General features: G+C 73.3%; 47 protein-coding genes and 1 pseudogene. 29 read left to right on the forward strand and 19 right to left on the reverse strand.

Features of this window, described 5'->3' with window-relative positions; translation table 11 throughout:
* The 3 genes from pcaDC to TR49_RS14200 all read left to right on the forward strand — a co-directional run.
* On the forward strand, positions 1-989 hold a 989-nt coding region (pcaDC, locus tag TR49_RS14190), incomplete at its 5' end, for a bifunctional 3-oxoadipate enol-lactonase/4-carboxymuconolactone decarboxylase PcaDC (RefSeq protein WP_063770089.1).
* The gene (locus TR49_RS14195) at positions 986-2,185 is read left to right on the forward strand and encodes a 4-hydroxybenzoate 3-monooxygenase (protein WP_042381512.1); all 1,200 of its coding nucleotides are present in this window, start codon (positions 986-988) and stop codon (positions 2,183-2,185) included. The genes pcaDC and TR49_RS14195, both read left to right, overlap by 4 nt.
* A 56-nt stretch (positions 2,186-2,241) precedes the next feature.
* On the forward strand, positions 2,242-2,925 hold the full coding sequence (locus TR49_RS14200; RefSeq protein WP_042381514.1) for a PhzF family phenazine biosynthesis protein: 684 nt from the start codon (positions 2,242-2,244) through the stop codon (positions 2,923-2,925).
* A 101-nt stretch (positions 2,926-3,026) separates the two neighbouring features.
* Here the strand turns inward: TR49_RS14200 and TR49_RS14205 are convergent, their stop codons facing one another.
* Positions 3,027-3,848, reverse strand: coding sequence for a TIGR02452 family protein (locus TR49_RS14205; protein ID WP_042381515.1), 822 nt, complete (start codon positions 3,846-3,848; stop codon positions 3,027-3,029).
* Positions 3,849-3,942: 94 nt separating this feature from the next.
* Between TR49_RS14205 and TR49_RS14210 the strand changes: the two genes are divergently transcribed.
* The 3 genes from TR49_RS14210 (at position 3,943) to TR49_RS14220 (ending at position 8,107) form a co-directional block, all read left to right on the forward strand.
* Positions 3,943-4,542 carry a histidine phosphatase family protein gene (locus tag TR49_RS14210; protein ID WP_042381517.1) on the forward strand — a complete coding sequence of 200 codons (600 nt, stop codon included), beginning with the start codon at positions 3,943-3,945 and terminating at the stop codon, positions 4,540-4,542.
* Between the two features lie 123 nt (positions 4,543-4,665).
* Positions 4,666-5,964, forward strand: a complete 1,299-nt coding sequence (locus TR49_RS14215; protein WP_042381519.1) for a glycoside hydrolase family 3 N-terminal domain-containing protein — start codon at positions 4,666-4,668, stop codon at positions 5,962-5,964.
* A 79-nt stretch (positions 5,965-6,043) separates the two neighbouring features.
* The gene (locus tag TR49_RS14220; protein ID WP_042381521.1) at positions 6,044-8,107 is read left to right on the forward strand and encodes an FUSC family protein; all 2,064 of its coding nucleotides are present in this window, start codon (positions 6,044-6,046) and stop codon (positions 8,105-8,107) included.
* A gap of 385 nt (positions 8,108-8,492) precedes the next feature.
* On the opposite strand, the gene metG is transcribed toward TR49_RS14220, so the two are convergent.
* From metG to TR49_RS14235, 3 genes are all read right to left on the reverse strand, one after another.
* Positions 8,493-9,998: a methionine--tRNA ligase gene (gene metG / locus TR49_RS14225; RefSeq protein ID WP_042381523.1), complete on the reverse strand. Its 1,506-nt coding sequence runs from the start codon at positions 9,996-9,998 to the stop codon at positions 8,493-8,495.
* Positions 9,999-10,260: 262 nt separating this feature from the next.
* Complete coding sequence (locus TR49_RS14230) at positions 10,261-10,494, reverse strand: hypothetical protein (protein WP_042381525.1); 234 nt, start codon at positions 10,492-10,494, stop codon at positions 10,261-10,263.
* A gap of 196 nt (positions 10,495-10,690) precedes the next feature.
* Positions 10,691-12,340, reverse strand: a complete 1,650-nt coding sequence (locus TR49_RS14235) for a multicopper oxidase family protein (protein ID WP_236653359.1) — start codon at positions 12,338-12,340, stop codon at positions 10,691-10,693.
* 222 nt (positions 12,341-12,562) lie between these two features.
* Here TR49_RS14235 and TR49_RS14240 point away from each other — a divergent pair, with 222 nt between their 5' ends.
* Positions 12,563-13,906 (forward strand): MFS transporter, encoded by a 1,344-nt coding sequence (locus TR49_RS14240; protein WP_236653360.1) that lies wholly within the window; start codon positions 12,563-12,565, stop codon positions 13,904-13,906.
* A gap of 87 nt (positions 13,907-13,993) precedes the next feature.
* Entirely contained in the window at positions 13,994-14,335 is a 342-nt protein-coding gene (locus TR49_RS14245) for an ArsR/SmtB family transcription factor (protein WP_042381530.1), read from the forward strand.
* A 60-nt stretch (positions 14,336-14,395) separates the two neighbouring features.
* On the opposite strand, the gene TR49_RS14250 is transcribed toward TR49_RS14245, so the two are convergent.
* Entirely contained in the window at positions 14,396-15,637 is a 1,242-nt protein-coding gene (locus TR49_RS14250) for an acyl-CoA dehydrogenase family protein (protein WP_042381531.1), read from the reverse strand.
* A gap of 108 nt (positions 15,638-15,745) precedes the next feature.
* On the opposite strand from TR49_RS14250, the gene TR49_RS14255 reads away from it, so the two are divergent.
* Positions 15,746-16,393 carry a TetR family transcriptional regulator gene (locus tag TR49_RS14255; protein ID WP_042381533.1) on the forward strand — a complete coding sequence of 216 codons (648 nt, stop codon included), beginning with the start codon at positions 15,746-15,748 and terminating at the stop codon, positions 16,391-16,393.
* A 248-nt stretch (positions 16,394-16,641) separates the two neighbouring features.
* On the opposite strand, the gene TR49_RS14260 is transcribed toward TR49_RS14255, so the two are convergent.
* Together TR49_RS14260 and def are read right to left on the reverse strand one after the other, a co-directional pair.
* On the reverse strand, positions 16,642-17,490 hold the full coding sequence (locus tag TR49_RS14260; RefSeq protein WP_042381535.1) for a hypothetical protein: 849 nt from the start codon (positions 17,488-17,490) through the stop codon (positions 16,642-16,644).
* Positions 17,487-18,059, reverse strand: a complete 573-nt coding sequence (gene def / locus TR49_RS14265) for a peptide deformylase (protein ID WP_042381536.1) — start codon at positions 18,057-18,059, stop codon at positions 17,487-17,489. The genes TR49_RS14260 and def overlap by 4 nt, the downstream gene beginning before the upstream one ends.
* A gap of 203 nt (positions 18,060-18,262) precedes the next feature.
* On the opposite strand from def, the gene TR49_RS14270 reads away from it, so the two are divergent.
* The 5 genes from TR49_RS14270 to TR49_RS14290 all read left to right on the forward strand — a co-directional run bounded on the left by TR49_RS14270 (position 18,263) and on the right by TR49_RS14290 (position 23,698).
* Positions 18,263-19,525 carry a MurT ligase domain-containing protein gene (locus tag TR49_RS14270; protein ID WP_042381538.1) on the forward strand — a complete coding sequence of 421 codons (1,263 nt, stop codon included), beginning with the start codon at positions 18,263-18,265 and terminating at the stop codon, positions 19,523-19,525.
* A 36-nt stretch (positions 19,526-19,561) separates the two neighbouring features.
* A complete protein-coding gene (locus tag TR49_RS14275) occupies positions 19,562-20,290 on the forward strand; it encodes a type 1 glutamine amidotransferase (RefSeq protein WP_042381540.1) in 729 nt (242 codons plus the stop codon).
* Between the two features lie 257 nt (positions 20,291-20,547).
* A complete protein-coding gene (locus TR49_RS14280; RefSeq protein ID WP_042365437.1) occupies positions 20,548-21,573 on the forward strand; it encodes a 6-phosphofructokinase in 1,026 nt (341 codons plus the stop codon).
* Positions 21,574-21,630: 57 nt separating this feature from the next.
* The gene (locus tag TR49_RS14285; RefSeq protein ID WP_042381542.1) at positions 21,631-22,626 is read left to right on the forward strand and encodes a 2-hydroxyacid dehydrogenase; all 996 of its coding nucleotides are present in this window, start codon (positions 21,631-21,633) and stop codon (positions 22,624-22,626) included.
* Positions 22,627-22,732: 106 nt separating this feature from the next.
* A complete protein-coding gene (locus tag TR49_RS14290) occupies positions 22,733-23,698 on the forward strand; it encodes a cytochrome c oxidase assembly protein (protein WP_042381545.1) in 966 nt (321 codons plus the stop codon).
* A gap of 46 nt (positions 23,699-23,744) precedes the next feature.
* Here the strand turns inward: TR49_RS14290 and TR49_RS14295 are convergent, their stop codons facing one another.
* Positions 23,745-23,969, reverse strand: a complete 225-nt coding sequence (locus tag TR49_RS14295) for a hypothetical protein (RefSeq protein ID WP_042381546.1) — start codon at positions 23,967-23,969, stop codon at positions 23,745-23,747.
* Between the two features lie 56 nt (positions 23,970-24,025).
* A complete protein-coding gene (locus tag TR49_RS14300; protein WP_042381548.1) occupies positions 24,026-24,751 on the reverse strand; it encodes a TetR/AcrR family transcriptional regulator in 726 nt (241 codons plus the stop codon).
* Between the two features lie 109 nt (positions 24,752-24,860).
* Between TR49_RS14300 and TR49_RS14305 the strand changes: the two genes are divergently transcribed.
* A complete protein-coding gene (locus TR49_RS14305) occupies positions 24,861-26,318 on the forward strand; it encodes an MFS transporter (RefSeq protein ID WP_042381549.1) in 1,458 nt (485 codons plus the stop codon).
* A 79-nt stretch (positions 26,319-26,397) separates the two neighbouring features.
* Here the strand turns inward: TR49_RS14305 and TR49_RS44500 are convergent, their stop codons facing one another.
* On the reverse strand, positions 26,398-27,774 hold the full coding sequence (locus TR49_RS44500) for an SAM-dependent methyltransferase (protein ID WP_063770091.1): 1,377 nt from the start codon (positions 27,772-27,774) through the stop codon (positions 26,398-26,400).
* 699 nt (positions 27,775-28,473) lie between these two features.
* Here TR49_RS44500 and TR49_RS14320 point away from each other — a divergent pair.
* Positions 28,474-28,914: a C40 family peptidase gene (locus TR49_RS14320; RefSeq protein WP_052434297.1), complete on the forward strand. Its 441-nt coding sequence runs from the start codon at positions 28,474-28,476 to the stop codon at positions 28,912-28,914.
* Positions 28,915-29,438: 524 nt separating this feature from the next.
* Here the strand turns inward: TR49_RS14320 and TR49_RS14325 are convergent.
* On the reverse strand, positions 29,439-30,599 hold the full coding sequence (locus tag TR49_RS14325; protein ID WP_042381550.1) for an 8-amino-7-oxononanoate synthase: 1,161 nt from the start codon (positions 30,597-30,599) through the stop codon (positions 29,439-29,441).
* 123 nt (positions 30,600-30,722) lie between these two features.
* On the opposite strand from TR49_RS14325, the gene TR49_RS14330 reads away from it, so the two are divergent.
* Positions 30,723-31,625, forward strand: a complete 903-nt coding sequence (locus tag TR49_RS14330; RefSeq protein ID WP_042381551.1) for an SDR family oxidoreductase — start codon at positions 30,723-30,725, stop codon at positions 31,623-31,625.
* 33 nt (positions 31,626-31,658) lie between these two features.
* Here the strand turns inward: TR49_RS14330 and TR49_RS14335 are convergent, their stop codons facing one another.
* Positions 31,659-31,856, reverse strand: coding sequence for a hypothetical protein (locus TR49_RS14335; protein ID WP_042381552.1), 198 nt, complete (start codon positions 31,854-31,856; stop codon positions 31,659-31,661).
* A 36-nt stretch (positions 31,857-31,892) separates the two neighbouring features.
* Positions 31,893-32,624, reverse strand: a complete 732-nt coding sequence (locus TR49_RS14340; RefSeq protein WP_152627254.1) for a hypothetical protein — start codon at positions 32,622-32,624, stop codon at positions 31,893-31,895.
* Positions 32,625-32,831: 207 nt separating this feature from the next.
* Between TR49_RS14340 and bioB the strand changes: the two genes are divergently transcribed.
* The 5 genes from bioB to TR49_RS14365 all read left to right on the forward strand — a co-directional run bounded on the left by bioB (position 32,832) and on the right by TR49_RS14365 (position 39,829).
* Entirely contained in the window at positions 32,832-33,896 is a 1,065-nt protein-coding gene (gene bioB, locus TR49_RS14345; RefSeq protein WP_084724890.1) for a biotin synthase BioB, read from the forward strand.
* Positions 33,897-33,916: 20 nt separating this feature from the next.
* On the forward strand, positions 33,917-35,209 hold the full coding sequence (locus tag TR49_RS14350; protein WP_042381554.1) for an adenosylmethionine--8-amino-7-oxononanoate transaminase: 1,293 nt from the start codon (positions 33,917-33,919) through the stop codon (positions 35,207-35,209).
* A 189-nt stretch (positions 35,210-35,398) separates the two neighbouring features.
* Complete coding sequence (gene bioD, locus TR49_RS14355; RefSeq protein ID WP_042381555.1) at positions 35,399-36,112, forward strand: dethiobiotin synthase; 714 nt, start codon at positions 35,399-35,401, stop codon at positions 36,110-36,112.
* Between the two features lie 352 nt (positions 36,113-36,464).
* The gene (locus TR49_RS14360; protein WP_042381556.1) at positions 36,465-37,244 is read left to right on the forward strand and encodes an ABC transporter ATP-binding protein; all 780 of its coding nucleotides are present in this window, start codon (positions 36,465-36,467) and stop codon (positions 37,242-37,244) included.
* Between the two features lie 14 nt (positions 37,245-37,258).
* Positions 37,259-39,829, forward strand: a complete 2,571-nt coding sequence (locus tag TR49_RS14365) for an ABC transporter permease (RefSeq protein WP_042381557.1) — start codon at positions 37,259-37,261, stop codon at positions 39,827-39,829.
* On the opposite strand, the gene TR49_RS14370 is transcribed toward TR49_RS14365, so the two are convergent.
* Both TR49_RS14370 and TR49_RS14375 read right to left on the reverse strand, forming a co-directional pair.
* The gene (locus TR49_RS14370) at positions 39,782-40,117 is read right to left on the reverse strand and encodes a hypothetical protein (protein ID WP_042381558.1); all 336 of its coding nucleotides are present in this window, start codon (positions 40,115-40,117) and stop codon (positions 39,782-39,784) included. The genes TR49_RS14365 and TR49_RS14370 overlap by 48 nt on opposite strands.
* Before the next feature lie 64 nt (positions 40,118-40,181).
* Positions 40,182-40,604 carry a GNAT family N-acetyltransferase gene (locus TR49_RS14375; protein WP_042381560.1) on the reverse strand — a complete coding sequence of 141 codons (423 nt, stop codon included), beginning with the start codon at positions 40,602-40,604 and terminating at the stop codon, positions 40,182-40,184.
* Between the two features lie 104 nt (positions 40,605-40,708).
* Here TR49_RS14375 and TR49_RS14380 point away from each other — a divergent pair, with 104 nt between their 5' ends.
* From TR49_RS14380 to TR49_RS14390, 3 genes are all read left to right on the forward strand, one after another.
* Positions 40,709-41,887 carry a type ISP restriction/modification enzyme gene (locus TR49_RS14380; RefSeq protein WP_042381562.1) on the forward strand — a complete coding sequence of 393 codons (1,179 nt, stop codon included), beginning with the start codon at positions 40,709-40,711 and terminating at the stop codon, positions 41,885-41,887.
* 195 nt (positions 41,888-42,082) lie between these two features.
* Positions 42,083-43,225: an ROK family protein gene (locus tag TR49_RS14385; protein WP_042381563.1), complete on the forward strand. Its 1,143-nt coding sequence runs from the start codon at positions 42,083-42,085 to the stop codon at positions 43,223-43,225.
* A gap of 63 nt (positions 43,226-43,288) precedes the next feature.
* Positions 43,289-43,816: a hypothetical protein gene (locus TR49_RS14390; RefSeq protein ID WP_042381564.1), complete on the forward strand. Its 528-nt coding sequence runs from the start codon at positions 43,289-43,291 to the stop codon at positions 43,814-43,816.
* 53 nt (positions 43,817-43,869) lie between these two features.
* Here the strand turns inward: TR49_RS14390 and TR49_RS14395 are convergent, their stop codons facing one another.
* From TR49_RS14395 to TR49_RS14405, 3 genes are all read right to left on the reverse strand, one after another.
* Positions 43,870-44,598, reverse strand: coding sequence for a GntR family transcriptional regulator (locus tag TR49_RS14395; RefSeq protein ID WP_042381567.1), 729 nt, complete (start codon positions 44,596-44,598; stop codon positions 43,870-43,872).
* 106 nt (positions 44,599-44,704) lie between these two features.
* Positions 44,705-45,187 carry an SRPBCC family protein gene (locus TR49_RS14400; RefSeq protein ID WP_042381568.1) on the reverse strand — a complete coding sequence of 161 codons (483 nt, stop codon included), beginning with the start codon at positions 45,185-45,187 and terminating at the stop codon, positions 44,705-44,707.
* A 19-nt stretch (positions 45,188-45,206) separates the two neighbouring features.
* Positions 45,207-45,644: a VOC family protein gene (locus TR49_RS14405; protein WP_042381569.1), complete on the reverse strand. Its 438-nt coding sequence runs from the start codon at positions 45,642-45,644 to the stop codon at positions 45,207-45,209.
* Positions 45,645-45,747: 103 nt separating this feature from the next.
* Between TR49_RS14405 and TR49_RS14410 the strand changes: the two genes are divergently transcribed.
* The 3 genes from TR49_RS14410 (at position 45,748) to TR49_RS14420 (ending at position 47,400) form a co-directional block, all read left to right on the forward strand.
* Positions 45,748-46,344 (forward strand): gamma carbonic anhydrase family protein, encoded by a 597-nt coding sequence (locus TR49_RS14410; protein ID WP_084724891.1) that lies wholly within the window; start codon positions 45,748-45,750, stop codon positions 46,342-46,344.
* An 18-nt stretch (positions 46,345-46,362) separates the two neighbouring features.
* Complete coding sequence (locus TR49_RS14415) at positions 46,363-46,791, forward strand: OsmC family protein (RefSeq protein WP_042381570.1); 429 nt, start codon at positions 46,363-46,365, stop codon at positions 46,789-46,791.
* Between the two features lie 63 nt (positions 46,792-46,854).
* Entirely contained in the window at positions 46,855-47,400 is a 546-nt protein-coding gene (locus TR49_RS14420) for a hypothetical protein (RefSeq protein ID WP_042381571.1), read from the forward strand.
* Positions 47,401-47,431: 31 nt separating this feature from the next.
* Here the strand turns inward: TR49_RS14420 and TR49_RS42745 are convergent.
* A pseudogene (locus tag TR49_RS42745) lies at positions 47,432-47,536 on the reverse strand (DNA-binding response regulator); the annotation flags it as partial.
* Between the two features lie 131 nt (positions 47,537-47,667).
* Between TR49_RS42745 and TR49_RS14425 the strand changes: the two are divergent.
* Complete coding sequence (locus TR49_RS14425) at positions 47,668-48,465, forward strand: SGNH/GDSL hydrolase family protein (RefSeq protein WP_042381573.1); 798 nt, start codon at positions 47,668-47,670, stop codon at positions 48,463-48,465.
* The last annotated feature ends 154 nt before the right edge of the window (positions 48,466-48,619 follow it).

The following is a 48,619-nucleotide window of genomic DNA, read 5'->3' on the forward strand; positions in this document are numbered from 1 at the left end:
CCACCACCGTCGCCGACCTGGCCGCACTCGTCCTCGCCCTGGCCGACCGTCTCGGGATCGAGCAATTCGCCTACGCGGGCGTCTCGCTCGGCGGAGCGGTCGGCGCCCACCTCGCCGCCCACCACCCCGAGCGGGTCACCTCGCTCGCCCTCATCTGCTCGTCCGCGCGTTTCGGCGAATCGCAGGGCTGGCACGACCGCGCCGCCGAGGTACGCGCCCACGGCCTCGCCGGGCTGCTGGACGCCTCCGCCGCCCGCTGGTTCACCCCGGCGTTCGCCGCCTCCCCCACCGCCCGCGCCCTCCTCGCGGACCTGCGGGCCGCCGACCCGGCCGGCTACGCCGCGTGCTGCGACGCCCTGGCCGCCCTCGACCTGCGGCCCGCCCTGAAGCAGATCACCACGCCCACCCTCGTCCTGGCCGGACGCGAGGATCCGGCCACCCCGCCCGCCCAGGCCCGCGAACTCGCGGACGGCATCGCCGACGCCACGCTGGTCGAACTGCCCAGGGCCGCCCATCTGGCCCCCGCCGAGCAGCCCGACCGCGTACTGGCCGCCCTCACCCGCCACCTCTCCGAGCCCTCCGCCCTGGATCCGGTCTACACCCGGGGTCTGACAACGCGCCGGCAGGTGCTGGGCGAGGCGCACGTCGACCGGGCCGTCGCGGCCACGACCGACTTCACCGCGCCCTTCCAGGAGCTGATCACCCGTTACGCCTGGGGCGAGATCTGGACCAGGCCCGGGCTGGACCGCCGCGTCCGCTCCTGCATCACGCTCACCGCCCTGGTCGCCCGCGGCCACCACGAAGAACTCGCCCTGCACGTGCGCGCGGCGCGCCGCAACGGACTGTCGGCGGAGGAGATCGGCGAGGTGCTGCTCCAGTCCGCGATCTACTGCGGCGTCCCCGCCGCCAACGCCGCGTTCGCGATCGCCGACCGGGTCCTGCGGGAGGAACCCGGCACCACCACCGACGGAGCGGAGACCGCCCGATGAACCAGACCGCCGCCCTGCCGCACCGCACCACCGTCGGCATCGTCGGAGCGGGTCCCGCCGGCCTGCTGCTGGCCCGGCTGCTGCGCCGGGCAGGCGTCGACTGCGTGGTCCTGGAGAGCCGCGACCGCGCCTACGTCGAGCAGCGCCAGCGCGCGGGGATCCTGGAACAGGGCACCGTCGACGCGCTCCGCGGCTGCGGCGCAGCCGACCGCCTCGACCGGGAGGGCCTGGTCCACGACGGCGTGGAGCTCCGCTGGAACGGCCGCGCGCACCGGATCGACTTCCCCGGGCTGACCGGCGGCCGCCGCGTCTGGGTCTACGCCCAGACCGAGGTGGTCAAGGACCTGATCGCGCTTCAGCTCGCCGACGGATCGCCGCTCGCGTTCGAGGCCGAGGTCACCCACGTCACCGGCGCCGACACCGACCGGCCCGTCGTCCACTACCGCCATCTGGGCCGTGAGCGGACGCTCGCCTGCGACTACGTCGTCGGCTGCGACGGCTTCCACGGCGTGGTGCGACGGGCGATCCCGCAGCACGCGCTGCGCGGCTACGAGCGCCGCTACCCCTACTCCTGGCTCGGCGTCCTCGCCGACGTCGCGCCGTCGAGCGAGGAACTCGTCTACGCCCACTCGCCGCGCGGCTTCGCGCTGCTCAGCATGCGTTCGCCGACGGTCAGCCGCCTCTACCTCCAGGTGCCGAACGGCGAGGACCCCGCCGACTGGCCGGACTCGCGGATCTGGGACGAGCTCGAGACCCGCCTCGCCCTCGACGGCGGCTGGACCCTGAAGCGCGGACGGATCACCTCCAAGGCCGTGCTGCCGATGCGCAGCCACGTCACCGAACCCATGCGGTTCGGCCGGATCCTGCTCGCCGGGGACTCCGCCCACATCGTGCCGCCGACCGGCGCGAAGGGCCTGAACCTGGCCGCCGCCGACGTGGTCGTCCTGGCCCGCGCCTTCGCCGCCCTGCGCACGAGCGGTTCGACGGAGCTGCTCGACGCCTACTCCGACACCTGTCTGCGCCGGGTCTGGCGGGCCGAGCACTTCTCGTGGTTCATGACCACGACCCTGCACGCCGACCCGGACCAGTCCGCGTTCCGCACCCGGCTCCAGGTCTCCCAGCTGGACCGGATCGCCTCCTCGCGCCACGCGGCGGCCGAACTGGCGGAGAACTACGCGGGCCTTGCCATCGGTTGAGCCCGGCACGGATGCCCGACGGCGGTCCCTGCGGCGGTCCCTGCTTGGATGGGGCCATGAGTGATCTTCATGTGCTGCGCGTCTTCTGCGGCCCGGGCGGCGCGGCGGGCAACGCGCTGGGGGTCGTCACGGACGGCTCCGCCTTCGCCGGTCGGGAGCAACGCCAGCAGCTGGCAAGGGAGTTGGGCTTCTCCGAGACGGTCTTCGTCGACGACGCGGCGGCGGGCCGGGTCGACATCTACACCCCGAGTGCCCGCCTGCCGTTCGCGGGGCACCCGCTCGTCGGCACGTCGTGGCTGCTGCGCAGCGAGGGCTTCACCGTCGACATGCTGCGGCCGGAGGCGGGGGACGTCGCGGCCTGGCAGGAGGGCGAGTTCCACTGGATCCGCGGCCGCGCTCAGTGGGCGTCGGGCCGCAGGACGCAGCGGTACGACAGCGTCGCCGAGGTGGACGCGCTGGCCGTGCCGCCTCTGGGGACGGGCTGGCTCTACGCCTGGGCCTGGTCCGACGAGGCGGAGGGCGCCGTCCGTACGCGGGGCTTCCCCGGCCGCGGCGACGGCATCGACGAGGACGAGGCGACCGGCGCTGCCGCGGTCGTGCTGACCGCGGAACTGGGCCGGGCGCTCGACATCCGGCAAGGGGTGGGCTCGCAGATCCTCACCCGGCCGGGCCCGGACGGCACGGTGGAGGTCGGCGGGCGTGTCGTCCCCGTGGAGGTCCGCCGACTGCGGCGGGCCTGAGCGCCCCGCTCACCAGCGACGGGCTCCGGCAAGGTGCGCCCCTGGTGCCGCGGCGCGGCTCCTCGCCGACCCCGGCGGCCCCGCCGATCCGCGCTCCGCGGCTACGCCGCGAACGTCGCCTCGAAGGCGCTGCGGTTCGTCGAGGGCTCGCTGCGGTCCCACACCGCGAAGACCACCCGTGCGAAGACGCCGTGGTACGCCCCGCCCGGTGCGAGCCAGGAGCGGAACGCGCCCGCGACCTCGTGCGGGTCGTTGCGGAAGACTCCGCATCCCCACGCGCCCAGCACCAGCTGCCGCGCGCCCTGGTCTGCCGCCACGCCCAGCACCCGGCCGGACCGGCGGGCCAACGCGGAGTGGATCCGCGGGCCCGCGTCCGGTTCACGGCGCAGCAGCGCGCCGGCGTTCGGGGCGGGGCTGGTGAGGAAGGACGCTGTGAACGGCTCGGCCGCGAGAGCGCCCCGGTCGTCCCGGTGCACCGGCACCGAAGGCGACCAGATGACGCGGTCGCTGTAGAGCAGGTCGTCGGACGCGCGGTGCGCCTCGTAGTACTCCGGGGCCTGCAGCAGGCAGGGATGGAGGAGAGCGTTGCGGCACAGGTCCTCCTCCTGTGCACGGGCGCCGCCCAGGTAGCCGCCGCCGGCGTTGCGCGCGGAGGCGAAGTTCAGCACCGCGACCGGGCCGTCGGCCGCGAGGCGACGGGCCGCGGTCAGGCTGCCCTCCGCTGTCACCTCGATCACCGTCGCGAGGACGGCGTCGTCGCGGGGCGTGTCCGGCCACTCGTCCGGGCCGAAGCAGCGGGTGCCGGCGACGGCCGCGGCCAGGGCCGGGCCGATCTCGACCTCGGTGCCGTCGACGGCCACATAGCGACCGGTCTCGGCGATGACCTGGTTCCGCGCCGCCACGGCGCGCAGTCGGCTGCTCATGTCCCCGCACGCTAGGACAGCGGACCGGTTCGGGGCGACCGAATTCGCGGCAGGCGTCCGGGCGGCGGCGTGCCCGGACGGGTAGCGTGGCGGCATGAGTGACCTGATCCTGGTGCGGCACGGCGAGACCGAGTGGAGCGTGTCGGGCCAGCACACCAGTTGGAGCGACATCCCGCTCACCGAGAACGGCGAGGCGCAGGGCCGGGCGCTGGCGCCGCTGCTCGCCGAGCACAAGATCTGCCTGGCGCTGGTCAGCCCGATGCGGCGGGCCCAGGACACCGCGAAGCTGGCCGGGATGAACGCGGTGGTCGACCGGGATCTGGTGGAGTGGGACTACGGCGCGTACGAGGGCGTGACCACGCGCGAGATCCACCGCACCCGGCCCGACTGGAACCTGTGGACGGACGGCGTGGCGCCCGGCCCGCCGGAGCACCCGGGCGAGACGCCGGAGGAGGTCGGCATCCGCGCCGACCGGGTGATCGCCAGGGCCGAGGCTGCGCTGCAGAACGGCCGCGGCGGCGATGTGGTGCTGATCGCGCACGCGCACTTTCTGCGCGTCCTGGCCGCGCGCAGGCTCGGGCTGCCGCCGTCCGACGGGGCGCTGTTCCAGCTGGCCACGGGCACGATCAGCCGGCTGAGCACCGAGCACGGCCGCCATGTCCTCGCGTCCTGGAACGAGCAGCCGCGGGGTTGAGCCGGAGGGTCCGCAGAAGGGTGCTCCTTGGAGTGACCCTTCTCTCCCTTCCTTGGATAAATCGTCCCGAACCCGGACAGTGGAACGAGCAACGACTCTGCCCCCGATCCGGAAGCCTCCACCATGACCGACCGCCGCACCCGCTCCGCCGCGCTTGGCGTGGCCGCGCTCGCCGCCGTCACCGTGGTGCCGCTCGCCGCCTGCGGCGGGTCCGCCACGACCGTGAAACCGTCCGCTGCCGGGGCCGCCTCCAGCGCGACGACCGGCGCCGCCGCGCCGAGCACGAAGCCCACCGGCAGCCCCAGCTCGAGCCCCTCGTCCAGCGCCTCGAAGCAGTCGCAGCCGTCCAAGCGCAGCAGCGCACCCGCGGGGTCGGGGGACGTGGCGGCCGCCTCTTGCAGCAACACCTCGAAGCTGGCCGGCTGGTCCAACCAGCGGCTGGCGATGTTGACGATCGCCGTTCCCGTCGACGAGGGCAACGTCGCGGCCGCCACCCCGGAGGTCGCGGCCGGAGCCGGGGGCGTCGTGCTCTTCGGCAGCTCCGCGCCCGCGAACCTCGGGCAGCAGATCAGCGCCCTCAAGTCGCACGTGCCCGGCGGCCACGGCCTGCTGGTGATGACGGACGAGGAGGGCGGCGGCATCCAGCGCATGGCGAACCTGGTCGGCTCGCTGCCCTGGCCCGCCTACATGGGCGGGAACTGGAGCCCGGCGCAGATCCAGCAGAACACCACGGCTGTCGCCCAGAAGATGGCTGCGGCCGGTGTGAACATGGACCTCGCGCCGGTGGTCGACGTCGACGGCACGAACGCCGCCCCCAGCGCGCAGAACCCCGACGGGTGGCGTGCCTTCAGCGGCGACCCGTCCCTGGTCGGCCGCGACGGCACGGCGTACATGAAGGGCATGATGGCCGGCGGTGTGATCCCCGTCCTCAAGCACTTCCCCGGCATCGGCGGTTCGAGCTACAACTCGGACCTCGGTCCCGCGAACACCATCCCGTGGTCGAGCGAGCAGCAGACCGGCATGGCGCCGTTCCAGGCGGCGATCGCCGCCGGAGCCCCGGCGGTCATGATCTCCAACGACAAGGTCCCCGGCCTGACCTCGACGCCGGCCGGCCTCTCCCCGACGATCATCAACGACGAGCTGAAGGGGCACCTGGGCTTCCACGGCCTGGTCATCACCGACGCGCTCGACGCCAAGGCGATCTCCGCCGCGGGCTACTCCGTCCCCTCGGCCACGGTCCAGGCGCTGCGCGCCGGCGCGGACATGGTGATGTTCAGCCAGGAGCCGGACACCCCCGGCCTCACCCAGCAGACGGCGAACGCGGTCGTGGCCGCCGTCAACGACGGCAGCCTCTCGCGTGCGCGGCTGATCGACGCGGCGAACGCCGTGCTGAACGTCCGCCACGTGAACCTCTGCGGGTAGTCGAGGCACCAAGGACGGGGGCGCGGCGCAGCCGAAGCGAAGGGTCCGCTGCAACCGGGGTCAACTAAGCTGACCGGCGATGGCCTCCTCCGTTTCCGGCTCAGCCTGGTACCGCTCGCTCAAGACCGCTACCCGGTCCGGGCTGACGGTGGAGCGGGCGACGAACCAGCCCCTGGCCGCGCTGCGCGGCGCCCTCGGCGTCGCGATCGCGCTGTTCGGCGCGCTCGCGCTCGGCGGGCCGGCGATGGCGACGTCCGCCGCGCTCGGCGCGCAGCTCGCCGGGATGGCCACCTTCCAGCGCAGCTACCGTCCGCGCCCCTGGCTGGCGCTGGCGACCGCGCTGGCGCTGTCGTTCAGCACCTTCGTCGGCTACGTCGTCTCGCCGTGGCACCTGCTGTTCCTCGCGGTGCTCGCGGTCTGGGCGTTCGCAGCCGGAATGGCGTGGGTCGCGGGGCAGACAGCCGGGATCCTGGCGTCGATGGCCGTCACGGTCATGATCGTCGCCGTCACCCTGCCCGCCAGCGTGCCGGAGGCGGCGCAGCACGCGGGCGTCATCGCGGCAGGGGGCGTCATCCAGGCGCTGCTGGTGGTGCTGTGGCCGGTGGACCGGTGGAGCGCGCACCGCGAGGCCCTCGCCGAGGCGTGCGGGTCGATGGCCGACTACGCGCGACGGCTGCGGCACGACCCCTTCGCGCCGTTCGACCCCGATCCGCTGATGGCCGCGCGCGAGGCCGCGATCGTGACGCCGGGTCAGGCGCGCAGCCGTCCCTCCGAGCTGGCCGGGGTGCGCTCGCTGGTCGAGCGGCTGCGTCCGGCGCTGGCCGCGCTCGCCGATCCGCGCGTCGGCGCCGCCGAGGAGGGCCGCGAACGCGACCGGGCGCGCGAACTGCTTGCGGCCGCCGCCGAGATCCTGGACGCGGCCGCCCGCTCGATCCGCAGCGGGGAGGGCGCGCAGGTCCCCGAGCGCGCCTACCGCGCGCTGGCCATCCCCGACGGCGGCCCGGTGCTGCACGGCATCGCCCGGCACACCGCGCTGCGCCTGATCGGCCTGCTGGCCGAGGTCACCGACGCGCTCGACTCGCCCGTCGACGACGACCAGCCGCGCTACCTGCGCCGCCCCGGCGTCCGCGCCCTGCTGCCGCTCACCGCGGCCGCGGTACAACGGAACTGGACGCAGCGCTCGCCGGTCATGCGGCACGCGGTACGCGTCGCGGTGGTCGTCACGCTCGCGGAGGGCCTGGGCATGCTGCTGCCGTTCGGGCACGGCTACTGGGCGGCGATGACGGTCATGATGATCATGCGCCCGGAGTTCTCGCAGACCTACACCCGCGGCGTCGCCCGGCTCGCGGGCACGGTCGTCGGCGTCGGCCTCGCCTCGGTCGTCATGGTGCTGGCGAAGCCGGCGCCGTGGGTCTGCGGCCTGCTGGCCGTCGTCGCGGTCGGCTGCGCGTACCTGACCATGCGCGCGGGCTACATGGCGCTCAGCGCGCTGGTCTCGGTCTACGTCGTCTTCCTGCTCTCGATGGACGGGCTCGTCCTGCGGTACACCGCCGAGGAGCGCGTCGGCATGACGCTGCTCGGCGGGTTCCTCGCCTTCGCCGCGTACGCGCTCTGGCCGACCTGGCAGACGGTGCGGCTGCCGGATCGCCTCGCCGACTACATCGACGCCGCGGGCCACTACGCCGCGGCCGGCCTGGAGGCCTTCGGGGACCCGTCCGCACACAACCGGCGTGCCCTTCGCGACGCCCTGCTGGACCATCGCGCGGCCCGGGCCGCGCTCACCGCGACGGAGGCCTCCGCCGAGGCGGAACCCGTCCGCGCGCGGGGCCTGCGCCCGTCCCAGCTCGCCGACGCCCGCGCGGCGATCTCCGCCATCGGGCGGACCACGATGCTGATCGAGGCCCACGTCCCGACCGCCGAGGGCGACTCCCCCGGCGCGACCGCCTTCGCGGCGGTCGTCCGGGAGCAACTCGCCCACGCGGCCCAATCCGTCCGCGCGGGCGCACCCGTCGACCTCACCCCGGTCCGGGACGCCTTCACCACCTGGTCGGAATCCGAGGACGGCACCCCACCGGAGATCATCTACGACGCCTCGATCCTGACGGAGGCCATGACGGGCCTTCAGGACGCCCTGGCGTCTTAGGTCCTGGCCGACGGATGTTCCGGGCCCGGGCCGCCTGGCACGCACTCCCCGCCCTTCGGCCGGGAGGTGCCCCAATGCCGCGTTGGCGGTGGGCAAAAGCACGGCCCAGCCCGTGGACGTTCCGCCGCCTTGCAGGAGCGCACGCGCCGGACGGCCCGGGCTGGTCCGGATCCGCCGGACGGGGCCCGGGGCCGACACCCTCCCGCACAGGCCCCGGCCGTCGCTCGGGCGCGCGACACGTACGGTCGGGGGCCGGCAGCAGTGCCAGCCCGGGGCACGCCCCCCGGCCGCACGCGCCGAGCGTCCGGCCGAGCTCCCGCCGAGGCCGCCGGCCCCCGAGCATGCCTTGCGCCCCTCGCGGGTCGTCGGGCAGCGACCGTGCGGCCTAGTCGCCGAGCTTGGCGAAGAGCGGGGTGGACTTCGGCAGCACGCCGCCCTGCGGGGTACAGCGCTCGACGATCCGCTGCGCCGCGTCCGGGAGGAAGGGGCGCAGTTGCTCGCCCACCTCGCGGCAGGCGGCGACAAGGGCGGCCAGCGCGGCGTCCAGGGGAGCCGAACGGGCGCCGGTGCGTTCGGCCTTGGCGAGCTCCCAGGGGCGGGTGCGGTCGATGCAGCGGTTGGCCTCCTCCACGAGGGTCCAGACGGCGGCGGCCGCCGTGCGGTAGTCGAAGGCGTCGAGGGCCGCGTCGACGCGGCCTGCGGCGCGGGCACAGACGGCGCGGAGCTCGGAGGTGGCCGTGGTCACCGTGGTGGGTTCCGGGACGACGCCGTCCCGGTAGCGGTGGACCATGGTGACCACCCGGTGGACCAGGTTCCCGAAGCCGTCCGCGAGGTCCGCGTCCGCCCGGGCGATGAGGCGCTCCTCGGTGAAGTCCGCGTCGCCGACGCGCGGGACCTCCCGCAGCAGCCACCACCGCACCGCGTCCGTGCCGTAGCGGGCGACCAGCTCGGCGGGGTCCACCACGTCGCCCGCGGACTTGCTGATCTTCCGGCCGGACACCGTCAGGTAGTCGTGCACCAGCACCCGCGTCGGCAGCGGAAGGCCGGCGGACAGCAGCATCGCGGGCCAGTAGACGGCGTGGAACCGCAGCACGCCCTTGCCGACCAGGTGGACGCGCTCGCCCTCGCCCGCCCACCAGCGCTGGAACTCCTCCGCCGGAGCGTCGCCGCCGAGGCCGAGGCTGGTGACGTAGTTGCCGAGGGCGTCCCACCAGACGTAGACGACCTGGTCATCGTCGCCGGGCACGGGGATGCCCCAGCCGCGGGCGCGGGCGCGGCTGCGGGAGACCGAGAAGTCCCGCAGGCCGGAGTCGATCAGCGCCAGCACCTCGTTGCGGCGAGAGGCCGGCTCGATGCGCAGCGCGCCGCTGGTGATCAGCTCCCGCAGCTGCTCCTCGTACCGCGAGAGCCGGAAGAACCAGTTCTCCTCGCTGACCTCCTGCGGCTCCGTCCCGTGGTCGGGACAGCGGCCGTCGACGAGCTCGGCGTCGTTGTAAAAGGCCTCGCAGCCCACGCAGTACCGGCCGGTGTACGCCTTGCGGTAGAAGTCGCCGGCCTCCGCGCAGCGCTGCCAGAGGTGGGCGACGCCGGCGCGGTGGCGCGGATCGCGGCTGGTGCGGATGAAGTCGTCGAAGGAGAGCGCGAGCGGCTGGGCGAGTTCGGCGAAGGCGGCCGCGTTGCGGTCCACGAGGTCCTGGACGGCGACGCCCTCGGCCTCCGCGGCGAGGACGTTCTTGAGCGAGTTCTCGTCGGTGCCGCTGAGGAAGCGCACCGCGCCGCCGCGCGAGCGGCGGTGCCGGGCGAGCACGTCGGCCTGGACCAGCTCCAGGGCGAAGCCCAGGTGCGGCCGGGCGTTGACGTACGGGATCGTGGTGGTGACGTAGTAGCTCATCAGGCTCTTCTCCTGCCTCGGTGCGGCTCGGTGCGGGAGGGGCCTGTGGCTCGGACATGCGAGAGGCCCCTGGACGGGGGCCTCGAAGGAACGCGCGCGCGTCGTTCAGCAGCCCCGGTAGGGGCGCATCATTCGACGGGTCGGCGCGGAGATCATGGACGCAGGTTACCAGAGCCCGCGGCCTGCGGGCCCTGCCGTTTCGCCGGGCTCGAGCGGTGCTGGGCGGCGCCTTCGAGCGGATCTGCAGGTGGCGGGGGTGGATCTACAGGTGGCCGCGGATGAACGCGCCGACCTCGGCGGCCCAGTGGGCATACTCGCCGCGCATCGCCGCGTCGCCGCCGCAGAGCTTGGCGACCTGCGGGTCGGTGAGCCGGTCCGCGTCGTCGGCGGCCAGCATGGTGGAAAGTCGTTCCATGGTCGCGGCCAGCCGCTCGGCGTCGTGGTGGCTCAGCATGACCAGCCGCTCGGTGCGGCCGATGGTGGTGGAACCGGGCATGAGTGCCTCCCGGGATCGCTTTCGCACGCCTCGAATCGTTCCCCACCCACGGTAGATCCGCTCGCGCGGATCCGCTCGACAGGCTCACTGTGCTCCTGGCGGGCCAGGACGGGCTGACCTCCCCTGCTGCTCGAGGTGCAGCTCGGCGGCGGCGCCGACCGTGAGGCCGTCGCCGCCGCCTTCGCTGAACGACGACTCAGCGGACGACGTTGATGAAGCTCATCATCCCGTTGTCCTCGTGGGCCGCGATGTGGCAGTGGAACATGTAGCGGCCCGGGAAGTCCTCGAACGCGATCCGGATCACCACCACGCCCGGCTTGCCGTTCTGCTCGTACGGCACCGGGATGATGTCCTGCCGGTTCGTGTAGGGCTGCGGCACCCCGTTGACCGACATCACCTGGAAGTCCGAGGTGTGCAGGTGGAAGGGGTGGATCTCACCGGAGGTGTTGTAGATGGTCCACTCCTCCACCGTGCCCAGCCTGGCCGGGGTGGCGAAGACGGAACCGTCGCTCATCATGAACTGCTTGCCGTTGATGAAGAAGCTGTCGCCGTCCGCGCTCTCGGACAGGACGAGCTTGCGCTTCTGGGCGATCTTCGCGCCGGCCAGGTCGGGCGCGGCGGTCGGGATGCGGCCGGAGACGGCCGGCAGCCGGCCCGTCGTCGCCCCCCGCACGTCCATCCGGAGCAGCTGGGTGTTCGGGTAGTCGTCGCCCTGCGGGCCGTTGGAGTAGGCGAGCGTGCGCAGCCAGGCGCCGCCCGGCTCGGATCCGGCGGTCACCAGCACGTCGTAGCGCTTGCCCGGCGGCAGCAGCAGCTCGGAGGCCGTGCGCACCTTGGCGACGGGCGCCCCGTCCTCACCGACCACGGTGAACCGGTACCCGTCCAGCTGGAGCCGGTAGAAGATGTCCGCGCCGGCGTTGGTGAGCCGCCACAGCTGGGTCTCGTTCGGCCGCATCGACAGCACCGGGCGCAGTTGGCCGTTGACCAGGCGTACGGTCGGCGCGCCGGAGTCGATCGAGGTGGTGCCGGTGTTCTGCACGATCGAGCCGTCCGCCGCGATCTGCGCGTCCTTGAACACCAGCGTGTGCGCGGTGATGTGACGCAGCTTCGGCGGCAGCAGGGTGCGGTCGTCGCCGACGATCAGCGCGCCCGACAGGCCCGACGAGATCTGGTTCTCCACGTCGCCGGGAACGAACGCGGCCGGAGAGCCGCTCATCCCGCCCATGTCGCCGCCCATCGGCCCGGACATGTCGTCGTCGATGTCGTCGGCGACCATCGCGCCGGGCTTGGGGCAGGTCGTGCCCATCGCGTGGCTGTGGTACCAGAAGGTGCCCTGCGGGTGGTTCTTCGGGATCGCCAGCCGGTACGTCAGCGACTGGCCGGGCGCGACGCACAGGAAGGGGTCGTCGGAGACGCCGGTGGGCGCCACGTGCAGTCCGTGGAAGTGCAGGTTGGTGGCGACGGTGAGGTGGTTGACCAGCCGGATCGTCACCGCCGAGCCGGGCGCGACCCGGACGGTCGGCGCGACGAAGCTGCCGTTGTAGGACTGGCCCCAGACCTTGCGCCCGGAGAGGTCGAAGCGCGTGCGGTGCGCGTCGAGGGTGATCGTGATCTGCTTCGTGGCCGAGGTGTCGGCGTCGGCCGGATCTCTGAAGGGACGGCCGGAGACCATCCCCTTCTCCTGTGCCGCCGTCGACGGCGGCTTCGGCGCGGACGAGGCCAGCGCCTGTCCCCCGAAGACCGCCCCCGCCAGGACCGCGGCCGCGGTCAGCCCCTGGACGAGGCGCCGGGTCCGCCGCGGTGTTCTGGCCGCCGGCCCCGCATTGCCGGTCGAACGCCCATTCATCAAGCCCCCCAATGGAATTGGAATCCGGGCAGCCCGAAGAAGACCCCCCGATTCAGAACAAACTGAGAGGAAGCATGGCGATTGACGGCCTCACAGGCAAGACTCAGCAATTCCCGAGACGTATCTCACGTCGTCATCGCCGGGCCCGGCCGCTACCTCATGCGGAGGATGGACCGTCACCGACCCCTCTTCAGGCGCGTTCTCGCCTTCTAGGCTGGCTGCGTGGCAGACCAGACCCCCTCCCCCGACCGGATCCGCCCGCTGTGGAGCGCCAGGCGATCGCGCTACCGCGGCCTCGTAGGTCTGCTGCTGACCCAGGCGTTGTCATTGACCGGCACCCGCGTCTCCGCCGTCGCGCTGCCGTGGCTGGTGCTGACCACCACCGGCAGCACCGCCCTCACCGGCCTGACCGCGTTCTGCGAGCTCGGCCCGTACGTGCTGGCCAAGGCGGCGGCGGGCCCGGCCATCGACCGGATCGGGCCGCGCCGGATCAGCCTGCTCGGCGATCTGGTCAGCGCGACGGCGGTGCTGGCCGTGCCGATCGCCCACGCGGCGGGCGCGCTGCCGATCTGGCTGCTGCTGGTCCTCGTCGCCGTCATCGGCTCGGTGCGCGGGCCGGGCGACGCGGCCAAGGTGGCGATGACGCCGGACGCCGCCGACGACGCGCGGGTGCCGCTGGAACGCGTCACCGGCCTGTCCGGCGCGGCCGAGCGGCTGGCCATCACCGCCGGCCCGGCGCTCGGCGCGGCCGCCGTGGCCGGGTTCGGCGCAGCGACGGCGCTGGTCTTCAACGCCGCCACCTTCCTGCTGAGCGGTGCGGCCACGGCCCTGGCCGCACCGCAGCGCCGGGTGCAGGAGGCGGCGGCCGAGGAGGACGCTGGCTACTGGGAGCGGCTCGGCAAGGGCTTCGCCTTCCTGCGCGGGAACCGGCTGTTGGCGACGGCGGTGGGGCTGACCGTGGCCACCAATTTCCTGGACGCCGCGTGGTCGGCGGTGCTGATCCCCGTCTGGGTGCACCGGCACGGGCTCGGGGTGGGCGCGGTCGGCGCGGTCTTCTCGGTGATGAGCGCGGCCTCGGCGGCGGCGGGGCTGGTCGCCGCATGGCTCGGCGAACGGCTGCCGCGCCGCGTCACCTTCCTGGCCGGGTTCGTCGTGGCGGGCGCGCCGCGCTTCCTCGTCCTCGCGCTCGGCGCGCCGCTCGGCGCGGTGCTCGCCGTCAGCGCGGTCTCGGGCTTCGCCGCAGGCTTCCTCAATCCGATCCTGGCGGCCGCGGTCTACGAGCGGATCCCGCGCGAGCTGGTCGGCCGCGTCATCTCGGTGGCGGACGCGGTCTCCTGGGCGGGCGTCCCGCTCGGCGGCCTGATCGCCGGAGCCGCCCTCGGCGCGGTCGCGCTGGGCCCGGTCGCCGCGACGGCCGGCCTGCTGTACTGCGCCGTCACGACGCTCACGGGCCTGCGCCCGGAGTGGCGCGAACTGGACGCCGAACCGGCCGCCCGCACCGACTCCCACCCGAGCCGCGCCCCGTCCCACCGCCCCCTGCCGGGCGCGTCCCCGGCCAGCAGCTGACCTGCGCCGTCGACGTCCGGGCGGGCAGCGCAGTAGGGTGTTCGCCGACGAGCGAACACCCTGGGCGATCCGGACGGAGCAACCGCCATGACCCCGAGCACGGAGCGCGCGCCGGGCACGAGCCACCGCGCCGCGCCGGAACACGCGAACCTGGACGAGGTGCGCCTGGAGACGGCGCTCCTCGCCCTCGCCGATCCGGTCCGCCAGACGCTCGTGCGCGCCCTGGCCGAGGCGGGCGACTGGGAGCGACCCTGCGGCAGCTTCGACGTGCCCGTCACCAAGGCGACGCTGAGCCGCCACTTCGCGGTCCTCCGCGAGGCAGGCCTGCTGGAGCAGCGCGACGCCGGGCCCAGGCGTCTCAACCGCCTCCGGCGGCCGGAGTTCGACGCACGCTTCCCGGGGCTGCTGGCTCTGGTCCTGGCCGACTGACCCGAGCTGACCCGAACAACCAGGAAAGCCAGGAGCGAGGGCCCAGCCCCGGAAGACGTCTCAGCGGATCGGCAGGCCGGACAGGGTCCGGGCGATGACCAGGCGCTGGATCTCGCTGGTGCCCTCGAAGATGGTGTAGATCGCGGCGTCGCGGTGCATCCGCTCCACCGGGTACTCGCGGGTGAAGCCGTTGCCGCCGAAGATCTGGATGGCCTGGCCGGTCACCCACTTGGCCGTCTCACCGGCGTAGAGCTTGGACATGGAGCCCTCGGCCGCGGTGAAGGGCTGGCCGGTGGCGGCCATCCAGGAGGCGCGCCAGACCAGCATGCGCGCGGCGTCGATGCGGGTGCGCATGTCGGCGATGGTGAAGGCGATGCCCTGGTTGTCGATGATCGGGCGGCCGAACTGCTCGCGGGTCTTCGCGTACTCCAGCGACTCCTCGTACGCGGCGCGGGCCAGGCCGACCGCCTGGGCGCCGACGGCCGGACGGGAGGCCTCGAAGGTGGCCATCGCGGCGTTCTTGACCTGCTCGACCCGCTCGCCGCGGGCGACGGCCGCGGCCCGCTCGCGGGTCTTCGCCAGGCGCTCGTCCAGCTTGTCCTTGCCGCCGAGCAGGCAGGAGCTCGGGACGCGCACGTTGTCCAGGACCACCTCGGCGGTGTGCGAGGCGCGGATGCCGTGCTTCTTGAACTTCTGGCCCTGGCTCAGGCCCGGCGTGCCCGGGGGGATGATGAAGGACGCCTGGCCGCGCGCGCCCAGCGCCGGGTCGACGGTGGCGACGACCACGTGGACGTGGGCGATACCGCCGTTGGTGGCCCAGGTCTTGGTGCCGTTGATGACCCACTCGTCCTTCGCCTCGTCGTAGACGGCGCGGGTGCGCATCGCCGCGACGTCCGAGCCGGCGTCCGGCTCGGAGGAGCAGAAGGCCGCGAGCTTCGGGTCGTCCGGGGTGCCGAACATCTCCGGCGCCCAGGTTCCGACCTGCTCGGGCGTACCGTTGGTGACGACGCCCGCCGCGGCGAGCGCGCTGCCGACGATGGCGAGCGCGATGCCCGCGTCGCCCCAGAACAGCTCCTCCATCGCGATCGGGATGCCCAGACCGGTCGGGTCGAACTGCTGCTGGGCGAAGAAGTCGAGCGAGTAGATGCCGACCTTGGCGGCCTCCTGGATGATCGGCCAGGGGGTCTCCTCGCGCTCGTCCCACTCGGCGGCGGCCGGGCGGATCACGTCGCGCGCGAAGCCGTGCAGCCAGTCGCGGACCGCGATCTGGTCGTCGTTGAGAGCGAGGTTGAAGCCGGTCATAGGTGTGTCTCCCCGGGCGCGAGGCGCGGACTGGATTTATTTCCGCCAGGTGTTACCGTCGGTAACGCGCTCCACAGTTTGTTACCAGGCAGTAAGGATGTCAAGGCAATGCCGAGCCCCGACCGCGCCGACCGGCGTGAGGTGCTGTTGGACGCCGCCGACCGGGTGGTCCGGCGGGAAGGTCCGCGCGCGAGCATGAACGCCATCGCGGCGGAGGCGGGCATCACCAAGCCGATTCTCTACCGGCACTTCAAGGACAAGACCGGCCTCTACCAGGCGCTGGCGGAGCGCCACAGCGCCGCGCTGCTGGACCGCATCCGCGAGGCGCTGGCCGCTCCGCTGGAGCGGCGCGAGCTGGTGGAGAACGTCCTCGACACCTACCTCGCCGCGATCGAGTCCGCGCCGCAGGTCTACCGCTTCCTCGCCCACCCCGACCCCGCCGCGGACGGGCTCTCCCCCGCCGGCCCGCTCGCCCCCACCCTGCGGGCGATCGCCTCCGAACTGAGCACGGCCATCGCCGGCCAGATCGACCTCGGCCCGGACCGCGACCTGCTGGCGACGGCCTGGGGCCAGGCCATCACCGGCATGGTCCTCGCCTCCGGCGACTGGTGGCTGGAGCAGCCCGGATTCCCCCGCCACCGGATGGTCCAGACCCTCGCCGACCTCCTCTGGGGCCGCCTCGCCGCCGCCGCGGACAACCCCTCCGCAACGGCCAACCACAACGGCTCCCACATCCGCGAGGAAGCCCGCGACTAGGGCTGCGCAAGGCCAACCTTTTGCCAGGTCAGCCGCGGCGTCGCGGGGGCCGCCTCCCGGCCGAAGGCCGAGGGGGCACGTGCCTGGCCTCGTGGCAGGGCCAAGAGTGGAGCACGCGGGACTACTCGCTCCGCCCACCCGCGTCTTCCCGGTTCCGGGTGGCCGCGGCGCGGGCGAACCGATCCCGACCGTGGCGGCCGGTCGGCCTCGCACGCGCGGAGCGCTCTCAGCCGGTGCGCCTGGGGCGCCTACAGCGGGAGCCGGAGCGCGACCGTGCTGTGGGAGTGGGCGAAGCCCGTGCGCTCGTACAGGCGGCGGGCCGGGTTGCCCTCGGTGACGGTGAGGGACAGCGAGGGGCCGCCCTCCTTCGCGGTGACGGCGAGGGCGCGGCGCAGGAGGAGGCCGCCCAGGCCGGGGAGGGAGTCCTCCGGGTCGCGGAAGAGGTCGACGACCGCGGGACCGGTGAGGGCGAGGTCAGCGACCGAATGCCCAGCCCGGGGCAGGACCGCCGCGGCGAGGGACGAGTCGCCGTTCTCGTGGCCGATCATGATGCCCGCGACCGGGCGGCGGCCACGCACGGCGACCACGCTGCCGCCGAGCAGACCGCCGAAGAGGCCGCCGCCCATCAGCTGGGCGAGCCGGTCGAAGTCCCCGGCGGGGTGGTCCGGGTGGGTGGGCGGATAAGCGCGCCGGTGGATACGGAAGAGACGCCGGGGGCTCACCTCGTGCGGCGCGACGAGCGCCAGCTCGGGCGGCAGGGGCGGGTCCGACCAGGACGGATCGGGAGCCCGCACCCCGAAGTCCCAGACGTAGTGGTGCGCGTAGCGGCCGTGACTGAGCGAGGCGTCCAGCAGCAGGCGGGCGAAGGCGTCCTGCGGCCCGGTGACCCGGAGCTCGGCCATCCAACCTGGCAGGCGGCGTCGGACGACCGCCGCCGCACGGGCGGGGTCCGCGTCGCGCGCCGGGCGCAGGTCCGCCGCCCACCAGAAGTCGTGGCCACGCAGCAGCCCGCGCACCTGGACGAAGTCGGCGACGGCCGTGCCGTCGTCGTCCCGCACCGACCAGCGCTCGGGCTGCGCGCACCACTCGTCCGTCATGCGCGCCCCCCGCCGACCGGTGCGTCACCGGCGGGGACGTACCAGTCGGCGCGTCGCATCGCGCGCAGCGCCCGCGCCCTGCGCCAGCCGGTCAGCTCGTCGAGGAAGACGCCGCCGTCGAGGTGCGCGGCCTCGTGCTGGAGGCAGCGGGCGAAGAAGCCGGTGCCCTCGATCTCGACCGGCGCGCCGGTGAGGTCCTGGCCGCGTACCACCGCACGGTCGTAGCGGGGGGTCTGCGCGCGCAGGCCCGGCAGGGAGAGGCAGCCCTCCTCGCCGGCGATCACGACACCGTCCGCCTCGACCAGGACGGGGTTGACGACATGTCCCAGATGGCGCACGTCCTCGTCGTCGGGGCAGTCGTAGACGAAGACGCGCAGGCCGATCCCGATCTGATTCGCCGCCAGCCCCACTCCGTCGGCCGCGTACATCGTGGCGAACATGGACTCCACCAGGGAGACCAGCTCCTCGTCGAAGCGCTCGACCGGCGCGCAGGGGGTGCGCAGCACCGGTGAGGCCCAGGCGGTGACGGGGTGGACGGTACCGGCGCTGCCGGGAATGCGGGAGAGCATGGGAGGACTCTATGTGTCCCCGCTCGAAGCCGTGCCCGAGCCCGTGCGCGAGCCCATGCCCGAGCCCGTGCCGAGGCCGTGCGACGGTCCGTGGGCGACCGGGTCGTGGACGCCGCCGACCGCGGAAGCGATCGTGCCGGTAGGCTACGGGCAGCCGGGGGCACACACGTCCCGCAGGCCGTCCCGCAGGAGGAAAGCAACCGATGTCAGCGCATCCCGATTCGGCCGCGACCTCGGCCTCGCTGAACGCCCGTGCCAAGCTCGCCGTCACGGCCGGCAAGGCCGCCGCCGCCGTGTCGCGCGCGGCCGGCCGCGGCAGCGGATCGGTGATCGGCGGCCGGGTTGCCCTCAAGCTCGACCCGGACCTGCTGCGTCGCGTCTCCGAGGGCCTGGACGTGGTCCTGGTCTCGGCCACCAACGGCAAGACCACGACGACCCGCCTGATCGCCGAGGCGCTCAAGGCTGCGGGCCCGGTGGTGTCCAACGCGCTCGGCGCCAACATGCCGGCCGGCATCACCTCCGCGCTCGCCGACAGCGGCGAGGCGCGCTTCGGCGTGATCGAGGTCGACGAGAAGTACCTGAACATGGTCGCCAGGGACACCAACCCGAAGGCGATCGCGCTGCTCAACCTCTCCCGCGACCAGCTCGACCGCTCCTCCGAGACGCGCATGCTCGCGGAGAAGTGGCGCGAGGGCCTGGCCGGGACCGAGGCCGTCGTCATCGCCAACGCGGACGACCCGCTGGTCACCTGGGCGGCGTCGTCCTGCAAGAAGGTCATCTGGGTCGCGGCCGGCCAGGCCTACAAGGAGGACGCCTGGTCCTGCCCCAGCTGTGGTGGCGTCATGCAGCGTCCGGACGAGGAGTGGTTCTGCCCGAGCTGCGGGTTCCGGCGTCCGCAGCCGCACTGGGCGCTCCAGGGCGAGTTCGTGGTGGACCCGCAGGGCAACCCGTGGCCGATCCGGCTCCAGCTGCCCGGCCGGGCCAACCTGTCCAACGCGACGAGCACCGCCGCCGTCGTGTCGGTCTTCGGGGTGCACCCGCAGATCGCGCTGCAGCGCATGGAGTCGGTGCAGGCCGTCGCCGGGCGCTACGAATCGGTGCTGGTGAACGGCCGTGAGGTGCGGCTGCTGCTGGCGAAGAACCCGGCCGGCTGGCTGGAGACGTTCAGCCTGATCGACCCGGCGCCGTCGCCGGTGGTCCTCTCCGTCAACGCGCTCTCCGCCGACGGCACCGACACCTCCTGGCTGTGGGACGTCGACTACGAGCGTCTGGTCGGCCACCCGGTCTTCGTGATGGGCCAGCGCAAGCTGGACCTCGCGGTGCGGCTGGAAGTCGCGGGCGTGCAATTCCAGGTCGTCGACTCGATCCAGCAGGCCGTGGCGATGGCGCCGCAGGGCCGGATCGAGGCGATCGCCAACTACACGGCCTTCCAGCAGCTGCGCCGCGACGTGGCGACCCCCAACTGACGCCGGCCCGGGACTTGAGGAAGAGGACTCCCCGTCATGACTGACAGTGCCCTGCGGCTGATCTGGATCTACCCGGACCTGCTCTCCACCTACGGCGACCGCGGCAACGTGCTCGTCGTCGAGCGCCGGGCCCGGCAGCGCGGACTCCAGGTCGAACGCGTCGACGTGCGCTCCGACCAGCCGGTGCCGACCAGCGGCGACATCTACCTGATCGGCGGCGGCGAGGACCGTCCGCAGCGGCTCGCGGGTGAGCGGCTGCGGCAGGACCCGGGCCTGGGCCGGGCGGTGGAGAACGGCGCGATCGTCTTCGCGGTCTGCGCCGGATACCAGATCCTCGGCCACGAGTTCATCGACGACCGCGGTGAGCGGACCGCGGGCCTCGGTCTGCTCGACGTCTGGTCGACGCGCGGCGAGGGCAAGCGCAACGTCGGCGACATCGTCGCCGAGCCCGACCCGCGCCTGGGCCTGCCGACGCTGACGGGCTTCGAGAACCACCAGGGCGTCACCCACCTGGGGCAGGGCGTCTCCCCGTTGGCGCAGGTCACCGTCGGCGGTGGCAACGGCACCGGCGAGGGCACCGAGGGCGCCTGGCGGGACACCGTCTTCGGCACCTACCTGCACGGGCCTATCATGGCCCGCAACCCGCTGGTCGCGGACCTGCTGATCAAGCTGGCCCTCGACGTCAGCGCGCTGCCGCCGGCGGACAACACCTGGTACGACGCGCTGCGCGCGGAGCGCATCGCGGCGGCCCAGGCCACCTCCTGAGCCGCGGGCGGGACAACCTCCCGAGCCGCGGGCAGCGGACCGGCTCAGGGCAGCGGCAGACAACCGAACACCGCCGGAGGCTCACGCACACCCCTGCCGAGCCTCCAGCACCCACCCTCACACTCCCCCCGCAGGGCGCCGACGGCGCCGCCCTGGCGACCGGGCCGGCCTGACCGGAAGCCGACGCTCGGTATCATCGCGATAGGGTTGTTTTGTCCGATTCCGGTCACCGCGCTCTGCTCGGGAGTAGTTGAACGATGCGTATTGGTGTGCTGACCAGTGGTGGGGACTGCCCAGGTTTGAACGCCGTGATCCGGTCCGTGGTGCACCGCGGCGTGGTGGACCACGGCGACGAGATCATCGGCTTCGTGGACGGCTGGCGCGGCCTGCTGGAGGAGGACTACCGCGAGCTGACGCTGGACTCGGTCTCCGGCATCCTCGCTCAGGGCGGGACCATCCTCGGCTCGACCCGCGTGCAGCCGAGCAAGCTGCGCGACGGCGTCCCGGCGGCCAAGGCCATGTGCGAGCGGCTGGGCCTCGACGGCATCATCCCGATCGGCGGCGAGGGCACCCTCAAGGCCGCCCGGATGCTCTCCGACGCCGGGCTGCCGATCGTCGGCGTGCCGAAGACCATCGACAACGACATCGCCTGCACCGACGTCACCTTCGGCTTCGACACGGCCGTCTCGGTGGCCACCGAGGCCCTGGACCGGCTGAAGACCACCGCCGAGTCGCACCAGCGCGTCATGGTCGTCGAGCTGATGGGCCGCCACACCGGCTGGATCGCCCTGAACGCCGGCATGGCCGCCGGCGCGCACGCGATCGTGGTCCCGGAGCGCCCCTTCGACATCGGCAAGCTGACCGCGGTCGTCGGCGAGCGCTTCGAGCGCGGCAAGAAGTTCGCGATCGTCGTGGTGGCCGAGGGCGCCAAGCCGGAGCCCGGCACCATGGAGTGGGAGCGCGGCAGCATCGACATCTACGGCCACGAGCGCTTCGCGGGGGTGGCCACCCGCCTCTCCGGCGAGCTGGAGCGGCGCCTCGGCAAGGAGGCCCGCCCGGTCATCCTCGGCCACGTCCAGCGCGGTGGCACGCCGACCGCGTACGACCGCATCCTGGCCACCCGCTTCGGCTGGCACGCGGTCGAGGCGGTGCACAAGGGCGCCTTCGGTCACCTGACGGCGCTCCAGGGCACCGCGATCAACCTGGTCCCGCTGGCCGACGCGGTCGCCGACCTGAAGACCGTCCCCGCGGAGCGCTACGCCGAAGCAGAAACGGTCATCTGAGCCCGGGGCAGCCGACGGTGCCAAGCAACGGGCGGAATGTCCGATTAGCGTGGCCTCATGGAGATCCTCGCCTACGGCGTCCAGGCCGACGAGAAGCCGCTGCTGGAGGCCGCGTTCGCCGGCCGCCACGAGGTGCGGTGTCTGGAGGTGTTCCTCGACTCCGACACCGCGCCTCTGGCCGCCGCACACGAGGTGATCAGCTCCAGCGTCAACGCCCAACTCGACGCGACCACGCTGCGCACCCTCGCCGAGGGCGGGACCCGGATGATCGCGCAGCGGTCGACCGGCTTCAACAACATCGACCTCGACGTCGCGGCCGAGCTCGGCCTGACCGTCGCCCGGGTCTCCTACTACTCTCCCTACGCCGTGGCCGAGTTCGCCTGGACCCTGGCCCTGGCGGTCAACCGCCGGGTGATCCGCGCGGCGAACCGCACCCGCGAGTTCGACTTCCGCCTCGACGGCCTGATGGGCGCGGACGTCCACGGCATGACCGTCGGCGTCGTCGGCACCGGCAAGATCGGCGAGTGCTTCGCCCGGATCGGGCACGGCTTCGGCACCCGACTGCTGGGCTGGGACATCGCCGAGAACGCCACCTGCCGCGACCACCTGGGGATGGAGTACACCTCGCTGGAGCGGCTGCTCGCCGAGTCCGACCTGATCTCCCTGCACGTCCCGCTGCTGCCGGACACCCACCACCTGATCGACGAGAGCGCCCTGGCGCGCATGAAGCCGGACGCGCTGCTGGTCAACAGCAGCCGGGGCGGCCTGGTCGACACCCACGCCCTGGTCGAGACGCTGCGCGCGGGACGGCTGCGCGGGGTCGGCCTGGACGTGTACGAGGAGGAGACAGGCCTGTTCTTCCTCGACAAGTCGCTCGAGGGTGTGGCCGACGACACGCTGGCGCGCCTGATGACCTTCCCGCAGGTGCTGGTGACCTCCCACCAGGCGTACTTCACCGCCACGGCGGTGGGGCAGATCATCGACGCGACACTGCGCAACGTCGAGGACTACCTCTCCGGACGGCGCACCGAGAACACGCTCGTGCCGCGCTGAGGCACGCGGAGGCGCGCCGGGGCACCCGGTGACGGAGGACATTCCGGACGGTTCTACCCTGGTGCGGTAGCTGTGCGCACCACCACGAGGGAAGCAGGGACCGCCGATGGGCAGCATGCCGGGCATGCCGGGTATGGACCACGAGCTCGCGCCCTTCACCTTCGGGCGGGCGCTGGCGTTCCACCCCTCGGCGGACTGGTCGTTCCTGGCGTTCGCGAGCGTGCTGCTGGTCGGCTACGTCGCAGGCTGCGTCCGGCTGTGGCGGCGCGGCGACAAGTGGCCGGTCGGCCGCCTGGTCGCGTGGCTGCTCGGCCTCGCCACGATGGTGATGGTCACCTGCACGGGCCTTGGCCAGTACGGCATGGTGATGCTCAGCGCGCACATGATGCAGCACATGGTGCTGTCCATGCTGACGCCTATTCTGCTGCTGCTGGGCGCGCCGATCACGCTCTCGCTGCGTGCGCTGCGCCCGGCCGGGCGAGGCAGGCGCGGCCCGCGCGAGCTGCTGGTGGCGCTGCTGCACTCGCGTTACGTCAAGGTGATCTCGCACCCGGCGTTCACGATCCCGCTGTTCATCGCCAGCCTCTACGGGCTCTACTTCACCCCGATCTTCGACTTCCTGATGAAGTCGCAGTGGGGTCACTTCGCGATGATGGTCCACTTCCTCGCCGTCGGCCTGGCCTTCTTCTGGCCGATCATGGGTGTGGACCCGGGGCCGCACCGTCCGGGCTACGTGCTGCGGATCCTGGAGCTCTTCGTCGGCATGCCGTTCCACGCCTTCTTCGGCGTGGCCGTGATGATGGCCTCGGGCCTGATGGTGAACACCTTCGCGCACCCGCCCGCGTCGATCCACGTGAACCCGCTCACCGACCAGCACCTGGCCGGCGGGCTCGCCTGGGCGTTCAGCGAGATCCCGACGGCCGTGGTGCTGATCGCGCTCACCTTCCAGTGGGCCAAGTCCGAGGAGCGGGTCTCCCGGCGCAAGGACCGCGTCGCGGACCGCAACGGCGACCAGGAGCTGGAGGCCTACAACGCCTACCTGGCCCGTCTGGGCCGGCGCCAGGCGGGCTGACCCGCCGTCCGACCCGTTCGGGTCGGTCAGCTGCCGCGGCCGGGGCCTAGCCGCTGATCATGCTCTCGTAGGGCACCTGGCGCAGGTAGAGCGCGCCGCAGGTGTGACAGAGCGGCTGCTTGGTGTGCGTCCACGCCGAGTCGTGGTCGACCGGCGCGGCCGGGTCGAGGTCGCGGTTGCACAGGGCGGTCAGCGCGCCGTCCTTGGTCATGTGCCACATCTTGACGGCGCCCTGGTCCCCGAGTTCCGCGCGCATTCCGTAGACGTTCATGTCCGATCCTCCCGGGGCCACGGTGACGTGCCGGCCCGCTCAGACCAGGATGCGCCTCAGTCGAAGGTGCGGCCAGCCTGGGCGGTCAGGCCGTCGAAGAGCAGGTCCAGGCCGAACTCGAAGCGCTCGTCGCCGACGTTGCGGGTGAGCGCCCCGGCCATGGCCACGATCATCGGGTAGCGCTCCGGCGGCAACGACGCGAAGAAGGAGCGCACGCCGCCGATGTAGGCCTCGACCTGTCCCTCGTCCGGCACCCCGCCGGGCCCCTGGCGCGAGCTCTCCTCCAGCGCCGTCGCGACGACGTAGAGGCTGATCACGTCCACCGCGTAGGCGCAGACCTGCTCCGGCAGCCCGCCGGCGCGCAGCAACGCCAGCATCGTCTCGGCGGCGTCGAGCGCGCCCGGCGAGGTGGGGATGTTCTGGATCATCGCCGCGCGGGCCAGGTCGCCGTGGGACACCAGGTTGTCGCGCTGCTGCCGCAGGAAGTCCTTGGCCTGCTCGCGCCAGCGCTCCGCATCCGGCGCCGGGTGGTCCAGATCCCCGTAGACGCGGTCGAGCAGCAGCGCCAGCAGTTCGTCCTTGTTGGCGACGTGCGCGTAGAGCGAGGCCGCGCCCGTGCCCAGCTCCTGGGCGACCCGGCGCATGTTCAGCGCGTCCAGGCCCTCGGTGTCGACGATCTTGAGCGCGGTCTCGACGATCAGCTCGCGGCTGAGCGCCCGCCTCTTCCGGCGCGGTTCCGCACCGAAGGAGCCAGGCCAGGTGGGCGTGGACGCAGTCGTCATGAGGACAGCCTAGTTGACACGAACGGCGTTCGCTAGTAGAACAGTGTTCGTAGCAACGAACGCTGTTCGGTCACATCGACGACGACCGCCGACTCCTCGAGGAGCTCCCATGTCCACCGCCACGCCCGACTCGGTCCGCGCGGACCCGCCGCCCGCCGTCGTGGCGCATCCGCTGCGCAGGATCGCGCTCGCCGCCATCCTGCTCGCCGAGATCATGGACCTGCTCGACACCACGATCATCAACGTCGCCGCGCCGACCATCCGGAGCGCGCTGGGCGGCGGGACCAGCCAGATCCAGTGGGTCAGCGCCGCCTACACGCTCGCCTTCGCGATGCTGCTGATCACCGGGGCCCGGCTCGGCGACCTGGTCGGCCGCAAGCGGATGTTCCTGCTCGGCACGGTCGGCTTCACCGTCTGCTCCGCGCTCTGCGCGGCGGCCACCGGCGCCGGGATGCTCATCGGCGCCCGCGCCTGCCAGGGCGCCTTCGCCGCGCTCGTCATCCCGCAGGGGCTCGGGATCATCCGCGCGGTCTTCCCCGCCGAGGAGGTCGGCAAGGCCTTCGGCGCCTTCGGGCCCGTCCTCGGCCTCTCGTCCGTCGCCGGACCCTCGCTCGGCGGCCTGCTGGTCGGTTCCGACCTGTGGGGCACCGGCTGGCGCATGATCTTCCTGATCAACCTGCCCGTCGGCCTCGCCACCACGCTGCTCGGCCTGCGCGCCATCCCCGCCGACCGCGGCACGACCGGCGCCCGGCGCCTCGACCTGCCCGGCGTGGCCGTCCTCAGCACCGCGATGGTGCTGCTCGTCTATCCGCTCATCCAGGGGCGCGAACTCGGCTGGCCCAGCTGGACGTTCGTCTCCATGGCGCTCTCGCTGCCGATCTTCGCCGGCTTCGCCGCGCTCCAGCGCCGCCAGGCCGCGGCCGGCCGCGCACCGCTGGTCGATCCCGCCCTCTTCCGCGGCGGCGCGTTCCGCTACGCGATCGTGGTCGTCGCGCTGTTCAACGCCGCGATCACCGGCCTGATCCTCACCCTCACCCTGACGCTCCAGCTCGGCGCGCACTGGACCGCGCTCCACGCGGGCCTGACCTTCATCCCCATGTCGCTCGGGATCGTGGTGGGCGCGGTGGCCGCCGGCGCGGTCCTCGGCGCGCGGTTCGGACGCCGGGTCATCCACGCCGGAGCCGTGATCATGGCCCTCGGCACCCTCGCCCTCTGGGCGAGCCTGGCGCACTGGGGTCTTCCGGTCACCACCTGGGACCTGCTGCCCGCCTTGGTGGTCACGGGCGTCGGCATGGGCCTGATGATGGGGCCGATGTTCGAGATCGCTCTGACCGGCGTCACCTCCGAGCAGTCGGGCTCCGCGGCGGGCGTGCTCAACGCCCTCCAGGAGCTGGGCGGTTCGATCGGCGTCGCGGCCCTCGGCACGGCATTCCTGTCCTGGGCCTCCCACCACGGCTCGGTCACCGCCGCAGGCTGGACCCTCGCCGCCGTCGTCGCCGTCATCGCCCTGGTCGGGCTCACGACCTTCGCTCTGCCGCGCATGCCCCGCGCCGAGCAGCCGCACTGAGTCCCGGCCGCACCCCCGGCCGCGCGGCTCCGCCACCACACGGGCGGAGCCGCGCATCCGCGCGTTCGTCGATCGGCGACTACTCCGCGCCGGGGTACTGGTTCGGCACGTAGCCGAGGTCGATCGGTTCGGTCGGGGGGCCGTCGCGGCGCAGGTCCTCCAGCAGGGAGACCAGCGTCGGCGGCCACAGCACCTCCGGCACCCCGGACAGCTCCTTCGGGGTGAACCAGCGGCAGGTGAGGATGCCGTCCGCCGCGAAGGAGGCCGTCAGGTCCCCGACCGGATCGCGGTGCGGGGCCGAGGCCAGGAAGATCACCTCGTGCTGCCGGACCAGGCCCGTGTCCGGGCGGTGGTAGTCGTGCTCCCAACGCCACAGTTCCGGGCCGGTGACGACGTCGGTCCAGCCGGTCTCCTCGACGGTCTCGCGCAGCGCGCCGGCGAGCGGCGCCTCGCCCGGTTCCAGGCCTCCGCCCGGCAGCACCCAGTGGGGGCCGACCTCGGCGTCGTGGTGGAGTTGGAGGAAGACCGAGCCGTCCGGGTCCAGCACCAGCAGCCGGGCCGCGGCGCGGCGCGGGCGCTCGGCGGACTCCGCGGGCGAGGGGCGGACGGCGAGCAGGAACCCCTGACCGTCGGTCACCCGGTCGGCGCCGTAGCGCTCACACAGCTGCCGCTCGTCGGTCTCGTGGACCAGCCAGCCGTGGGCGCGCAGCCACTGCGCCTGGTTGCGGCCGAGGCCGCCGCGCCACAGGCGGGTGGCCGGCGCCATGGCCGGGTCACGCCGGGCCATCTCCCGGGTGCGGCGCAGGGCGCCGTCCCGGACCAGTGCGAGGCGGCTGCCCGGGGCGGAGAGAGCGCCGAGCCGGTCCAGCAGCGCGGCCGCGTCGGCGGCGTCCAGGTAGATCAGCAGGCCCTCGACCAGCCAGGCGGTCGGCTGCTCCGGGGCGAAACCGGCGGCGCGCAGCGGCGCCGCCCAGTCCTCGCGCAGATCCGCCGTCAGCACGTGCCGCTCGACGCGCGGGTGGGCGTCCGCCTCCGCGAGGACGCGCTCCTTGAAGGCGACCATCTCCGGCAGGTCCAGCTCGAACAGCCGCACGCCTTCGGGCCAGTCGAGGCGGAACGCGCGCGCATCGAGGCCCGCGGCGAGCAGGACCACCTGGGTGCAGCCGCCGTCCGGACCGACCGCGTCCCGCAGGTAGTCGTCGAAGTAGGCGGTGCGCAGCACAAGGTGGGCGGCCATCGCGGCCCACGCGTCGGTGCGCTCTGCGCGCGGGGCGCGGGGGCCGTTCTCCGCGGCGACGGCGGCGCGCAGGAAGACGGAGGCGTAGGGGTCGTCGAAGAGCCGGTCCGGACGGGCGCTCTCGACGGCGCGGGCCAGCGCGACCCCGAGCGCGGTGCGGCCGACCCCCTCGGGCAGCGGGGCCCCGGACGGGCTGCCAGGTTCCTGATCATGGGTCACCCACCCAATCTAGGCGGCGTGTCGCGCCACGCGGAAGGGGATGAGGATCCGGCCGGTCGGCGGTCGCCGAACGGCGTGGTCCGTCCAGGTGAACGCGTTCCTCCGATTAGCGCATTCGCCCAGGTCATTCCCTATTCCCGGCGAAAGAAATGGATTTTCCGATAAGGATCAGGGTTGCTCCGAACGCAGCAAGAATTGCGCCACAAACCAGGCGTGACAAGAATCACAATGGTCCGGCGGAACGTGAAGCGGCCATAAAAACCTGCCAATACTGTCCGCCGAACGAACAAAGTCCTCGCCACCGTGGCGGGGCGGTCCGGCCGGACGCCTAGTCTCGCCACCGGTCGGACGCCAGGTGCTCACACACACCTGACAGGCGAGAACGGGAGACCCAGGCAGGACGGCACGGCGTCAGGGAAACGCCGGGCCTTGGGGTGAAGCCGCACGCAGAAATGGCACGCGGCCGGGCAGCTTCTGGAGCCCGAACCCGACAGGGACGACTTTCGTAGGCGGTTCCGGAAGGGCTTCCGCATGTCCGCGTCCAATGATTCCGCGCATCACCATGCCCTGAACCACATCCAGAACCAGAACCACTGCAACGGGCAGAGCCGGGGCCGACGCGCACGCCGCCCCGAGGGCCACGGTGTGAACACCGGTAGGCACCACAGCGTCGATCGGACCAGGCAGCACACCCGGCGGCTGAGGACCGGGATCACCACCCTCGCCACCACTGGCGTCCTCCTCGGCGGCACGGTGGCGACCGCGCCCAACGCCGACGCCGGCACCCTGACGATAGGGCAGCGGGCCCTGGGCGTCGCCCAGTCGAAGCACGGCGACCCCTACCGCTGGGGCGCGACCGGCCCCAGCGCGTTCGACTGCTCGGGCCTGACCTACTACGCGTTCCGCCGCGTCGGCCGCCCCCTGCCGCGGACCGCGCAGGCGCAGTACAACCGGGTCCGGCACATCTCGTACTCCCAGCTGCGGCCGGGCGACCTGGTCTTCTTCCACTACGGCTCGTACGTCTACCACGTCGGCATCTACGCCGGTCACTGGGAGATCTGGCATGCGCCGCACTCCGGCAGCTACGTGAAGCTGGAGCGCATCTGGACCCGCTCGGTCTGGTTCGGCCGCGTGAGCTGAGGCGGGCTCGATGGGCCGCCGGATTCGGCCGCTCTGAGGGCCGGTGTCGACCGGGCCGCCATGGAAGCCCGGCCGACACCGCGCGCGGCGGACGGGCGCGTCACTCTCCCGGCCGAATCCGGCGCGGGAACGGGGTGTGGCTGAACGACCGGACCAAGTCGATCGCGAGGGTCACGCCCCACCCGCCCGTCCAGGTCAGCCCGCCACCTCGCGGAAGTCACGCAGTCCAGGGGCCCGGAACCGCGCCGACCGGCAACTCCGCGGGACTCGAGGACTGCCCGCGCCCCTCACGCCGACGCGCGGGCACACCGTCCAGCAGCAGAAGCAGGACTCGCGCCTGGGACAGGGGAGGCACCCCGCAGCACGTCCGCGCCGCCGCGGCCGACCAGGCCCGCGCGGCGGGATCGTCCGGCTGGCGCGGGGTTTCCCGGTTCCCCGCGTGGCGACGCCACGCGGGCACGCCTGGACCCCGGCGTGCAGGCGCAAGGCGCGGCCGGTCGCGTCCGCCCGTCGACCCTGACGGGCTAGCGAGCGCCCTGCGGGGCGGTTTCGGCGATGAGGCGGACGGACCAGGCGATCTGGGCGTCCGTCAGGTCCGCGCGGGCCGTGAGCCGGAGGCGGGAGAAGCGGTCGGGGACGGACGGCGGGCGGAAGCAGCCGACGCCGAGGCCGCGAGTGCGGAGCTCCGTCGCCCAGGCAAGCGCCGTCTCCGGGGAGGGGGCGCGGACGCCGACCACGGCCGCGTCAGGGACGCTCGCCTTGAGGCCCTCCGCCCGCAGCGCGGTCGACAGGGCGTGGGCGACCTCACGCGCGCGCTGCGCGCGGGCCGGCTCGGCGCGCAGCACGCGCAGCGCGCCGAGCGCGGCGCCCGCCGCGGCCGGAGCGAGACCGGTGTCGAAGATGAAGGTGCGCGCCGACTGCACCAGGTGCTCGATCACCCGGCGCGGGCCGAGAACCGCGCCGCCCTGGGAGGCGAGCGACTTCGAGAGCGTCACCGTCGTCACCACGTCGGGCGCCCCCGCGAGCCCGGCTGCGGCCGTCGCGCCCGCACCGCCGGGACCGAGCACACCGAGGCCGTGGGCGTCGTCCACGACCAGCGCCGCGCCGTGGTCGCGGCAGACCGCGGCGAGCTCGGCCAACGGCGCCGCGTCGCCGTCGACGGAGAAGACGGTGTCGCTGACGGCGATCGCCCGCTCCTCGCTCCGCGAGGCCAGCTCGGCGCGGAAAGCGTCCGGCTCCCGGTGCGCGGCGCGCGCGATCCGGGCCCGGGACAGGCGGCAGCCGTCAATCAGCGAGGCGTGGTTGAGCGCGTCGGAGACGATCAGCGCACCGGGGCCGGTCAGCGCGGTCAGCGCCGCGAGGTTCGCGGTGTAGCCGGAGGAGAAGACGAGCGCGGCCTCGGCCCCGCAGAACTCGGCGAGCTCGCGCTCCAGCTCAGCGTGCAGCTCGGTGGTGCCGGTGACCAGGCGCGAGCCGGTGGACCCGCCGCCCCAGCGCAGCGCCGCGTCGGCGGCGGCCCCGGTGACGCGGGGATCGTGGGTCAGGCCGAGGTAGTCGTTGCTCGCGAGGTCCAGCACGTCGCCGACGGCGGGACGGGGACGCAGCGTCCGCACCAGCCCGGCGCTGCGACGCTGCTCGGCGGCGCTGTCGATCCAGGCGAACGGGTCCGCGGTGGCGATGCTCATGGGCCGACCCTGTCAGCTCGCCCCCCGACGGGACAACTCACCTCGGTGCGACATGGATCACGCCTGTCGGGGACGTCGTGGTTGAATAAATGAACGGCTGTTTATAAATGGAGGTGCGCAACCATGGGAACCGCTGGAGGAGCGCTCAGGGGACAGGTCGCCCTCGTCGCCGGAGGCACCCGCGGCGGCGGGCGCGGCATCGCCGTGGAACTGGGCGCTGCCGGGGCGACGGTCTACGTCACCGGCCGCAGCAGCCGCGCCACCGGGCGCTCGGACCTGGACCGCCCGGAGACCGTCGAGGAGACGGCCGAGGCCGTCTCCGCGGCGGGCGGCACCGGCATCCCGGTCCGCGTCGACCACAGCGAGCCCGCGCAGGTGCGGGAGCTGGTGGCCCGGATCGACGCGGAGCAGTCCGGGCGACTGGACGTCCTGGTCAACTGCGTGTGGGGCGGCGATCCGCTCACCGAGTGGGGCCGCCCGCTGTGGGAGCAGGACCTCGACCAGGGCCTGCGGCTCGTCCGGCGTGCGGTGGACACGCATGTGATCACCAGCCACCATGCGCTGCCGCTCCTCGTCGCGCGCGGGCGGGGCCTGGTCGTGGAGGTCACGGACGGGAACACCGCGCGGTACCGGGGCTCCTTCTTCTACGACCAGGCCAAGGCGGCCGTCATCCGTCTGGCCGTCGCCCAGGCGGCCGAACTGCGCGAACACGGCGTGGCGGCGGTGGCGTTGACGCCCGGGTTCCTGCGCTCCGAGGCGGTGCTGGAGGTCTGCGGTGTGACCGAGGCCAACTGGCGTGACGGCGCGGCGGTGGACGCCGACTTCGTGGCATCCGAGAGCCCGGCGTACCTCGGTCGCGCGGTCGTGGCGCTGGCCGCGGACCCGGATGTCCTGGAGCTCTCCGGAAAGGCCCTCGCCACCTGGGAGTTGGCACCGCGCTACGGATTCACCGACGCGGACGGCTCGCAGCCCGACTGGGCGGCGTACTGGGCCTCGACCCTGGAGGCGAAGCTCGGCCCGCTCTGATCCGGCCTCGGCGCGGATCGGCCGGGCGGGAGTTCAGCCCGAGCAGGCGCCGCGTTGGGCCTGCTGCCATTCACAGCGCGGGCACATCGGCGCGCCCGGGGTGTCGGCGGCGTACTCCGTCGGCTCGTCGCACAGCACGCAGGCCGCCACCGGCTCGCCGGGCTCCGCCCTCACGGGGACGGCGGCGGGTACCGGCGCCGGACAGTAACCCTCGGACCCGGGCTCGTTCATGCCGGCGCCTCCCGCCTCACTCCGTCCTGCTCGATCTCACTCGACCCAGATGGCCGCATCCCCGACGTCCGCCGACAGCGCGTACTGCGTGGCGGTCAGGGTGGCGGTCGAGGTCTGGTTCGCCCCGTTGACCGCGGCGGTCTGCACGACGGTGACGAAGCGGCCGATCTGCTGGACCCGCTGCTGCTCCGTGGCGATCGCCTGGGTGACGCCCGGGAGTTCCTGCGTGGGCTGGCGGAAGGTCGCGACCATGCCGGCCTGGCTCGCGGTGCCGAAGAGCGGCTCTGCGCGGCGCGCGGTCGCCGCGTCCGGGTATCCGAGGACGGTGACCGAGGCCATCACGGTGCGGTCGGTGCTCACGTAGGTGGCCGCGACGTAGCCCTGGCAGGAGGTGGTGACGCCGGCCGGGGCGTTCGGGGCCAGGACGTCCGCGCAGTTCGACGCGGTGGCGAGGGCGTAGCGGGTGGCCTGGAACGGGTTCGGGTTGCCGACCCCGGCGGGAACCTCGACGGTGGCCGGGAGGATCTCCGTGGACTCCGGCACGGTCGAGGGAGCGGCCGAGGCGGCACTGTCACCGCCCTGGGGGGCGGACAGGCTGTCCTGGGACACGCTGCCGCCACTGCTGCTGCCGGATCCCGTGCCCCCGCCGGCGTAGTGGACCTCCGCCCAGGTCGTCACCGCGGCCGCCACCGCGAGCGCGCCTATCAGCGCGAGCGCGCGCGTACGGCGGGGCCGATGGTCCGGAGCCGGCTCTCCGCTGGTCGTCATGCTGACTGAGTGTAGGCCTCAAACGCCCGTCCGAACGAGCCGGGTCTGCGCTGGCCAGGGCCTTCGCGCGCCCTTTTGGCGGGCTCTCGCCGGGGACGATTGTCCTCGGAAGTGGGTGATCCAGGACAACACACCCAGTGCTGTGTGAGATGTTCTATGCGGTTCCGCTATGGCGGCGCTCGATCCCGGCAAGGCAGGATCGCTGCCATGGACCTGCTCGACACACTCGTCTCCAAGGCGCTCGACCGCGAAATGCCCACTCGTGAGGAGGCGCTCGCCGTCCTCGCCACCACGGACGACGAGCTGCTCGACGTCGTCGCCGCCGCCGGCCGGGTGCGCCGGGCGTTCTTCGGCCGCCGCGTCAAGCTCAACTACCTGGTCAACCTGAAGAGCGGGCTCTGCCCGGAGGACTGTTCGTACTGCTCGCAGCGCCTCGGCTCCAAGGCCGAGATCCTCAAGTACACCTGGCTCAAGCCGGACCAGGCCGCGGCCGCCGCCAAGGCCGGTGTCGCGGGCGGCGCCAAGCGGGTCTGCCTCGTGGCGAGCGGGCGCGGCCCGACGGACAAGGACGTGGACCGGGTCGCCGACACCATCGCGGCGATCAAGGAGGAGAACGAGAAGGTCGAGATCTGCGCCTGCCTCGGCCTGCTCTCCGACGGCCAGGCCGAGCGCCTGCGCGACGCGGGCGTGCACGCCTACAACCACAACCTGAACACCTCCGAGGGCACGTACGAGGACATCTGCTCCACGCACGACTTCTCCGACCGCGTCGACACCGTCCAGAAGGCGCAGGGTGCGGGTCTGTCCGCCTGCTCAGGTCTGATCGCGGGCATGGGCGAGAGCGACAACGACCTCGTCGACGTCGTCTTCGCGCTGCGCGAGCTGGGCTCGGACTCGGTGCCGGTCAACTTCCTGATCCCGTTCGAGGGCACGCCGCTGGCGAAGGAGTGGAACCTCACCCCGCAGCGCTGCCTGCGCATCCTGGCGATGGTCAGGTTCTGCTTCCCGGACATGGAGGTCCGCATCGCCGGCGGCCGCGAGGTGCACCTGCGTTCGCTGCAGCCGCTGGCGCTGCACATCGCCAACTCGATCTTCCTCGGCGACTACCTCACCAGTGAGGGCCAGGCCGGCCAGGCCGACCTCGAGATGATCGCCGACGCGGGCTTCGTGGTGGAGGGCTCCGACGAGGCCACCCTGCCGCGCGACCGCGAGCACGCGGACGTCGCCGTGCGCCGTCGCGGTGCGGGCACCGACCTGCCGCCGAACGCGTGAGCACTGACTCCTCCGGGGTCATGGACGTCGACCGGCTGCTGGAGCTCGACCGCGCCCACGTCTGGCACCCCTACGGAGCCATGCCGGGCGCGGCCGAGCCCTACCCCGTCTCCTCCGCGAGCGGGGTCCGGCTGCGGCTGGCCCGCCCCGTGGAAGGGCGGGAGGAGCTGATCGACGGCATGTCCTCGTGGTGGTCAGCGATCCACGGCTACGGGCATCCCGTCCTCGACGAGGCGGTCCGCGCCCAGCTCGGGCGAATGAGCCACGTCATGTTCGGCGGGCTCACCCACGAACCCGCCGTCCGGCTGGCGGCCAGGCTGGTCGAGCTGACGCCGGAGCCGCTGCAACACGTCTTCCTCGCGGACTCGGGCTCGGTCTCGGTCGAGGTCGCGGCCAAGATGTGCCTGCAGTACTGGCGTTCGCAGGGCCGCCCGGAGAAGCACCGGCTGCTGACCTGGCGCGGCGGCTACCACGGCGACACCTTCCAGCCCATGTCCGTGTGCGATCCCGAGGGCGGGATGCACCAGCTGTGGACCGGGGTGCTGCCGCGTCAGATCTTCGCCGACGCGCCGCCGGACGGCTTCGACGCCGCTCCGGACCCGGCCTACGTCGCGCATCTGGAGGAGCTGCTGGCCCGCCACGCGGCGGAGGCGGCGGCCGTGATCGTCGAGCCGGTCGTCCAGGGCGCCGGCGGCATGCGCTTCCACTCCCCCGCGTACCTGCGCGTGCTGCGGGAGCTGTGCGACGCACACGACGTGCTGCTGGTCTTCGACGAGATCGCCACCGGCTTCGGCCGTACCGGCGCGCTCTTCGCCGCGGACCACGCGGGCGTCTCGCCCGACGTCATGTGCGTCGGCAAGGCCCTGACGGGCGGTTACCTGACGCTGGCCGCCGCGCTGTGCACCACCCGGGTGGCCGAGGGCATCAGCCGGGGCGAGGTCCCGGTGCTGGCGCACGGCCCGACGTTCATGGGCAACCCGCTGGCGACGGCGGTCGCCAACGCCTCGATCGACCTGCTGCTGGGCCAGGACTGGCAGCAGGAGGTCAAGCGGATCGGCGCGGGGCTCGACGCGGGCCTGGCCGCGGCGCGCGATCTCCCCGGCGTGCGGGACGTGCGCGTGCTGGGCGCTATCGGCGTCGTCCAGCTCGACCACGACGTCGACATGCGCGCGGCGACGGCGGCGGCCGCCCGGGAGGGCATCTGGCTGCGGCCGTTCCGCGACCTCGTCTACACCATGCCGCCGTACGTTACCTCGGACGCCGACCTCGCGACCCTGTGCGCAGGCGTCCGCGCGGCGGCGGCCGCGGGCTGAGCCCCGCGGGCACGGCGCGGTTCTTCGCCGCGCGGTTCGCCGCGATTCGACGGTTCCCTCGCGCTCGGACCCGGCCCGCAGCGCGGGCCGGGTCCGGCGACCGCATGCTGCAGCACTGTCGGGCACCGGCCGGGCCGTGTCCCCACCGGTTTCCACCCCACCACCCCAACGAGGAAGCGACCCCGCACCGTGAGCACCATCCTTCTCGTGACCGGCACCAACACGGAGATCGGCAAGACCGTCACCACGGCGGCGGTCGCGGCGCTGGCCGCCGCCGACGGGCGGAAGGTCGCCGTGATGAAGCCCGCGCAGACCGGCATGGCCCCCGGCGAGCCCGGTGACCTGGAGGAGGTGCGACGGCTGGCGGGCGAGCTGACGTTCAGCGAGCTCGCCCGCTACCCGGAGCCGCTGGCTCCGGGCACGGCGGCGGCACGGGCCGGGATGCGCACCCTCACCCCGGCGGATATCGCCGCCGAGGCGGCGCGGCTGGCCGAGACGCACGACCTGGTCCTCGTCGAGGGCGCAGGCGGCCTGCTCGTCCGCTTCGACGCGCAGGGCTCGTCGCTGGCGGACGTGCCGGCGGAGCTGGCCGCGCTGGGCCACACGGCGGAGGCGCTGGTCGTGGTGACCGCCGGGCTCGGCACGCTGAACCTCACCGAGCTCACCGCGGAGGCGCTCCGCGCCCGTGGCATCCCGCTGCACGGCATCGTCATCGGCGGCTGGCCCTCCGAGCCGGACCTCGCCATGCGCTGCAACCTCGCCGACCTCCCGCTGGTCGCGGACGCCCCGCTGCTGGGCGCGCTCCCCACCGCCTGCGCGGGCCCCGAGGTCACGGCCGCCGCCTTCCTCCCGATCGCCCGCGCCTCCCTCGCCCCCGCCCTCGGCGGCACCTGGGCCCCGTAAGGGGGCCCGTCCAGGGCGCGAGGAACTGCCGATCTGCGGCTCCTCCCCCCCGGCCTTCGGCCGGGAGGTGCCCCCAGCGCGGGCGCGACCCACGGTCCGCTGCGCTCACGCGAGGAGCTGCACCGTCCAGGGGCGCGAGGAACTGCGCGACAAGCCACCGGCATGCGGGTGGTCATCGGCGTGCAGGGCCATCCGCACGCCGGTGGTTGCTCGCGCAGTTCCCCGCGCCCCTGAGGGTCACCCCCCGAACTGCCTAAGGGTCTCTCCTCGATCGTGCGGCGGATGCCGCCCCGCAGACACGCGCCTAGGCTCGGGGTGAAGTTGTTCCACCCGCCCGGCGAGGGGGAGAGGGATGGCGGCAAGCGGACAGCCCGCCGCGCGGGCGGTGGGGTTGTGCAAGGCGTACGGGAGCGGCGAGACCGCCGTCCTCGCGCTGGACCGCGTGGACGTGGAGATCGACGGCGGGCGCTTCACTGCGATCATGGGGCCGTCGGGGTCGGGGAAGTCGACGCTGATGCACTGCCTCGCGGGGCTGGACAAGCCCACCGGCGGGGAGGTGTACGTCGGCGACACGGAGCTGTCGCACCTCGGCGACAGAGCGCTGACGCGGCTGCGCCGCGACCGCATCGGGTTCGTGTTCCAGGCGTTCAACCTGCTGCCGACACTGACCGCCGAGGAGAACATCACACTGCCGGGCGACATCGCGGGGCGCAGGACGGACGCGGCCTGGCTGCGGCAGGTCGTGGAGACGCTGAACCTGGGGGACCGGCTGCGGCACCGGCCGCACGAGCTGTCCGGCGGGCAGCAGCAGCGCGTCGCCGTCGCGCGGGCCCTCGCCGCGCGGCCGCAGCTGATCTTCGCGGACGAGCCGACGGGCAACCTCGACTCGCGTTCGGGCGCCGAGGTCCTCGGCTTCCTGCGGCGGAGCGTGGACGAGCTGGGGCAGACGGTGGTCATGGTGACCCATGACCCGAACGCGGCGTCCTTCGCCGATCTGGTCCTCTTCCTCGCGGACGGGCGGATCGTGGACCGGCTGGAGGGGCCGACGGCCGACGCCGTGCTGGAACGGATGCGCCGCTTCGACGTGCGCGGGGGCAGTCAGGTGACGCTGCCCGCACCGGACGCGGACTGAGGCCGGGGGCCGACATGCTCAAGGCGACGCTGCGCAGCTTCCTCGCCCACAAGGGCCGCCTCGCCCTGTCGATGCTGGCGGTGCTGCTCTCGGTGGCGTTCGTCGCCGGAACGCTGATGTTCACCGACACCATCGGCTCGACCTTCGACCGCCTCTTCCGTTCCACCTCGGCGGACGTCAGCATCACCGCCCACAACGACGTCGCCGGGCGCAACGACCAGAACTTCTCGGGGACGGTGCCGACCGTCCCGGCCTCCCTGATCCCGCAGGTCGCGCACATACCGGGCGTCGCGGCCGTCAACGGGCGCGTGTCGATGGCGGGCATCGTGCTGACGGACGCGAACAACAAGAGCATCGGCGCGATCGGCGGCGCCCCGACCATCGGGATCAACTGGAGCCCGGGGCCCAACTCGCCCGTCGATCTCACCTCCGGCACCGCCCCCTCCGGAGACGGGCAGGTGGTGGTGGACTCCGACACGGTCAGCAAGCACCACCTGGTCCTCGGGCAGCAGTTGCACGTCATCGGGGCGACGGGCGGGTTCCCGGTGCGGCTGACCGGCATCGCGACGTTCAACACGACCAACCCCGGCGCCACCCTCGTCTTCCTGGACACCGGCACCGCGCAGCGCCGACTCCTCGGACACGAGGGCGTGTTCACCTCCGTCGACCTGACCGCGGCGAAGGGGGTCACCAACGAGCAGCTGCGCGACCGGGTCGCGCCCGTGGTCGGCAGCGCCTACGACGTGAAGACGGCCGAGCAGACCGCGAAGGACGCGGCGCAGACCCTCGGCGCCTTCCTGTCGGTGATCAAGGACGCGCTGCTGGGATTCGCCGGGATCGCGGTGCTGGTCGGGGTCTCACTGATCCTCAACACCTTCTCGATGCTGGTCGCGCAGCGCACCCGCGAGCTCGGGCTGATGCGGGCCCTCGGCGCGAGCCGGGAGCAGGTGAACCGGTCGGTGCTGGTGGAGGCCGCGCTGCTCGGGCTGATGGGCTCGACGCTCGGGCTCTTCCTCGGCGTGGGTCTCGCCCTCGGGTTGATCAAGCTGATCGCGCGCGGCGGCATGGTGCTCAAGGGCAGCCAACTGGCCGTCCACTGGCCGACGATCGTGGCCGCCTACGCCGTCGGGATCATCGTCACCACGGTCTCGGCCTACCTGCCCGCGCGGCGGGCGTCGCGGATCTCGCCGATGGCCGCGCTCCGTGAGGCGGACACCCCCGGTCGTGGCGCGCCGTTGCGGATCCGGGCCGTGGTGGGGCTGGTGGTGCTGGCCGTGTCGGCGGGCCTGCTGGTCGGGGCAGCGACGGACAAGGACCTCGGCCAGGCGGGCATCCTGCTCGGCGGGGGCGTCCTGCTGAGCCTGGTCGGATTGATCATCATCGGGCCGCTGCTGGCCACGCCGGTGATCCGGCTGGTCGGCGGCTGGTTCCCACGGGTCTTCGGCCCCGTCGGCACGCTCAGCCAGCGCAACGCGCTGCGCAATCCGCGCCGCACCAGCGCCACGGCGTCCGCACTGATGATCGGGCTGGCGCTGGTCGCGTCCCTCTCGGTGGTCGGCTCCTCGATGGCGGCCTCCTTCGACGCGCAGATCGACAAGACCATCGGCGCTGACCTGATCGTGCAGAACAGCACCGGGCTGCCGTTCCCGAACGAGGTGGGCGACACCGTCCAGGCCACGCCGGGGGTGGGCCTGGCGGTCCGCGGCCAGGGCACACGCGGCGCGCTCGTCGCTGCCGACGGCACCCAGCAGAAGACGGTCGTGGTGGGCACGAGCCCGGGCCTGGACAAAGTGGTGCGGATCGAGATGCGGAACGGCACCGTCGCCGCCGGCACCGCGCCCGGCCACGCGATGATCGGCTCCAACTACGCCGACGCGCACGGCCTCCACCTGGGCAGCCCGGTCACGATCCTCTTCCAGAGCGGCCGGGCCGGCACGTTGACGGTCGGCGGGATCGACGTCACGGACACCAATCCGGGCGGCCTGGGTGACGAGCCGGTGGTCGCGTCCTCGACGCTGCGTCAGTACGTGCCGGGTGCGCTCGACGACATCGTCTTCGTCAACGTCGCCCCGGGCGCCGACAAGGAGCAGGTCAAGAGCGCGCTGACGACGGCGCTGGCCAAGGACCCGCAGGTGCAGGTGCGCGACCAGACGGACTACAAGAAGCTGGTCCGGGGCCAGATCGACCTGCTGCTCAACCTGGTCTACGGGCTGCTGGCGCTGGCCATCATCATCGCGATCCTGGGGGTGGTGAACACCCTGGCGCTGTCGGTCATCGAGCGGACGCGGGAGATCGGGCTGCTGCGCGCGATCGGGCTCGGGCGGGCCCAGTTGCGGCGGATGGTGCGGCTGGAGGCGGTCGTCATCGCGCTGTTCGGGGCGGTGCTCGGTCTCGGGCTGGGCCTCGGGTGGGGGCTGGCGGCGCAGCGGCTGCTGGCGGCGAAGGGGCTCCAGTCGCTGGCCATCCCGTGGTCGACGATCATCGCGGTGGTCATCGGCGCGGCGGTGGTGGGCCTGCTGGCGGCCCTCGGCCCGGCGCTACGCGCCTCGCGGCTCAACGTGCTCGACGCCATCGCGCACGAGTAACCCGGGGGCGGGCACGGCGCTCGGCTCGGGCGGAGCGGGCGACGCGGCGGGGCCGGCCTGCGTCAGCAGGCGGGGCAGGGCGAGCGCCGACTCCCAGAGCTCCTCGGCCTCCTCCGGCTCCGGATCGACCCCGTCCAGCAACGGCTGGAACCGCTCCGCCGCGCGCCACAGCTCGTCGGACACCACGACGTCACGCTCCCGCAGCTCGGCCAGGCGCGTCAGCAGGGCGCCGCCGACGGCGCGCAGCTCGGTCAGGTCGGGGCGGGTGTGCGGAAGTTGAGCCTCCATACGCTCGACCGTACGCCTCGACACTGACAACCGACGCGGTGCGCGAGGGGCTGCGCCTGCGCGCTCAGCCCAGCGGCCGGACCCAGCGGCGCCAGTGCTCCTCGCGCTCGTATCCGGCCGCCGTCCAGGCCTGTTGGCCCGTCTCGTTGGCGACCAGCACCATGGCGTCCGCGCGGCGGCCCCCGACGGCGAGGAACCGGGCGTGGGCGGCGTCGAGCAGCGTCCGGGAGACGCCCCGCCGCCGGTGGCCGGGGTGCACCGCCAGCCGGTAGAGGCTGGCACGCCAGCCGTCCCAGCCCGCGATGACGGTGCCGACCAGCTCCCTGCCCCGCTCGGCGAGGATCAGCGCCTCGGGGTCGCGCTCGATCAGCCGGGTCACCCCGGCGACGTCGTCGCTGACGCTCGTCCCCTCGGCGGCGACCTTCCAGAAGCCGAGGACGGCGACCACGTCGCTCACCTCGGCGGTGCGTATGCGCAGTTCTTCCACGGCGCCCAGCCAAGCAGGCGCGCGGGGCGGCCCGCCGGCCTTTCCAGCAGTCAAGACGAGCGGTGTACCGGTGGGCTCCGGAACGCTCCCCCTAGCATGTCTGTGTGGCCGATACGGGAGGGGAGCAGACGCCGACGTCCGTCGGCGACCTGTTGCCGTGGGCCGTGCGCGGCGTCCGCACCGGCCGGGCGTGGGTCGTCGCCGCCGATCCTGAGGTGCTGCAGGAGCGTTGGCGTCGCCTTGCGTCCGCGGAGGCGACCGAGCGGGCCGAGCTCTTCGAGCCCACGCGCGCCCGCACCCCCGAGTCCGCCGTCCCCGGTCTGCCGGGCCAACGGACGAGCACGCGCCGGCTCTCCCGGGAGCCCGGCGAACAGCCGCCGCTGGTGCGCGTCCGTCACCGCCCGCTGGACCGCGCCTGGATGCTCGCCGACCAGCGGCTGCTGGACCAGGCCCGCCCCGAGCTCTGGCGGGCCGACGGCCCGCGCCAGCGCTACCTGCTGCTGCAGCCTGACGGCCGGCCGGGCCCCGCGCCGGTCACCGTCAGCGCGGAGCTGCCCGTCGACCCGGGCGTGCGGGCCCACCCGCTGCACCGACGTCCCGACGGCCGCGAGCCGAACCTCGCGCCCGGCCTGCTGCGGTTCCTGCGCCGCGCCTACGCCACCGCCGTCACCGCCGAGGACGTGCTCGCGTGGATCGCCGCCGTCTGCGCCCGCCCGGGCGCGCCGCGCGACGCCGTCCCGCTGCCGCGATCCGCCGCCACCTGGGCCGCGGGTGTCGCCCTGGGCCGCCGCGTCGTCGACCTGCACACCTTCGTCCGTCCCGGGCTGCGGCCCCCCGACGGGCGGCGGACCTTCATCCGCCACCCCGTCGACCGGCACCCGCTGGAGCTCGGCTACGACGCCGACGAGGAGACGCTGCTGCTCGGCGAGGGCCGGCTGGCGCCGGTTCCGGCCTCGGCCTGGGCGGCGGAGCCCACGCTCCGCGAGTGGTTCGCCGACCGCACCGCCTTCCGGAGCGCGCCCAGCGGGACGCTCGGCGCGCTAGGTCTGACGGTCTGGCCGCAGCGGGCGACGACGGAGCTGATCGAGCTGGCGACGACGCTGGCGCTGCTGGCCGACCTGGTCCCCGCGCAGGACACGCTGGCCGCCGACGGCGGTCCCTGGTTCACCCGTGCGGACCTGTACGAAGCGGCGATCCTCCCGGTCCCGGCCACCGCCCGCCGGCCCGCCTCCGTGCTGGACCGCCTGGAGGAGGGCCCCGAGGGCCAGTACGCGCTGCTGTGAGGGCTCCGCCCGACGACAGCGCCGAAGACACCGCCGAGGACGCCGCCGAGGACGCCGCCGAAGTGTTGCCGTTTGATACCGAAGCACCGACTGAGCTGCGGAGACGCTCGCCTGAGCGTCACCGCCCCGGCTACCATCCGCCATACGTCGACGTCTGGTGTCGACACGGACACGGGAAGCGCGGAAGGACCGAGAGTGGCCCAGCTCACCGGTGGTGATTCCTCACTGCTGCGGCGGATCAACTCCGCGGTGACCTTGCGGGCTCTTCGCGGCCAGGCCGTGCTGACGCTCACCCAGCTGGTGGGCGAGACCGGACTGTCCCGCCCGACCGTCGAGGGCGTCATCGAGGGTCTGATCGAGTCGGGCCTCGTCGCCGAGGTCGAGGCCGTCGACGAGGGCGTACGGCAACGTGGCCGCCCCGCGCGGCACTTCCGCTTCCGCGCGGAGGCGGGGCACCTGCTCGGCATCGAGATCGGCACGCACGGCGCCCGCGCCATCATCTCCGACCTGCGCGGCCGCACGCTGGGCGCGTACGGCCGCCCCATCGACGAGACCACCGAGGCCGACGAACGCCTCGCCCTGGTCCGCGCCACCGTCGCCGAACTGTTGCGCCGCGGCGGGGTCTCCCGCGAGTCCCTGTGGGCGGTCGGTGTCGGCACGCCGGGCGTCGTGGACGCGGACGGGGTGGTGCAGCTCGGCACGGCCCTGCCGGGCTGGACCGGTCTGGACCTCGCCAACCGGCTGCGCCGCTCGTTCCGCTGCCCGGTGCTGGTGGAGAACGACGCCAACCTGGCCGCGATCGGCGAGCACTGGAAGGGCGCGGCCGTCGGCATGGGCGACGTCGTCTTCGTCCTCGCCGGCCTCAGCCCCGGCGCCGGGTCCCTGATCGGCGGCCGCCTCCACCGCGGCTTCGGCGGGGCGGCGGGCGAGATCGGCAGCCTCCACCTCCTCGGCCAGGAGGACGAACCCTCCCAGCTGCTCTCCACCACGGAGAGCAAGCTCCGCGACCCCTTGGACGAGGCCGCGGTCGCCCGCGTCCTGAGCCTCGCTCAGCAGGGCGACCACGTCGCCATGGACGTCCGCGACCGTTTCGTCGCCCGCCTCGTGCGCGACGTCGCCGCGCTGGTCCTGGCGATGGACCCCCAGATCGTCGTCATCGGCGGCTGGGCCAGCGGCCTCGACGGCGTCGTCGAGCCGCTCCGCAAGCAGCTGGGCCGGCTCTGCCTGCGCCCCCCGGAGGTCCAACTCGCCGCCCTGGGCGATGCCGCGATCGCCATCGGCGCGGTGAAGCTGGCTTTCGACCACGCGGAGAAGCAACTGTTCTCGGTCGAGCAGTAGACAAGCCATCAGGGGGCTTCCGACTGCCACGCGAAGCGTTCGGCGCCTGGTTATCCTTCAGCCGTGGAGCTCTACTTCGATCCAGTCCCTCTGCTCGGCGATGCGCGCGGAGCGTTCATGGGGCGGTGGTCGGACCGGAAGTGGCTCAACATACCCGGGCCCTTCTACGGGGCCGAAACGGACAACTGCGGCACGGGCCGCCTCCACGCACCGGGGCTTGTGCTCTACGAGGCCGACTACTTCACCGAATACGTGTACCGGCAGCCCCGAACGGCACAGGAGCTTCGGCAGTTGGCCGACTCAGCGGACGCCGAGGCGTTCTCCGGCTACGGCTGCGACGGCGACGCCCACTGGACGCCGGCAACGGTCCGGGCCTGGTGGCGGGATCGAGGACGGATCAGGGAGTACCTGCGGAGTCGGCGAGCCGCGTGGGAGACCGACGACGCGAAGGCGGGGCAAGGGGTGGCCGCGGCCGCCGAGGACTGCACCGCCTACCTCGACGGCGAGCTGGCCTCCCACCTCCGCGTCTATCTCTTCTGGCTCGAGGAGCGACGCTCTCCGACGGAGCTGGACCGGCTGCCGCAGCTCTGACGCCCGAGGCCACCCGTCGGCCGCCCGTCGCAGAGCCGCGGAAGCGGGCGTCGTCAGGACGCCGCGCGGACCTCGACTCCCGCGTCGCCGAAGGTGAGCTTGCAGGTGTCTGCGCGGTAGGTGGAGATGGCGACGGCGAGGGTCTTGCCGGCGTCGCCGGCGTAGCGGGTGGTGAGGACGAGGACGGGGATGCCCGGGGGGCGCTCCAGGAGGCGGGCCTGCTCCTCCTCGGCGACGCCGAGTTCGACCGCGCGGGACTCGCCCTCGATCGGGAGGGCCTGGAACTGCTTCAGTACCGCCCGTGCCCGGCTGGACTCCGCGAGGAAGCCGGGGACGTGCGGCATGACGGCGGCGGGGACGAAGAGGGTCTCGGTGCCCACGGCCTGACCGGCCATCATCCGGACCCGGCGGACGGTGTGCACCTCGGCCGGCTCGTCGCCCGTGATCCCGAGGGCCGCGGCGACCGCCGCGGGCGCGGCGCCGATGCCGCAGTCGACGATGCGCCAGGTGTCGCGGCTGGACGCCTCGGCGACGGGGATGCCCATGCGGGGCGCGGCGATCAGGGTGCCGATGCCGCGACGGCGGACCAGGCGGCCCTCGAGTTCGAGCTGGTCCAGGGCCTGGCGCAGGGTCGCCCTGGCGACCCCGAAGCGGGCCGCGAGGTCGCGCTCGTTGGGGAGCACCTCGCCGGTGTGGAACTCCTCGTCGATGGTTCGGACCAGAACCGTGCGCAGCTGCCAGTACTTCGGTTCCGGTACCGCCGCGGTCGCTGTGGTCCCCACCCTGGCCTCCGGCTGTGTGCGCCCTGCTGACAGGGGCGTGATTACGATCCCTTATTTATTAAAGGACGTTGCTTTAAGGCGACCATAGGGGCAGCCGGGGCATTGGTCAAGACCAATGACAGACGCCCAGGTGGCGGGCCAGTCCGAGGCGTCCGCAGCGCATCATCCAGGCGTGGTTCGCCCGAAATGCCGGTCTTCCGGGCAGGGCCAGCAGCCGCATCAGCGGCTTGCGCACCTCGACGTCCTCGTCGAAGACCGCGACCGTCCGCCCGGCCTCCGGGCCGCGGCTCACCGTCCAGCGGGTGAGGCCGTCGAGATCGCCGGTGAGGCGGGCCACCAGGACGCCGGCGTCCTGGTCGTGGCGCACGGCGAAGGCCGTGACGTGGAGTTCGTAGGGGAGCAGCGAGCGGAAGCGCATCCGCCCGCTGTCCTCCGTCAGTTGTCGCACCTCGGTGATCTGCGGCCACCACAACGGGTAGTCGATCGGAGCGGCCAGCGCCGCGAAGACGCGCTCGTACGCGGCCTGCAACTGCCAGCGGGAGCTGAAGCGGTAGCGGTGGAGTTCGGCCTGGCGGGAGGAGAGGGCCATGCCGCCAGTCTCGGCCGGTTCAGGCCGGCATGTCGACGCGCCCGTCGCCCGTGAGCGCGAAGCCCGGTGCGTGCACGAGCTCCCACAGGTGGCCGTCGGGGTCGGCGAAGTAGCCGCTGTAGCCGCCCCACTCGGTCGGCACGGGGGCCTTCACCAGATCCGCGCCCGCGCCGAGTGCGACGGCCATGGCCGCGTCGACCTCCTCGCGGCTGCCCAGGTTGACGGCCAGGGTGACCTCGCGGAAGACCGGCTCGCCGCCCTCGGGGACGCCCGCGTCCGCGGCGAGGTCCTGCGTCGGGAAAAGGCCGAGGGTGGCGCCCGCCGTGCGGAACCAGGCGATCGTGCCCGGCTGCGAGACGGAGGAGAGCGGCCAGCCGAGTGCCTGGTAGAAGGCGACGCTCCGGTCGAGGTCGGTGACGCCGAGCGTGATGACGCTGATCGCCGCGGGAAGAGTCATACCGACAGGCTAGACAGGGCCCGGGCGAGAACCGCCGCACGACATCCGGCAGGATCGGGGGCCGGCACGACCGCGCGCAACGACCCTCCGCAAGGGAGCCCCCATGGCCCAGCCGCTCGACCCGCAGTCCCCCGCCGTCCACTCCCCCGTCCCCGGCCCCGCCCCGCTGGTGGCCTCCGTCGCCGGGCGCACGCCCGAGATCAGCGACACGGCCTTCGTCGCGGTCAACGCCACCGTGCTGGGGGACGTGAGGCTCGCCCCGGGAGCGAGCGTCTGGTACGGCGCGGTGCTGCGCGGCGACTGCGAGACGATCAGCATCGGTCCCGACAGCAACGTGCAGGACAACTGCTCCGCGCATGCGGACTTCGGCTTCCCGGTGCAGGTCGGGGCGCGCGTGTCCGTCGGGCACAACGCGGTGCTGCACGGCTGCACCGTCGGGGACGACTGCCTGATCGGCATGGGCGCCACGGTGCTGAACGGCGCGACGATCGGGGCCGGCTCGCTGGTCGCGGCGAACGCGCTGGTGCCGCAGGGCATGCAGGTGCCGCCGGGTTCGCTCGTCGCGGGAGTCCCGGCGAAGGTCCGGCGCGAGCTGACGGACGAGGAGCGGGCGAACCTCAGGCTCAACTCCGAGTGGTACGTCGCCCTCGCGGCCCAGCACCGGGACATCCGCCCGGTCGAAGGCCCCGCCGCGCCGTGATCGCATAGTGTCGTCCGCATGAGCGACGACACCCTGCGTTCCGTCCGGATCGAGCGCACCAGCGCGGGCCGGTACACGGCGACCAACGTCCGCGGCGGCAGCATCACCTTCGGTTCCACCGGCGACGCCGACTTCACCCCGGTCGAGCTGCTGCTCGCGGCGATCGGGGGCTGCACGGCGGTCGACGCCGACATCGCGACCAGCCGCCACGCGGAGCCGGTGGAGTTCACCGTCTCCGTGCAGGGCGACAAGGTCAGCGACGAGGACGGTCAGCACATGACGAACCTGGCCGTCTCCTTCCGCGTCAGCTTCCCGGAGGGAGAGGGCGGGGACCGCGCCCGCGCGATCCTGCCCCGCGCGGTGAAGACCTCCCACGACCGCCTGTGCACCGTCAGTCGGACGGTCGAGCTGGGCACGCCGGTCACCTCCGTCATCGAGGACGTCTGACCGGCTGAGGAACCCCGTTGACCGGCCGCTATGCTGACCGGCGGTCAACGGGGAGGTAGGTCCATGGGAGAGTTCGAAGCACCGCCCACCTTGCAGGAGCTGATGCCGCTGCCGCGGCGGTCGCGGTTCGGAGTGTGGTGCCAGTTCCTGGCGCAGTGGGTCCTGCTGCCCGTGGGCGCCGTGTTCGCACTGGCCGTCGCCCTGCTGCTGATCCTCTCGGACGGGGCGGCCGACATCCCTGCCGGCGAGGACAAGATCAAGCTCGTGGTGTACGCGCGGGCGCGCCGTGGGTTCCTGCTCCCGTGGAGCCGCTGCCGCCTGGAGCGGGTCGGCACGCCTGCGGAGTGGGCCGCCCACGTGGAACGGACGCTCCGCGACACGATCGCCAAGGTCGAGAAGCTCGACGCGAAGTACAACAAGCCCCGGCCCGGCGAGCCGTTCTTCCAGCGGCCCGGGCGCACCATCGCCGTGGCCGCGGCGCACTACCGGGGTGCCGGGATCGGCGTGCTGGCCGATTCGGCCGGCCCGCTCGGCTGGTACGTCAACTGGCCCGCCACCCGCCAGGCGAAGCTGCGCACCGTGTACCTCAGCCGCCCGGCCGGCAACTGAACCCCGCTCCGCCCGCCCACCGGCGGGACGTTCAGCCGTCGAGGTAGGCCAGCACCGCCGGCACGCGGCGGTTGTCGTCGTCGGAGGGCTGCAGGTCGAGCCGGACGAAACCCGAGGCGGTGTGCCTGGCCACCGCCACGGCGCCGCGCACGGAGTGAGGCGCCGGACATGAGGGGCTGGGGGGCGTGAGTGGCGCCGGGGGTGCGGGGTACCCCTCCCGCCCCCGGCGTGTCCGGTGGCGACACGCGCCCCTAGAATCGTTGCACTATGAATCAACCGCCCCGCTTCCGCAGCATGGTCGCCCTCGGCGACTCCTTCACCGAGGGCATGTGCGACGACCTCCTCCCGGACGGCCACTACCGGGGCTGGGCCGACCGTGTCGCCGAGCGTCTCGCGGCCGACGCGGAGGACGGGTTCCGGTACGCCAACCTGGCGGTGCGGGGCAAGCTCATCGGTCAGATCGCGGACGAGCAGGGCGACGCCGCGGTCGCGCTCGGCGGGGAGCTGGTGACCCTCGCGGGCGGGCTCAACGACGTGATGCGGCCCGGCTGCGACATCGACCACGTGGAACGCACCCTCGCCGCGCTCGCGCAGCGCGTCGCCGCGCAGGCGCGGCAGGTCGTGATGTTCCACAGCGTCGACCCGAGCCGCCGGATGCGCGGCAGCGCGCGGCTGATGCCGCAGATCCTGCGGTTGCAGGGCTTCGTCCGCGACTTCGCGGCCAAGCACGACAACGTCGTGGTGGTGGACCTGTTCCATGTGCCGGCCTTCGACGACGCGCGGATGTGGGCCGAGGATCGGCTCCACTTCTCCGCCGAGGGCCACCGACGGGTCGCCGAGGGCGTCCTGCAGGCGCTCGGCTACCCGGCCGCGTTCGACTGGCGCGAGCCCCTCCCGGCAGCCGCGCCGATCCCCCGCCTCACCAAGCTGAGCGCGGACCTGCGCTGGATCCGCGTCCACGTGCTGCCGTGGATCGGCCGCCGCCTCACCGGCCGCTCCAGCGGCGACAACCGCCCGGCGAAGCGCCCCACCCTCGACGCCTACCCGGGCGAGGCCCAGGCCTGATCCGCGGGCCTGATCCGCAGGACATGATCGGCACGAGCTGAGGCCGGGCCCGGCCCGGAGGCCCGTACCGCCCGGCGCCGCTCCACCGCGTGTGACGGCCAAGGCCCGGGCGTGGCCCCGAGACGCAGCCGCTGATCGCGGCGGGGCGCCCCCC

The organism is Streptacidiphilus melanogenes, from assembly GCF_000787835.1.
In the GTDB taxonomy this organism is placed as follows: domain Bacteria; phylum Actinomycetota; class Actinomycetes; order Streptomycetales; family Streptomycetaceae; genus Streptacidiphilus; species Streptacidiphilus melanogenes.

Coding starts and splice junctions, on each gene's coding strand:
- TR49_RS14195 (WP_042381512.1), top strand. CDS start 986: ATGAACCAGACCGCCGCCCTGCCGCACCGCACCACCGTCGGCATCGTC.
- TR49_RS14200 (WP_042381514.1), top strand. CDS start 2,242: ATGAGTGATCTTCATGTGCTGCGCGTCTTCTGCGGCCCGGGCGGCGCG.
- TR49_RS14205 (WP_042381515.1), bottom strand. CDS start 3,848: ATGAGCAGCCGACTGCGCGCCGTGGCGGCGCGGAACCAGGTCATCGCC.
- TR49_RS14210 (WP_042381517.1), top strand. CDS start 3,943: ATGAGTGACCTGATCCTGGTGCGGCACGGCGAGACCGAGTGGAGCGTG.
- TR49_RS14215 (WP_042381519.1), top strand. CDS start 4,666: ATGACCGACCGCCGCACCCGCTCCGCCGCGCTTGGCGTGGCCGCGCTC.
- TR49_RS14220 (WP_042381521.1), top strand. CDS start 6,044: ATGGCCTCCTCCGTTTCCGGCTCAGCCTGGTACCGCTCGCTCAAGACC.
- metG (WP_042381523.1), bottom strand. CDS start 9,998: ATGAGCTACTACGTCACCACCACGATCCCGTACGTCAACGCCCGGCCG.
- TR49_RS14230 (WP_042381525.1), bottom strand. CDS start 10,494: ATGCCCGGTTCCACCACCATCGGCCGCACCGAGCGGCTGGTCATGCTG.
- TR49_RS14235 (WP_236653359.1), bottom strand. CDS start 12,340: ATGAATGGGCGTTCGACCGGCAATGCGGGGCCGGCGGCCAGAACACCG.
- TR49_RS14245 (WP_042381530.1), top strand. CDS start 13,994: ATGACCCCGAGCACGGAGCGCGCGCCGGGCACGAGCCACCGCGCCGCG.
- TR49_RS14250 (WP_042381531.1), bottom strand. CDS start 15,637: ATGACCGGCTTCAACCTCGCTCTCAACGACGACCAGATCGCGGTCCGC.
- TR49_RS14255 (WP_042381533.1), top strand. CDS start 15,746: ATGCCGAGCCCCGACCGCGCCGACCGGCGTGAGGTGCTGTTGGACGCC.
- TR49_RS14260 (WP_042381535.1), bottom strand. CDS start 17,490: ATGACGGACGAGTGGTGCGCGCAGCCCGAGCGCTGGTCGGTGCGGGAC.
- def (WP_042381536.1), bottom strand. CDS start 18,059: ATGCTCTCCCGCATTCCCGGCAGCGCCGGTACCGTCCACCCCGTCACC.
- TR49_RS14270 (WP_042381538.1), top strand. CDS start 18,263: ATGTCAGCGCATCCCGATTCGGCCGCGACCTCGGCCTCGCTGAACGCC.
- TR49_RS14275 (WP_042381540.1), top strand. CDS start 19,562: ATGACTGACAGTGCCCTGCGGCTGATCTGGATCTACCCGGACCTGCTC.
- TR49_RS14280 (WP_042365437.1), top strand. CDS start 20,548: ATGCGTATTGGTGTGCTGACCAGTGGTGGGGACTGCCCAGGTTTGAAC.
- TR49_RS14285 (WP_042381542.1), top strand. CDS start 21,631: ATGGAGATCCTCGCCTACGGCGTCCAGGCCGACGAGAAGCCGCTGCTG.
- TR49_RS14290 (WP_042381545.1), top strand. CDS start 22,733: ATGGGCAGCATGCCGGGCATGCCGGGTATGGACCACGAGCTCGCGCCC.
- TR49_RS14295 (WP_042381546.1), bottom strand. CDS start 23,969: ATGAACGTCTACGGAATGCGCGCGGAACTCGGGGACCAGGGCGCCGTC.
- TR49_RS14300 (WP_042381548.1), bottom strand. CDS start 24,751: ATGACGACTGCGTCCACGCCCACCTGGCCTGGCTCCTTCGGTGCGGAA.
- TR49_RS14305 (WP_042381549.1), top strand. CDS start 24,861: ATGTCCACCGCCACGCCCGACTCGGTCCGCGCGGACCCGCCGCCCGCC.
- TR49_RS14325 (WP_042381550.1), bottom strand. CDS start 30,599: ATGAGCATCGCCACCGCGGACCCGTTCGCCTGGATCGACAGCGCCGCC.
- TR49_RS14330 (WP_042381551.1), top strand. CDS start 30,723: ATGGGAACCGCTGGAGGAGCGCTCAGGGGACAGGTCGCCCTCGTCGCC.
- TR49_RS14335 (WP_042381552.1), bottom strand. CDS start 31,856: ATGAACGAGCCCGGGTCCGAGGGTTACTGTCCGGCGCCGGTACCCGCC.
- TR49_RS14340 (WP_152627254.1), bottom strand. CDS start 32,624: ATGACGACCAGCGGAGAGCCGGCTCCGGACCATCGGCCCCGCCGTACG.
- bioB (WP_084724890.1), top strand. CDS start 32,832: ATGGACCTGCTCGACACACTCGTCTCCAAGGCGCTCGACCGCGAAATG.
- TR49_RS14350 (WP_042381554.1), top strand. CDS start 33,917: ATGGACGTCGACCGGCTGCTGGAGCTCGACCGCGCCCACGTCTGGCAC.
- TR49_RS14360 (WP_042381556.1), top strand. CDS start 36,465: ATGGCGGCAAGCGGACAGCCCGCCGCGCGGGCGGTGGGGTTGTGCAAG.
- TR49_RS14365 (WP_042381557.1), top strand. CDS start 37,259: ATGCTCAAGGCGACGCTGCGCAGCTTCCTCGCCCACAAGGGCCGCCTC.
- TR49_RS14370 (WP_042381558.1), bottom strand. CDS start 40,117: ATGGAGGCTCAACTTCCGCACACCCGCCCCGACCTGACCGAGCTGCGC.
- TR49_RS14400 (WP_042381568.1), bottom strand. CDS start 45,187: ATGGCCCTCTCCTCCCGCCAGGCCGAACTCCACCGCTACCGCTTCAGC.
- TR49_RS14405 (WP_042381569.1), bottom strand. CDS start 45,644: ATGACTCTTCCCGCGGCGATCAGCGTCATCACGCTCGGCGTCACCGAC.
- TR49_RS14410 (WP_084724891.1), top strand. CDS start 45,748: ATGGCCCAGCCGCTCGACCCGCAGTCCCCCGCCGTCCACTCCCCCGTC.
- TR49_RS14415 (WP_042381570.1), top strand. CDS start 46,363: ATGAGCGACGACACCCTGCGTTCCGTCCGGATCGAGCGCACCAGCGCG.
- TR49_RS14420 (WP_042381571.1), top strand. CDS start 46,855: ATGGGAGAGTTCGAAGCACCGCCCACCTTGCAGGAGCTGATGCCGCTG.
- TR49_RS14425 (WP_042381573.1), top strand. CDS start 47,668: ATGAATCAACCGCCCCGCTTCCGCAGCATGGTCGCCCTCGGCGACTCC.